Here is a 57671-nt window from a genome sequence, read left to right as displayed (position 1 = left end):
GGCGACGGTTAAACATACCAAGTACTCAAGGTACTCTTCATCGCGCACTTGTTTAGCAAATTCGGCAATCACATCGGGATCATAAATATCGCGGCGTTGAGCGGTGACTGACATCAAGAGATGGTTGCGTACTAACCAAGAGACTAGGTTAGATTCAGGGGTAGATAAACCATGCTCACGGCAGAACGCATAAGCTTCTTCAGCACCGATCACTGAGTGGTCACCACCACGACCTTTGCCAATGTCATGGAAAATAGCCGCGATGATCAGCAGCTCTTTTTTCTGAATGCGTGGATACACTTCACAGCAGATCGGGTGTTTGTTGTGATTTTTCGCGTAACTGAATGTATTGATGTGTTTAAGTAGTCGAACGCTGTGCTCGTCCACGGTATAGACGTGGAACAAGTCAAACTGCATTTGCCCGACGATTTGGCTCCACTGCGGCAGGTAAGCCGCTAGTACTCCGAGCTTGTGCATTAGACCAAACGCATTGTGCAGAGCATTAGGATGGCGGCAAAGTTCGAGAAATTTTTCGCGCGCTTCAGGAATGGTATGCAAGAATTTGTTGAAGCGGCGACGCGCGGTGCGCAGTTGGCGCAGCGTTGGTGGTGCCACTCCCTCAATAGTGGAGTCATTGGCGATATGTAGGAACATATCGAGTATCGTTTCCGGGCGAGCTTGGAACAGAGCAGGTTTGCGCGCTTCAATTAGGCTGCCACGACGTTGGAAATCTTCGCTAATGATTTGTACCGAGCTTTCTACGCCACGATTTAAGATCACCTGACCAAACAGTTTCAGCAACATTTTGTTAAGCTCTGCCACGCGGCGTAGCGTGCGGTAGAACTCTTTCATCATCATTTCGACACCGCGGTTGCCTTCACCGACAAACCCTAGAGTTTCCGCTACAGGGGGCTGATGAGCAAAAGTGAGGCGATTGTCATAGCGACGAAGTTCAATGTGCAAAGCAAATCGCACGCGCCAGAGAAACTCTTGGCACTCAACGAGCTCGCGATATTCTGCATCAGTAAGAAAACCGTAGCGGCTCATCTCGAATAACGAAGTTGCACCAAAGTGGCGGCGAGCGACCCAACTTAAGGTATGAATGTCGCGCAGACCACCCGGAGTAGACTTAATGTCGGGTTCTAGGTTGTAAGTGGTATCGTGATAGCGAGCATGGCGCTGCGTTTGCTCTTGAACTTTCGCCTTGTAAAAAATCTCACTTGGCCAAAACGATTCCGAGTGCACCGTCATCTTTAGTAGGTGGAAGGTTTCTTCACATCCAGTCAGTAAGCGCGCTTCTTGCAGGTTAGTCGCGACGGTGAGGTCTTTACTGCCAATCTCTCCGCACTCATCGACGGTACGAACCGCATGACCGATTTCTAAACGTAAATCCCAAAGTAAGGTAATGAACTCACTCACTTTAGCACCCAGCGCATCCGGCAGTGTTTTTTTCGATAAGACTAAGATATCGATGTCAGACAGCGGGTGAAGTTCACCACGACCATAGCCACCGACGGCGACTAAGCTGATGTGTGGCAATTGCGAGAATCCATAGTATTGCCACAAACGGGTCAGCAGCAGATCGGTGTAATCAGAACGACCAATCACTAAGTCGCTGACCGGATGATGGTTCTTAAATTCTTGCTTTTGATAGTCGGCAAACTGTTCTAATTGTGACTTTAGCTCACTAACATTAATTTGTTCGTCACTAAAGGTGAGTGGCGATTGAAAAGGCATAGGGCTATCCGTGCTTCGTGGACCAAGTTAAGGCGGTATATCACTAGGTGATTGGCTGATGAGTTCCACTTTATCAAATCATATGACACAAAAAAATATCCCCGCAAAAGCGGGGATATCGAGATTAAGCGTTTTTCATAAAGCGAGGAATGGTGTCATCACTGCGCAGTGTTAACACTTCACAACCATCTTTGGTAACAACGATAGTGTGTTCGTATTGCGCTGACTTCTTACCGTCACCAGTGTAAACCGTCCAATCATCTTCTGCGTCAACGGTACAACCAAATTTACCTGCGTTGATCATTGGTTCAATGGTGAAACACATACCTTCTTTGAATTGGCGACGGTCGCTATTGCGGTAGTGCACCACTTGCGGCTCTTCATGGAATTCGTTGCCAATACCGTGACCACAGAAATCCTTCACAATAGAAAACTTATTGCGTGGATTGTTTTTGTTGTTGGTCTTGATGTATTTCTCAATCGCAGTACCGATATCACCGACAGTTGCACCTGGCTTTACTTGGCGCATACCGACATAAAGCGCTTCTTGAGTGACCATACACAGACGTTTGTCTTCAGGTGAAACATCACCAACAAAGAACATCTTAGATGTGTCACCATGGTAACCGGCAGGGCGTACGCTAAGGTCAGCGTTTTCATCGTCAGGTACAATCACAGTGATATCCACGTTGATGATGTCACCATTTTTTAGTACTGCTGGCTTCATTTGACCATTAGCACCCATTTCGTCTTGCGTCGCAGGAATGCCGTGACAAACGATATGGTTGATCGACGTACAGATTGATTTAGGAAAACCATGGTAATCGAGTGGTGCAGAGTAAGCGCCTTTCTCTAGAGCAAAATCGTGACAAATTTGGTTGAGTTCATCTGTCGTTACCCCTTCTTTAATATGAGGTTCGATCATTTCTAGTACTTCAGCAGCAAGGCTGCCAGCTAGACGCATACGTTCGACTTCTTCAGCCGTTTTAATCTTGATTGACATTGGCTTTTCTCTACTTTCTTTACAGCACATAAATGTGCGAATTGCCCCATTTTAGCAGGAAGAAGCGTTATACCCAAGTGACTTACAAACAGAGGTGAGAGCTGAGGGCGATTTGACCTTGAGTTATGCTGAACAGTTGTATTCTGTTACAAAGCGAACTGAGTGATTCATGGTAAGGCGTGGAAGGCAGAAAACACGGTTTTAGTGATCGGGTTAGAGGGAATTTTTACTAGCCAATAAGGGGTGAAATGTGATATAAAGCGCGCCGGAATCATCGTCTGTTCTCTTCGGTTTCTTTGTGAAGTCGGCGAAGCTCGCGAGTTCCACTAAACATTTATCTTTAAATCACACACATTCCGACACATATTCCGGGGTGCTGAGCAGAAGCTTAGTCGGAATCATGGGGGATGTGGAGGCCTAACCCCATAGAGGATTTTAAAATGGCAACTGTATCAATGCGCGATATGCTGAAAGCTGGTGTTCACTTCGGTCACCAAACTCGTTACTGGAACCCAAAAATGAAGCCATTCATCTTTGGTGCTCGTAACCGCGTTCACATCATCAACCTAGAAAAAACTGTACCAATGTTCAACGAAGCTCTAGCTGAACTAGCTAAAGTTGGCGAGAAGAAAGGTAAAGTTCTATTCGTAGGTACTAAACGCGCTGCATCTGAAGCTGTTAAAGAAGCTGCAATCGCAAGCAACCAGTACTACGTTAACAACCGCTGGTTAGGCGGTATGCTAACAAACTACAAAACTGTTCGTCAGTCTATCAAGCGTCTAAAAGATCTTGAAGCACAGTCTCAAGACGGTACTTTTGACAAACTAACTAAGAAAGAAGCTCTAATGCGCACTCGTGAAATGGAGAAGCTAGAGAAATCTCTTGGTGGTATCAAAGACATGGGCGGTCTACCTGACGCTCTATTCGTAATCGACGCTGATCACGAACACATTGCGATTAAAGAAGCTAACAACCTAGGTATTCCAGTATACGCTGTGGTAGATACTAACTCTAACCCAGACGGCGTAGACTACATCATCCCAGGTAACGACGACGCAATCCGCGCAGTACAACTATACCTAAACGCTGCAGCTTCTGCTGTAACTGAAGGTCGTAACAAAGACGTTGCTGTTGTAGCTGAAAAAGACGGTTTCGTAGAAGCTGAATAATAGCGGCTCCGAGTCTTTCTTAGTGTATGTGCAACCTATTTGTCGCATATACTGAGTTATAGTTATCATCAGGGGCCGACAATGTAGGCCCCTGATTTTTACCCTATCCAGAATCAACCGAGGAATACAGAATGGCTGTTACTGCTGCTCAAGTAAAAGAACTGCGCGAACGTACTGGCGCAGGTATGATGGAATGTAAGAAAGCGCTTGTTGAAACTAACGGCGACATCGAACTAGCAATCGAAAACATGCGTAAATCAGGTGCTGCTAAAGCTGCTAAGAAAGCAGGTAACGTAGCTGCTGAAGGCGCAATCATCATCAAAGACGCAGACGGCGTAGCTGTTCTTCTTGAAGTTAACTGTCAAACTGACTTCGTTGCTAAAGACGGCAACTTCACTGCATTCGCAGAGAAAGTAGCAGAAGAAGCTCTAGCTTCTAAAGCTTCTGTTGAAGAGCTAATTGCTAAGTTTGAAGAAGAGCGTGTTGCTCTAGTTGCTAAAATCGGCGAAAACGTTGCTATCCGTCGCGTACAGTACCTTGAAGGTGTTGCTGTTGCTTCTTACCGTCACGGTGAGAAAATCGGTGTAGTTGTTGCTGGTGAAGGCGACGCAGAAACTCTTAAGCACGTTGCAATGCACGTTGCTGCATCACGTCCAGAATACGTTAACCCAACTGACGTACCAGCTGACGTAGTTGCTAAAGAGCGTGAAGTTCAAGTTGAAATCGCTATGAACGAAGGCAAGCCTAAAGAAATCGCTGAGAAGATGGTTGAAGGTCGCATGAAGAAATTCACTGGCGAAGTTTCACTAACTGGTCAGCCTTTCGTTATGGAACCTAAGAAGTCTGTTGGTGAAATCCTAAAAGAGCGCGGTGCATCAGTTTCTAACTTCATTCGCCTAGAAGTAGGTGAAGGTATCGAGAAAGCTGAAGGCCTAAGCTTCGCTGAAGAAGTAGCTCTAGCTCAAAAAGGTTAATCCTTAGAGACGCTGAGATATCTAGACCGTAGCCATGGCTGCGGTCTTTTTATGATCAGCTTGCGATTTTTAATCGTGATGAATTGGTATTGATAAATGACAAACTATTTATCTAGTATCCATTCATGACTGTTAATTAATAACTCTCTTTTTGGAAGGTAAAATCCATGACTACGAACCCTAAACCAGCATATCAACGTATCTTATTAAAACTGAGTGGTGAAGCACTTCAAGGCTCAGAAGGTTTTGGTATTGATCCTGCAATTCTTGACCGTATGGCGCAGGAAGTAAAAGAGCTGGTAGAACTAGGTGTTCAAGTTGGTGTGGTAATTGGCGGCGGTAACCTATTCCGTGGTGCAGGTCTTGCTGAAGCAGGTATGAACCGCGTAGTGGGTGACCACATGGGTATGCTAGCAACTGTAATGAATGGTCTAGCAATGCGTGACGCGCTACACCGCGCTTATGTAAATGCACGCGTAATGTCTGCGATTCCACTAAAAGGTGTGTGTGACGATTACAACTGGGCAGATGCGATTCGTGAACTACGTCAAGGTCGTGTAGTAATCTTCTCAGCAGGTACTGGTAACCCATTCTTTACAACTGACTCAGCTGCGTGTCTACGTGGTATCGAGATCGAAGCTGACGTAGTTCTAAAAGCGACGAAAGTTGATGGTGTATTTACTGCTGACCCAGTAGCAAACCCAGACGCAGAGCTGTATGATAAGCTAAGTTACGCTGAGATTCTTGATAAAGAACTGAAAGTGATGGATTTAGCAGCATTTACACTTGCTCGCGACCACAAAATGCCAATCCGCGTATTCAATATGAACAAACCAGGTGCACTACGTCGCGTGGTAATGGGTGAAGCTGAAGGTACTTTGATTACTGATAAAGCTTAATCTGTCGAGTCGCTATTTGGAAAATTAGCGACTCACCGAATAGCCCTGTTAAAATTTCTTTGAGAAAGAAGAATTATTAAGGTGAAACCGTGATTAACGAAATCAAAAAAGACGCGCAAGAGCGCATGGAAAAGAGTGTTGAAGCTCTAAAGAACAACCTTTCTAAAGTTCGCACGGGTCGCGCGCACCCAAGCCTGCTATCTGGTCTATCTGTAGAGTATTACGGTGCACCAACGCCTCTTAACCAAGTAGCTAACGTTGTAGCGGAAGATGCACGTACGCTAGCTATCACTGTTTTCGACCGCGAACTAACGCAAAAAGTTGAAAAAGCGATCATGCAATCTGACCTAGGTCTAAACCCTATGTCAGCGGGTACTATCATTCGCGTTCCACTTCCACCACTAACGGAAGAGCGTCGTAAAGACCTAGTTAAGATTGTACGTGGCGAAGCTGAAGGCGCACGTGTTGCAGTTCGTAACATCCGTCGTGACGCAAACAGCGACCTAAAAGCACTTCTAAAAGATAAAGAAATCTCTGAAGATGAAGAGCGTAAAGGTCAAGACGAAATCCAAAAACTAACAGACGTTGCTGTTAAAAATGTGGATGACGTACTAGCTGCGAAAGAAAAAGAGTTGATGGAAGTATAATTCTTCTATCTCCTTCAAAAAAAAGCACTGTGCTCTGCGCATAGTGCTTTTTTGTGCTACTCTTTGACCCCTGCTAGTTACCTAGATACCTCTATGCAAAATTCACAACTCTCACCTGACTTGCTTCCTAAACATATCGCTATCATCATGGATGGCAACGGCCGCTGGGCTAAAGCGCAAGGCAAACCTCGAGTATTTGGTCATAAAAACGGTGTGTCTGCCGTACGCAAAACCATTTCTACTGCCGCTCGCTTAGGTATTAAAGCAGTCACTCTATTTGCTTTTAGCAGTGAAAACTGGCGCCGCCCAGAAGAAGAGGTGGGCGTGTTGATGGAGCTGTTTATTACCGTTCTTTCTACTGAAGTTAAACGCCTCCACAAGAATGGCTTACGTCTTCGCGTGATTGGCGATACCAGTCGTTTTAATCAACGTCTACAACAGAAAATTGCTCAAGCGGAAGAATTGACCGCAGGCAATAGCGGTATGGTAATTAATATTGCTGCCAACTATGGCGGTAAATGGGACATAACCGAAGCAACCCGACAAATTGCCCAACAAGTGCAATGTGGTGAGCTTGGTGTTGAAGATATCAATGAATCTTTAATTACTCAGCACCTGACAATGTCAGATTTGCCAGAAGTTGACCTGCTGATTCGCACTAGTGGTGAATGTCGCATTAGCAACTTCATGTTGTGGCAACTTGCTTATGCTGAGATGTATTTTACCCCTATTTATTGGCCTGAATTTAACGAGGATAGCTTAATCGAAGCTGTTACTTGGTTTATCGAACGTGAACGTCGTTTCGGATGCACTGGCGAACAAGTTAGAGCATTGATGGAATGCCAATAAGGACTCAAGTTTGAAACAACGAATTATCACCGCGCTTATCCTGGCTCCATTAGTGATTTTGGCGATTTTTAAGCTTTCTCTACCTCTTTTTATCGCTCTAATTGCTGGTGTTACTCTGATTGGTTTTTGGGAATGGACCCAATTTGTCGAAACCAATAATCGTATTGTCGCCCTACTGCCTAGTTTGGTTGTTACGGGTTTAAGTTTTGCATTGATTCCCTTTGATGCATATAGCCTCAATCATCTATCTGTTAGCCATTATGCTGTACTAAGTGCAGGCTTTATCTGGTGGCTATTCTCAAGCGCGCTCGCGATCACTTACCCGAAATCAGCTTCTTTGTGGCAAGGCTCGAAACTGCTGCGTCACCTATTTGGTATTCTGACTATGCTGCCATTCTTATGGAGCATTGTGATGTTGCGTGCCGAAGGGGTTCTGACTGATCCTTATCATGGTGCCAAACTGGTTCTGTATGTTTGCTTTATCGTTTGGGCTGCGGACAGTGGAGCCTACTTTGCTGGCAAGAGCTTAGGTAAACGTAAGATGGCGCCACACGTCAGCCCTAATAAAACCGTTGAAGGTTTGATTGGTGGTTTGATTACGTCACTGCTCGTCGGCTGGGGCACGGCTGAGTGGTTTGATATTGAGTTTTCCAGCGTCGCTGCCTTTATCGCAATCACTCTAATTACTGTGGTTATTTCTGTACTTGGCGATCTCGTCGAAAGTATGTTTAAACGCGTATCAGGTATTAAAGACAGCAGCAATATCATTCCTGGGCATGGTGGTGTGCTCGATCGTGTCGACAGCTTAACTGCTGCATTCCCTGTATTTGCGCTTCTTTATTTCTTATTCTCTTAAGAAGGGCGAGGCTTGTCTCGCTCTCTTAACTATCGGTTTTTCGCTATGCGTAATTTAACAATTCTCGGTGCAACCGGCTCCATCGGTGCGAGCACATTGAAGGTTATTGAAAACAACCCTGAACACTTCCGAGTCGTTGCCTTAGTTGCCGGTCAAAATGTCGAAAAAATGACCCAGCTATGTGTCAAATGGCAGCCCAAATATGCGGTTATGGCTGATGAGCATTCAGCACAGACATTGGCAAATACTCTGAAGTCTTTAGGTCTACATACAGAGGTCTCTGCCGGTGTTGAGGCGATGTGTCATGTGTCGTCTTTAAGCGAAGTGGACACGGTAATGGCTGCGATTGTCGGCGCTGCGGGTCTAATGCCAACCATGGCTGCGGTTCAAGCAGGTAAACGTGTGTTGCTGGCAAATAAAGAAGCGTTGGTGATGTCTGGTCAGCTGTTTGTTGATGCGGTTAGGCACAGTGGCGCTGAGTTGCTTCCAGTGGACAGTGAGCACAATGCGATTTTCCAGTGCTTACCAACCGAGATTCAAACCAACCTTGGACATTGTCAGTTGGCGGAGCACGGTATTGAACACATCTTGCTAACAGGCTCGGGTGGTCCATTCCGTTACTCTAATCTTGACGAACTTGAACACGTCACGCCAGAGCAGGCTATCGCTCACCCGAACTGGTCGATGGGACCAAAAATCTCGGTGGACTCTGCCACCATGATGAATAAAGGTCTGGAGTACATCGAGGCGAAGTGGTTGTTTAACGCCAGTCGCGAGCAGATGAAGGTTGTAATTCACCCTCAATCGGTGATCCACTCGATGGTGCAATACAAAGATGGTTCGACATTGGCGCAGCTTGGTGAACCAGACATGGCGACACCGATTGCATTGACCTTGTCATACCCTGAGCGTGTCACGGCTGGTGTGAAGCCACTCGACTTTACCAAAGTCGGTGAGTTGACCTTCCTTGAGCCTGATTTTCAGCGTTACCCTTGCTTGAAGCTGGCGATTGATGCTTGTTACATCGGTCAGCATGCCACGACAGCGCTCAACGCCGCGAACGAAATTGCCGTTGAGGCTTTCCTCAATCGTCAGATCCCGTTCACCCATATTGCGCGCGTCAATAATTGGGTAACCGAAAGGATTTGTTCGATGAATGCACAGCTAAATTGTGATAGTTTGGAGAGCATCTTAGAGGTCGACAAAATCGCTCGTTCTCTGGCACTGAATTTTATTAGCGGACGCAGAGCATGACAGCAATCTTATGGAACTTTGTCTCATTTATCGTTGCCCTAGGTATTCTAGTTGCGGTACATGAGTTTGGGCATTTTTGGGTTGCACGTCGCTGTGGCGTGAAAGTCGAGCGCTTCTCGATTGGTTTTGGTAAATCAATTTGGCGCAAGGTGGGCAAAGATGGCACAGAATACACCATCTCAATGATCCCGCTTGGCGGCTACGTTAAGATGCTTGATAGCCGTGTTGACGAAGTTCCAGCAGAGATGCAACAGTTCGCATTTGATAAAAAAGCACTTTGGAAACGCACGGCAATCGTGGCTGCCGGTCCTGCATTTAACTTTTTGTTTGCGATTTTTGCCTACTGGTTGGTGTTTCTGATTGGTGTACCTGCAGTTAAACCGGTCGTTGGTAATATTCAACCCCAATCGATCGCTGCCCAAGCAGGTTTAGAGTCTGGCATGGAACTAAAAGCGATTTCCGGCGTCAAAACCGCGGATTGGGAATCGGTGAACATGCAGTTAGTGTCGCATATTGGTGAACAGACGCTAACGATGACTGTGGTGCCAAGCGATAGTATCGGTATGGAACAGCAAGTAACGTTGAACCTTGATGGCTGGCAGTTTGATCCTGACAGTCAGTCGGCAATGTCTGCGCTGGGCTTTAGGCCGTATACCCCAGAGATTTCAACCACACTTGCGAGTATTTCAGAGGGTGGGGCGGGTTATACTGCTGGCTTGATGGCGGGCGATAAGATTATCGCAATGAATCAACAAGCAATTGACCAGTGGCAGCAGCTGGTTGAGCTGGTTAGAAGTAATCCGAATATTCCACTCGATGTTGAGGTGATGCGTGGTGAGCAGGCGGTATCGCTGACTTTGATTCCACAAAGTAAAGCACTCAGCGATGGAACCACAATTGGCTTTGCGGGAATCGCTCCTGAGGTCGCAGAATGGCCTGAAAACTATCGCTTCAACCTGCAATTTGGTGTATTTGAGTCTATCGGCAAAGCGGTAGACAAAACGGGTCAGGTTATTGATTTGACAGTCACCATGTTGAAAAAACTGGTGGTAGGCGACGTTGGCCTAAATAACCTCAGCGGACCGATTACGATCGCAAAAGGGGCAGGAACGACGGCTGATTATGGACTGGTATACTTTTTAGGCTTCCTAGCGTTAATCAGTGTCAACCTCGGTATTATTAACTTGGTTCCGTTGCCAATGCTTGATGGCGGACATTTATTGTTCTTTGCCATTGAAGCAATTATTCGACGTCCTGTGCCAGAGAAGGTGCAGGAGATGGGCTACCGATTTGGTGGCGCAATTATATTTGCCCTGATGGCCGTGGCGATTTTTAACGACTTTGCGCGCTTATAACGTGGATGAAGGTTGTAGTAAGGAATAACTAAAACATATATGGCGATGAAAAAAATTCTGTTAGCAACACTTTTGGCAACCAGCGTTTCAGCAAACGCAGCCGACAGTTTTGTAGTGCAAGATATTCAGATCGAAGGTTTACAGCGCGTTGCTCTTGGTGCGGCATTACTAAAAATGCCAATCCGAATCGGGGATACCGTCAGCAATCAGGATGTGGCGGAAATTATCCGTGCTCTTTATTCGACCGGTAACTTTGAAGATATTAAGGTTTCGCGAGATAACGACGTATTAGTAATCCAAGTTACTGAGCGACCGACGATTTCAACGATCTCTTTTTCTGGCAATAGCGCGATTAAAGATGAGCAGTTGCAACAAAACTTGGATGCTTCGGGTATCCGAGTGGGGGAAGCGCTCGATCGCACCACCTTATCTAACATTGAGAAAGGTCTAGAAGACTTTTATTACAGTGTTGGTAAGTATAACGCGACTGTACAGGCGGTAATCACGCCTCTACCACGTAATCGTACTGACCTAAAGTTTGTCTTCACTGAAGGTGTGTCGGCTAAGATCCAGCAAATTAACTTTATCGGTAACCAAGTGTTTACTGATGATGAGTTGATGTCGCGCTTCAATCTTAATGCCAATGTTTCTTGGTGGAACTTCCTCTCTGATGATAAGTATCAGAAACAAGTACTGGCGGGTGATATTGAAGCCTTGCGTACTTACTACCTTGACCGCGGTTATTTAAAGTTCCAAGTGACTTCGACACAAGTGTCAATCTCTCCGGATAAGAAAGGGGTGTATATCACTCTGAATATCAGTGAAGGTGAGCAATACACGGTTGAAGGCGTTAAGTTCCGCGGTGATCTCATCGGTAAAGAAGCCGAGTTTGAGCGTTTAGTGACGTTTGAGCCAGGTGAGGTCTATAAAGGTTCAGCAGTGACGGCCCTAGAAGAAGGCGTTAAGCGAGTACTGGGTGAAGCAGGCTATGCTTACCCGCAAGTGCGCACCATTCCAGAGTTCAATGAAGAAACGAAACAGGTTTCACTCGTGGTCAGTGTCGAGCCTGGTCAACGTGTTTACGTGCGTGACATTCGCTTTATTGGTAACAATGCCACTAAAGATGAAGTATTGCGCCGCGAAATGCGCCAGATGGAAGGTAGTTGGCTCAACTCAAAAGCGATTGAGACCAGTAAAGGTCGTTTGAACCGTCTGGGTTTCTTTGAGACCGTAGATGTGCAAACCGTCCGCGTACCAGGTAGTGATGACCAAGTAGACCTTGTGTACAAGGTGAAAGAAGCCAACTCTGGTAGCATTAACTTTGGTGTTGGCTACGGTACAGAATCGGGCGTCAGTTTCCAAGTTGGTCTACAGCAAGATAACTTTGCCGGTACAGGTAACCGCGTTGGTATCAGTGCGATGATGAACGACTACTCGAAAAACCTAACGTTAGAGTATCGTGACCCGTATTGGAACCTAGATGGGGTCAGTCTGGGCGGTAAAGTTTTCTACAACACCTTTGAAGCGTCAGAAGCTGGTATTGTTGACTATACCAACGAAAGTTATGGGGCTAACTTGACGTGGGGTTTCCCGTTTGACGAACTGAACCGTTTTGAATTTGGTGTGGGTTACACTCACAACAAGATCGGTAATGTGCCGACTTATGATCAAGCCCAGCTATTTGCTAAGAGTATCGGTGTTGAGGAAGGTGAAGACATTATCACGAATGACTTCGACATCAATTTATCTTGGACTCGCAACAACCTAAACAAAGGTTACTTCCCAACAGCCGGTAACTATCAGCGCGCTTCTTACATGATGACAGTGCCGGGTTCAGATGCGAAGTACTTTAAACTGCAATATGATGTAAGAAATTACATTCCACTGACGAAAAAGCATGATTTTTCACTGCTGATGCGCGGTCGTTTAGGGTATGGTAATGGTTACGGTCAAACCAATGGTAACGATAACCTATTCCCATTCTATGAGAACTACTATGCTGGTGGCTTTACGACGCTACGTGGTTTTGGTTCAAACAGTGTGGGGCCTCGAGCGGTTCAATCACAAAGTGGTGGCAGCGTAGACGGTGTACAATGTAGTTTAGGCAACCCATGTTTGGTTACGAGTGATGACTCTGTTGGTGGTAACGCCGTAGCACTTGCGAGTCTTGAGCTGATTTTCCCAACGCCGTTCGCTTCGGAAGAAGTGCGCAGTCAAATCCGAACCAGTGCATTTATTGATGCCGCGAGTGTTTGGGATACGGAGTTTGTCTTCCGTGAAGGCGTGGATGAAAAGTACTACTATGATTACTCAGATCCAGGTAACTATCGTGCTTCTTATGGTGTCGCACTGCAGTGGATGTCTCCGATGGGACCACTGGTATTCTCGGTTGCGAAACCAATTGAAATTTATGAAGGTGATGACGAAGAATTCTTCACTTTCACTATCGGCAGAACCTTCTAATTAAAGGACTTTAAAGTGAATAAAACAATTAAAGCGGCTGGTCTTGGCCTTTTGGTAATGACATCTTCTCTTTTTGCTCATGCTGCAGAAGCTGCACAGAAAATTGCATACGTGAATACCGCACAAGTGTTCCAAGAGCTTCCTCAACGTGAAGCTGTGCTGCAACAAATGCAGAAAGAGTTCAAAGACAAAGCGGATGAGCTAAAAGCGATTCAAGCTGAAGCAAGAACTAAAATTGAAAAGCTGAAGCGTGATGGCGAGCTACTTGGTCAAGAAGAAGTGGAAAAAATCCGCATCGAGATCGGTCAACTTGACAGCAAGTACAAAGTAAAAGCACAAGCACTAGAGCAAGCGTCTGCTCGTCGTGAAGCTCAAGAAAAAGCGAAGCTATTCCAACTGATTCAAAAAGCAGTTAAAGAAGTTGCAGAGAAGAAAGGCTACGATATGGTTATTGATATCACAGCACTGCAATACTCAAAACCTGAGTACAACATCTCTGAAGACGTAATCAAAGCATTAAAATAGACGTTTATGAAGACACTGACATTAGCCGAATTGGCAACAATTACTGGGGGCGAGCTACATGGTGACGCGACAGCGACAGTCACTATGGTTGCACCAATGGATAAAGCGCAGCAAGGTCATGTGACTTTCTTGTCTAATCCAAAGTACGCGAAACATTTAGCGCAATGCCAAGCAACAGTGGTCATGGTGAAAGCCGCTCAATTAGAGCAATGCCAGGGCAATGCTCTGGTTGTTGATGATCCTTACGTTGCTTTTGCTAAAGTGGCGCAAGCGCTAGATACCACACCGAAAGCTGCAGCAGGTATTGCACCTTCAGCAGTCATCGATGCAACAGCGAAACTTGGAGCCAACGTTTCAATTGGCGCTAACGCGGTTATCGAGGCGGGTGCTGAGCTTGGTGATAACGTCATCATTGGCGCGGGTTGCTTTATTGGTCAACACGCTAAAATTGGTAGCAACACTCAGCTTTGGGCTAATGTTAGTATCTATCACAACGTTGAATTAGGTAGCGATTGTCTTGTTCAAGCTAACACAGTGATTGGCAGCGATGGTTTCGGTTATGCAAACGAAAAAGGTGAGTGGATCAAGATCCCTCAACTTGGCACAGTGCGCATTGGTAACCGTGTCGAAATTGGTGCGTGTACCACCATTGACCGTGGTGCATTAGATGACACTGTAATTGCGGATAACGTCATTATTGATAACCAAATGCAAATCGCCCATAACGTAGAGATCGGATATGGTACAGCGATGGCAGGTGGTACAGTAGTGGCTGGCAGTACTAAGATCGGTAAGTACTGCATTATCGGTGGCGCGAGCGTAATTAATGGCCATATCGAGATTGTTGATGGTGTAACCATTACCGGTATGGGCATGGTAATGCGTGGTATCGAAGAAAAAGGTATGTACTCATCAGGTATTCCGCTACAAACAAATAAAGAGTGGCGCAAGACCGCAACTCGCGTGCATCGTATTGACGAAATGAATAAACGTCTCAAAGCTGTTGAAAAACAGTTGGAAGAGAAAACGGAATCTTAATTCCGTTGCTAGGAAAAAGACTCGCAAAGGGCGGGTCTTTTTTGTCTATATGCCCCTATGCGGCTTGAACTACGTAGCAACAGACGCATACTTGGGTATAATGCCTGCCAGAAAATGAATTTAGCATTCAAAATAGGAATATGACTTTGACTACAGAAAAGAAAACGATGAACATTACTGAGATTCAGGAATTGTTACCTCATCGCTACCCATTCTTATTAATTGATCGTGTAACAGATTACCAAGAAGCGAAATACTTAACTGCGATCAAGAACGTTTCTGTAAATGAACCTCAATTTACTGGTCATTTCCCTCAACTTCCTGTATTCCCGGGTGTATTGATCCTTGAAGCGATGGCACAAGCAACAGGCTTGTTGGCATTTAAATCATTCGGTGCACCGTCAGGTAACGAGCTTTACTACTTTGCTAGCGTAGATAACGCGAAATTCCGCAAGCCGGTAACTCCTGGTGATCAACTCGTGATCGAAGTTGAGTTTGTTAAAGAACGTCGTGGCATCGCAGCATTCTCGTGCTCAGCGAAAGTTGATGGCGACGTTGTATGTTCAGCTGACCTTAAGTGTGCTCGTCGAGAGTTTTAATTTATGATTCATGAAACTGCTCAAATCCACCCGATGGCGGTGGTTGAAGAAGGTGCAAAGATCGGTGCTAACGTTGTTGTTGGGCCGTTTACTTACATCACCTCTCATGTAGAGATTGGTGAAGGCACTGAAATCATGTCGCATGTTGTGATTAAAGGTCACACTACGATTGGTAAAGATAACCGTATCTTCCCACACGCAGTGATTGGCGAAGAGAACCAAGACAAGAAATACGGTGGTGAAGATACCACAGTAGTGATTGGTGATCGCAATGTGATTCGTGAAGCGGTGCAAATCCACCGTGGTACGGTACAAGATAAAGCAACGACTGTGATCGGTAATGATAACCTTCTGTGTGTTAACGCTCACGTTGCGCACGATGTTATCGTTGGTAACCATACTCATATTGGTAACAATGCGATTCTTGGTGGTCACGTAACGGTGGGTGATTACGCGGGTGTGATGGCGCTGTCTGCAATTCACCCATTCTGTACGGTAGGTGCTTACGCATACATTGGTGGTTGTTCGGCAGTGGTGCAAGACGTATTGCCATACGTACTGGCTCAAGGTAACCACGCTTCACCATTTGGTCTAAACCTAGTGGGTCTAAAGCGTAACGGTTTCGAGAAACCAGAACTACGTGCATTACAAAAAGCGTACAAAGAGATTTACCGTTCAGGTAAGACGCTAGAAGAAGTAAAACCAATTTTGGCAGAGATGGCACAAGAGTGGGCATCAATTGAGCCAATGTTGAAGATGCTTGAATCCACTGAACGTGGCATTATTCGCTAAGCGATTGAGCGCAAATTAGTATCAAAAGATCGCAGTGATGAACTGCGGTCTTTTTGTGTTTTTAAGCTGGGGAAAATTTACGATGGAAAGACCGCTGAGAATTGGCATCGTCGCCGGTGAATTGTCTGGCGATACCTTAGGTGAAGGCTTTATCAAAGCAATTAAACAGCAATATCCGAACGCGGAATTTGTTGGCATTGGTGGACCTAAGATGATTGCTCAAGGTTGTGAATCGCTGTTCGATATGGAAGAGTTGTCGGTGATGGGCTTAGTCGAAGTGCTTGGTCGCTTACCGCGCCTGCTGAAAGTCAAAGCCGAGTTGGTCAAATACTTCACCACTAATCCACCAGATGTCTTTGTCGGGATTGACGCTCCAGATTTCAACCTGCGCTTAGAGCTTGATTTGAAAAATGCCGGGATTAAGACTGTGCATTATGTCAGTCCATCGGTATGGGCATGGCGACAAAAGCGTATTTTTGGTATTGCCAAGGCAACCAACTTGGTGCTGGCGTTTTTGCCATTTGAAAAAGCGTTTTACGATAAATTCGATGTGCCGTGTGAGTTTATTGGTCATACTTTGGCAGATGCAATTCCTCTGCAATCAGACAAAGTGCCTGCCCGTGAATTGCTTGGCTTAGCGCAAGACAAACGTTGGTTAGCGGTGCTGCCGGGCAGTCGTGGTGGCGAGCTTAAAATGCTGGCTGAACCGTTTATTCAAGCTTGTAAGCAACTGCATGAAAAAGACCCAGAGCTTGGTTTTGTGGTTGCACTGGTTAACCACAAACGTCGTGAGCAATTTGAAGCAGCATGGCAAGAGATCGCCCCAGAGCTCGAGTTTACACTCATCGACGATACGGCTAAGAACGTAATTACCGCTTCTGATGCAGTCATGCTGGCGTCAGGTACTGTTGCGCTAGAGTGCATGCTGGTCAAGCGTCCAATGGTGGTGGGTTATAAAGTGAATGCCTTTACCGCCTTCTTGGCGCGCCGGATGTTAAAAACCAAGTATGTGTCGCTGCCGAATATTCTGGCTGATCAAGAGTTGGTCAAAGAGTTCCTACAAGAAGAGTGTACCCCAGAGAATCTTAGCCAAGAGGTAGAGTGTCTACTCGGCGAGCATGGTCAAGCAATGGTGAGTAAGTTTACTGAGATGCACCATTCGATCCGCAAAGATGCCGATCAGCAAGCGGCTAAAGCGGTGTTAAACCTAATTGAAATGAATAAAGTTGTATGACGAAAGAGAAAAAAGAGTTACCGCCATTTGAGTACCCGCAAGGTTACCAACTGATTGCTGGTGTGGATGAAGTGGGTCGTGGACCTTTAGTGGGCGATGTGGTGACCGCTGCCGTGATTCTTGATCCAAATAACCCTATTGAAGGGTTGAACGACTCTAAGAAGCTGAGCGAGAAAAAACGTTTAGCCTTATTGCCAGAGATTAAAGAAAAAGCACTGGCTTGGTCTGTAGGGCGCTGTTCTCCTGAAGAGATCGACGAGCTGAACATTTTACAAGCGACAATGGTGGCGATGCAGCGTGCGATTGCAGGGCTGCAAGTACAACCTGATTTGGCTCTAATTGATGGCAATCGTTGTCCACAGTTGCCAATGGATGCGTTAGCGGTGGTTAAAGGCGATTTACGCGTGGCAGAAATCAGTGCCGCATCTATCATTGCCAAGGTGGTACGTGACCAAGAAATGGAAGAGTTGGATAAACAATACCCACAGTTTGGCTTTGCCAAGCACAAAGGTTATCCAACCAAAGCGCACTTTGAAGCCATTGAGCAGCATGGTGTGATTGATCAACACCGTAAAAGCTTCAAACCAGTAAAAAAAGCACTCGGACTCGAAGAGTAATCGCGTAGAATAGTCAGTTAAGCGTCAAAGCCGGAAAGTATTAATGTCAGATCCAAAGTTTATTCACCTTCGTGTTCACAGTGATTTCTCCATGGTGGATGGCCTGTCGAAAGTGCCACCTCTTGTGAAGAAAGTGGCCGAAATGGGCATGCCAGCCATGGCATTAACCGATTTCACCAACTTATGTGGCTTGGTGAAATTCTATGGTACCGCCCATGGTTGCGGTGTGAAGCCAATTATTGGTGCTGACTTTGCCATGCAAATCCCAGAGTTTGGTGATGAGCTGGTTAAATTAACGGTATTGGCGGCGGATAACGTTGGCTATAAGAACCTAACGTTACTGATTTCTAAAGCCTATCTACGCGGACATGTTCAACATCAGCCAGTGATTGATCGTGACTGGTTGATTGATCTCGCAGAAGGTTTGATCCTCATCTCGGGCGGTAAGAGTGGTGATGTGGGTAAAGCTTTGCTGAAAGGCAATAAAAAGCTGGTGGATCAGTGTGTTGATTTTTATCAGCAACATTTTGCTGACCGCTACTATTTGGAGCTTACTCGTACTGGTCGTGCTGACGAAGAGAGCTATTTACACTTTGCGCTTGAACTGGCTCAGGAAAAAGACCTGCCAGTGGTGGCAACCAACGATGTGGTATTTCTCAACGAAGAGCTGTTTGATGCCCATGAGATCCGCGTGGCGATTCACGATGGTTACACACTAGAAGATCCTCGCCGTCCCAAGAACTACAGTCCTCAGCAATACCTGCGTAGTGAAGAGGAAATGTGTGAGCTATTTGCTGACATTCCCGAAGCACTAGAGAACAGTGTTGAGATTGCTAAGCGCTGTAATGTCACTGTCCGTTTGGGTGAATACTTCCTCCCAGCTTTCCCAACCGAAGGCATGAAAGAAACCGAATTCTTGGTGATGAAATCTCGAGAAGGTCTGGAAGATCGCCTTGAGTTTCTGTTCCCCGATGAAGAAGAGCGATTAAAGCGTCGTCCTGAATACGATGAGCGCCTCGAAATTGAACTGGAAGTAATCAACAACATGGGCTTCCCGGGCTACTTCTTGATCGTAATGGAGTTCATTCAATGGTCAAAAGATAACGCGATCCCGGTTGGACCTGGTCGTGGTTCAGGTGCGGGTTCATTGGTGGCTTATGCGTTAAAGATCACTGATCTCGATCCGCTTGAATATGACCTGCTATTCGAACGTTTCCTTAACCCAGAACGTGTATCCATGCCCGATTTCGACGTCGACTTCTGTATGGATAAGCGTGACCAAGTAATTGATCACGTTGCGGAAATGTATGGTCGTGATGCAGTATCACAGATCATTACTTTTGGTACCATGGCGGCGAAGGCGGTAATCCGCGATGTAGGTCGTGTACTGGGTCATCCATTTGGCTTCGTTGACCGCATTTCAAAATTGGTGCCGCCCGATCCAGGTATGACGTTGGAAAAAGCCTTCGCGGCTGAACCTGCACTACCTGAGCTTTATGCGGCTGATGAGGAAGTCAAAGAGCTGATTGATATGTGTCGCATCCTCGAAGGGTGTACACGAAATGCGGGTAAACACGCTGGTGGCGTGGTGATCTCACCAACCACCATTACTGACTTTGCGCCGATTTATGCCGACTCGGAAGGGCATTTTCCTGTTACTCAGTTTGATAAGAACGACGTTGAAACCGCGGGTCTGGTTAAGTTTGACTTCTTAGGTCTGCGTACCTTAACCATTATCGACTGGGCGCTTGGTTTGATTAACCCGCGCCTTGAGCGCAACGGTGAAGCGCCGGTACGTATTGAGTCGATTCCATTACAAGATGAAGCCTCATTCCGTGTGCTGCAAAACTCGGAAACCACCGCAGTATTCCAGCTTGAATCGCGTGGTATGAAGGAGCTTATCAAACGTCTGCAACCGGACTGTTTTGAAGATATCATCGCATTGGTAGCGCTTTTCCGTCCGGGTCCATTACAATCGGGCATGGTGGATAACTTTATCGACCGTAAACACGGACGCGAAGCGATCTCTTATCCAGATGAAAAGTGGCAACATGAATCATTAAAAGAGATTCTTGATCCCACTTACGGCATCATTCTTTACCAAGAACAGGTAATGCAGATCGCTCAGGTACTGTCTGGCTACACCCTAGGTGGTGCAGATATGTTGCGTCGTGCGATGGGTAAGAAAAAACCGGAAGAGATGGCCAAACAACGTGCCACCTTTGAAGATGGTGCGGTGAAAAATGGCGTCGACGGCGAGTTGGCGATGAAAATCTTCGACTTGGTAGAGAAGTTTGCTGGCTACGGCTTTAACAAATCGCACTCAGCGGCGTACGCATTGGTTTCTTACCAAACGTTATGGCTAAAGACTCACTACCCGGCAGAGTTCATGGCGGCGGTAATGACCGCGGATATGGATAACACCGAAAAAGTGGTTGGTCTGGTCGACGAATGTTTCCGCATGAAACTTAAAGTGCTACCGCCAGACATTAACTCAGGTCTATACCGTTTTAATGTTGATGAAGATGGTGCGATTGTTTACGGTATCGGCGCGATCAAAGGGGTGGGTGAAGGTCCAATTGAAGCGATCTTAGCGGCGCGTAACAAAGACGGTCACTTTAAAGATTTATTCGATTTCTGTGCGCGTATTGATCTTAAGAAGGTTAATAAACGCGTGATTGAAAAGCTGATTTATGCTGGTGCACTCGATAGACTGGGACCACACCGTGCAGCTTTGATGGCGTCACTCGACGATGCCGTAAAAGCGGCGAGCCAACACCACCAAGCGGAGGCGTTTGGTCAGTCAGACTTGTTCGGTGTATTGACTGAAGCGCCAGAAGAAGTTGAGAACAAATACACCAAAGTGCCACCTTGGCCTGAAAAAGTATGGCTAGAGGGTGAACGCGAAACACTGGGTCTTTATTTGACCGGGCACCCAATTAATGCCTACATCAAGGAACTGGGTAAGTACACCAGTTGTCGACTTAAAGATGCAACACCAACCAGACGTGATCAATCTGTGACGATTTCTGGCTTAGTGATCGCCTCTCGAGTGATGACGACCAAACGTGGTACACGTATCGGTATTATGACGCTCGATGATCGCAGTGGTCGTATGGAAGTGATGTTGTTCTCGGATGCGTTAGAAAGATATGCAGAACTGCTTGAAAACGATAAAATTCTGGTAGTTTCTGGACAGGTCAGCTTTGATGATTTTAATGGTGGCCTTAAAATGACCGCGCGCGAGGTAATGGACCTTGGCGCTGCGCGTGAAAAATACGCACGCGGTCTTTCTGTTTCGATAAGCGAATCGCAAGTCGACAGCCAATTTTTTGAGCGCTTTAGTTCGATACTAGAGCCTCATCGAGCAGGAACAATTCCTGTTCACGTATACTACCAGCGCCAAGACGCCAGAGCGCGTTTGACGTTAGGTACAGAGTGGCGAGTAACGCCGAGTGATGCTCTATTAGATGATTTAAAACAGTTGCTTGGTTCTGACCAAGTAGAACTCGAATTTAACTAAATTTGGTACACGTTGCCGAATCAAAAAGGATCGATAGATGAGCCTAAACTTTCTAGAATTTGAAAAGCCTATCGCAGAACTTGAAGCTAAGATTGAAGCTCTACGCGACGTATCGCGTCATGGCGGCGAGGCTGGTGTCGATCTCGATAAAGAGATTGAGCAACTAGAGAAGAAAAGCCTAGAACTTAAAAAGAAGATCTTCAGTGATTTAGGTGCTTGGGAAACCGCTCAATTAGCTCGTCACCCACTGCGTCCTTACACACTAGATTACATCGACCATATCTTTACTGAGTTTGATGAATTAGCAGGTGACCGTCACTACGCAGACGACAAAGCAATCGTGGGTGGTATGGCGCGCCTAGAAGGTCGTCCTGTGATGATCATTGGTCACCAAAAAGGCCGCGAAACCAAAGAAAAAGTGAAACGTAACTTTGGTATGCCAAAACCAGAAGGTTACCGTAAAGCGCTACGTTTAATGCAAATGGCAGAGCGTTTTAACATGCCTATCATTACCTTTATCGATACCGCAGGTGCATACCCAGGTGTTGGTGCAGAAGAGCGCGGTCAATCTGAAGCTATCGCAATGAACTTAAAAGTGATGGCAGGTCTTAAAGTGCCAGTGATTTGTAACGTAGTTGGTGAAGGTGGTTCAGGTGGTGCACTAGCGATTGGCGTAGGTGACTACGTAAACATGCTGCAATACTCAACCTACTCAGTAATTTCACCAGAAGGTTGTGCATCAATCCTATGGCGTGATTCAGATAAAGCGCCGCAAGCCGCAGAGGCAATGGGTCTAATCGCTCCGCGTCTAAAAGAGCTAGAGCTAATCGATGAGATCATCGAAGAGCCACTAGGTGGCGCACATCGTAACCACAAGCAAATGGCGGCAAACATGAAGCAAACCCTGCTTCGCCAGCTTGATGAGCTTGAGCAGTTTGATGATGAAGCGTTGATGGCGCGTCGTTATCAGCGTCTTATGAATTACGGTTACTGCTGATCCCTGCCTACTCAGAATTACAGCGTTGTTGACGGGCGCTCGAAAACCTCATCACATAGTGAGACTATGTACACGAAGTGCTCAGAGGCTTTTCTCGCTGGTCGCCTAGCTGTAATCCCGATTAGTTTGGGATAGCGAGTTAAAAATATTATGAAAGGTTGAGCGAGTCTCAGCCTTTTATTTTTGTCTCGTCTGCCTACTTAGCATGGCAGCGTTGTTGATGGCGCTGTGGTTTTGGCTAGTCGAGGTAAATGCCTGAACAAGGGTTGAGCGAGTCTCAACCCTTTTTGTTTTTGGTGTAGAATAGCCGTAATTGCTTTTTTCGATGTCTAGGATCATGGACTCACTATACGCTCTCTTTAGTCACTCAATTAATCAGCTCAAGCCGCAGAGGTTAGTGCTCGCACTCAGTGGTGGCGTCGATTCTCGTGTCTTGCTCGATCTGCTCAGTCACTATAAGCAGCAGCATGCAATCCCTTGTTTAGCAGTCCATGTCCATCATGGATTGAGCAGTAATGCGGATAATTGGGCTGATTTATGTCGTGACTGGTGTCAGCAATCAGGGGTCGAGTTAGCGGTTGAACGCGTTCAGTTGGATTTAACAGGGCGCAGTATTGAAGAGAGTGCGCGTGAAGCTCGTTATCAAGCGCTTGCTAAGCATCTGCAGATGGGTGATGTGATGCTCACCGGTCAACATAGTGATGATCAGCTCGAAACCTTTTTACTGGCGTTAAAGCGCGGTAGTGGTCCTAAAGGTTTATCGGCAATGGCAAAACAAATGCCGTTTGCCAATTCAACCATACTTCGTCCATTGTTGACTGCATCGAGGCAACAAATAGAGCAATATGCAACAGAGCACCAACTCACTTGGGTTGAGGATGAAAGCAATCAAGACACCCGCTTTGATCGCAATTTCATACGCCATCAAGTTGCGCCTATTTTGCAACAGCGTTGGCCGCATTTTGCCAGTTCGGTGCAACGCAGTAGTGAGTTATGCGCAGAGCAAGAAGCGCTGCTGGAAGAACTGCTCAGCGAGAAACTGAGCCAAGTCATGATGGCTGACAACAGTTTATCGATAACCCAGTTAGCAAAACTGAGTGAGCGAGTTCGGGGGCAATTGATTCGTATGTGGCTTGCCGATTTAGGGCAGAAGATGCCAAGCCGCGACCATCTCAGCAAAATATGGCAACAAGTGGCACTCGCGCGCGAAGATGCTAACCCGATTCTTAACTTATCGGCTGGGCAGATCCGGCGTTCAGGCAGTTTTTTATACTGGGTTGAGGCAGTGAAAGATATTTCTGCATGGCAGCAGAATATCGCTTTGCAACAAGTTATCGAGTTACCAGAACAGTTGGGAACTCTGCAAATCACTTGCAATACATCAGGGCAATTATCGCAAGCGGCACTGAGTCAGGCGCCACTGCGAGTGATGTTTAACCCGGAAGGGTTGAGTGCTCATCCTGTCGGGCGAGGTCATAGCCGAAAACTGAAAAAACTGTTTCAGGAGTTTGGCGTGCCAAGTTGGCAGCGACGCCGGATGCCAATATTACTTTGCGGTGAGCAGGTGGTCGCAATTGCAGATTTATTTATTGATCAGCGTTTTGTGGGGCAAGATTGTGAACTTGTCTGGGACAAGAGCACTGATGTTATGTGACAATTTTATTGAGCAATTTAGAACAATAAAATTAGAAACATAAGGAAGAACAATGAAGAAAGTAGCATTTGGACTGGCTATCAGCATGACGATATTAAGCGCGCAAGCGATGGCTGCCGGTGATATTGAAGCGGGCAAAGCCAAAGCGGGTGTGTGCATGGCATGCCACGGCGCTGATGGTATTGCGATGATTCCTGGCTACCCAAATCTAAAAGGACAAAATGAGCAGTATCTGGTTTCTTCGATCAAAGCGTATCAAACCAATCAACGCCAAGGCGGATTATCTGGTGTGATGAAAGCGCAAGCGGATTTATTGAGTGATGCCGATATCGCGAATTTAGCTGCATATTATGCAAGTTTAAAGTAACCCAAGACGAAATTAACTGTTTATCGCCCAAGCCTTGTTGCTTGGGCTTTTTATTGCAGTAGCTTTTTGGGATAATGGCACAAATAACGTAAGTTTAAGGGATGAACATGAAAAAGATTGAGGCAATTATTAAGCCTTTTAAATTGGACGATGTGCGTGAAGCTTTAGCAGAAGTTGGCATTACAGGTATGACGGTTTCTGAGGTAAAAGGCTTTGGTCGTCAAAAAGGTCATACTGAGCTTTATCGTGGCGCTGAGTACATGGTCGACTTTTTACCGAAAGTGAAGCTAGAGATCGTCGTAACCGATGAAGTGGCGGATCAATGTGTCGACACTATTATCGAGACTGCACAAACCGGTAAGATTGGTGATGGTAAAATCTTTATCACTGATGTTGAACGTGTGGTACGTATTCGCACTGGCGAAGAAGACGAAGACGCCATCTAATTTTGACAAAAGAGCCGCTAGGCTCTTTTGTTTTATTCTCCCTTGCAGCGCCTGCAAACTTAAGGAATTCGAGTACAATAAGGATATTATGTAGGGCAGAGATATCCGAACTATGAAAAAACGAGTATTGATTGCTTTACCTGTGGTTGCGATTGCAGCGACGGTGATTGCCTATCACTCCATTTTTACCTTGCCTGATTCAGCCAAAGTCTCCACCTTATCTCCTTCAGTGCAAACACCAGAATTGGCTTGTTATAACAATCCTAAAGCGACAGCGATTGATCACCAAGGTCAACTTAATGTGCTGGTATGGAATATTTATAAGCAAAATCGCACCAGTTGGCAGAGCGCGTTGGATTATTTATCCCAAGATAAGCAATTATTGCTGCTGCAAGAAGCAAGCATGACGCCAGAGCTTCGCCAATGGATTGATCAAGGTAAGTGGAGCGGGAATATTGTCGACGCATTCAAAGCGTTTGATACCAAAGCTGGGGTGCTCAATCTTGCGCATCAGTTGCCCCAAAAGGCGTGTGCTTATACCGAAATGGAACCTTGGTTGAGATTGCCTAAATCGGCGATATACGCAACTTATCCATTATCCAACGGGCAGAGCTTAGCGGTGGTGAATATCCATGCGATTAACTTTACCTATGGTACGGAAGAGTATCATCGTCAGTTAGACTCGCTCGCGACAGTGTTAGCAAAGCACGGCGGACCAATGATTATTGCCGGTGATTTTAACAGTTGGAGTGAGGAGCGTTTGCGAGTGATGAAATCACTATTGGATAAGCTCAAAGTCAAAGAGGCTACCTACCAACCAGACCATCGCAAGCAGTTCATCAATGGTTTACCGCTTGATCACTTGTTCTATCGAGGTCTAGTACTAGAAAAAGCAAAGGCGCCAATAAGTGACGCCTCTGATCATAATCCTATCGAAGTATACTTCCGTTTACCTTAGGGCTTTAGAATATTGCGATGTAAAGCGCCCAAGCAAAAAAGTAAATAAACCAAGGCAGGGCAGAGATCACTAGCGCTTGACCGCGCTCGAACTCTGTCCATGTGCCAACTGCCGCGTAGCCAAGCGCAATATACCAAGGCATGAGTAGTGGCAGTGCGTTGGCAAATTCAAACCAATCACTGGTCATAGGCAGCTTTAGTAGACCGTTGAGGCTATTCAGGTCGGCAGCATAACTCATTACCTGTCCATGCTTTAATAGCACGCTGACATAGCTGGCAAAGTCACCGACTACCGCTGGGAAGATAATCACACAACTGGCAGCAAACCATTTCCAAAATCCATGCTGGTGTTGGCTCGGTTTAGTAGCGAAAAATAGCCAGAATGCCAACAGCATGATAGTGGTAAAGCGACCAAGAATATCTAAGATGATCTCTGTCGCCATCAAGGTATTGGCATCAAGTAGCGCAATTTGCTCTGGGCTGACTTGTTGCAGTTGCGGGATCAGCCCTTGCTTTAGCCAGGCAAAATCGACCATGTCAAAGTAGGCGCCCCAAAACAGGAATGGGGTAACCAACAAGACGATAAAGGGCTGCCAGCCCCACATGCCACGCTGATGTATGGCAAGGAAACACGCGCTAGGCGAGCGGAAAATGTCGACTAGCATGGTTAATGGGTTGCTCGATGGTGTCATACGCTTACCTTCGTCACATCAACATACAGTTTGAGTTTTTGACCTGGTTGTAGGTACTTTTTCTGCTGTAAGTTGTTCCATTTCACTACGTCTTGGCTTTTCACTTTAAACTTATTCGCGATGCCACTGACGGTATCGCCACTGCGGACATTGTAGAAAACTGTGCGGATGATGGCGCCATCAGAACTGTTTTTCCAAATTACCAATTTTTGACCGACGCGTAGAGTATCGCGAGGTCCCATGCCATTCCATTTCGCCAGTGAGGTGTGTGACACTTTATTGGCTTTAGCGATGCTCCATAAGCTGTCACCGCTCGCAACGGTGTGGGTAAGTTTGTACTTACCACGCGCAGTGGATTGAGTTTTCGCCAAGCGGTTAGCTGCGCTTAATGAATATGCTTTGTCATCTTTGGTCGAGACTGGGATAAGCAGATGCTGACCGATACGGATGTTGTTATTGCTCATGTTGTTGGCGTTGCGAATAACTTTGCTCGTAGTATTGTACTTGCGCGCTAATACGCTAATCGTATCGCCAGATTTTACTTTGTAGCGAACAACTTGCATGCCCTTACCACGGTTAGCAGTAAGTTCGGTTTTAAACTTTTTAACCGAGTCAATTGGCAGCAGCAATTGGTTTGGTCCACCAGGTGCGGTCGCCCATTGGTTGTAGGCAGGGTTCAGTCCTTGTAATTCACGCACTGAAATGCCGGCATAGTTTGCCGCGATAGCTAGATCCAGTTGCTCTTTAGGTTGAACGATCTCAACCACTTGTTTGTTGGCAATCGGTGGGATCTCAATGCCGTATTTCTCTTGGTTAGCAACGATATCAGCGAGTGCCAACAGTTTAGGAACATAACTGCTGGTCTCTTTTGGCAAATCTAATGAGAAGAAGTCGATTGGCTTACCTAACTTCTTGTTTTTACGGATCGCGCTTGAAACGCGACCGCCACCGCTGTTGTAGGCAGCAATCGCATGTGACCAGTTGCCATCAAAGCGCTTATTGAGATCGGTTAAGAAGTCTAATGCTGCGTCAGTGGCTGCCGGTACATCACGACGACCGTCATACCAGAAATCTTGCTCAAGCCCGTACATTTTTCCGGTTGATGGCACAAATTGCCACAGACCAGCTGCGCTGCCGTGTGAGTAGGCAAAGGCATCAAATGAGCTTTCAACCACGGGCAGTAGTGCTAACTCAAGCGGTAAGCCACGTTGCTCGATTTTTTCAGTGATCAAATAGAGGAAAGGTTCAGCACGTTGAGAGACGGTTTTGAGGTGGCTTGGGTGTTTCAGATACCAAGTACGGTAATAGTCCACTTTTTTCTGGTCTGGAATCGGCATCTCTAGCTGCATCGCAATGCGTTTCCACACATCTTGCTGCGACTGAGGAGTGACCACAGGAGCTGCAACTACTTCAGGTTCTACAGGTGTAGTCACCGATGATGCTGGAGCTACTGTAACAGTAGAACTTTTGTCTGATGTCGTCTGCGCATCAGATTTTTCAGTAGTTGGCTGGGTGGTTTGGCAACCGGCTAAAAGCAGTAGCGTCACCCAGCTGTATTTAAATCGCATGGGACAGCCCTTTTAAAAAATGGCTGCTGATAATACTTGCGACTTTGGTTAGATGACAAGCAAGAAAACGTTAAAATTCGTTCTTCCACTCACGTAATGCTGTAAAAATTGAGATAGGATCGATTTGTGCCGTTCGGTTGCTCACTGATTTTATGACACTCGGTTCATCTGCACGTAAGAACGGATTTATCCATTTTTCGCGACGAATGGTCGTCGGTAAAGTCGGCTTGTTTTGTGCGCGTAGACGGTTAACTTCTTCGCGGTATTTTTTTAGTTGCTCGTTATCCGGCTCAACAGCTAACGCAAAAGCGATGTTGCTGGAGGTGTACTCATGAGCGGCGAATACTTCGGTCTCTTCTGGCAGTGCCACGAGCTTTTGTAGCGATTGGTACATTTGCTCCATGGTGCCTTCAAATACACGTCCACAGCCTGCCGAGAAAAGTGTGTCGCCACAAAATAGCTTGCCGTCACCGACGTAGCCGATGTGACCTAAAGTGTGACCTTCTAGCCCTATCACCATAAACACTTCGTCAAACAGATTAATTTGATCGCCAGCGCTGACCGGATGGGTTAGGGTAGGGACTGGTTCATCTGCCGGACCGACCACATCGATCTCTGGAAATTGGCGCACCAGCTCTGGAATGCCACCAATGTGATCGTTGTGGTGATGAGTAATTAAGATTGCATCTAAAGTTAACTCATGTTCTCGGAGATAAGCCAACACAGGCGCGGCATCACCTGGGTCGACAACAGCACAACGGCGATCGCTATTTTCGATCAGCCAGATGTAATTGTCGTTAAATGCAGGTATGCTTTTGATATCTAACATGGTTGGGTCTCCATACATCAAAGTGAGCTAGCTATGAAACCAGCACGCAGTGAAAAAAAGCTTCAGCAGCCCCATTCTTGGGCGCAATTAAAAAATGGTCAATGGGTTAACGAATCTATCCAAACTCGACTTGATGAGTGGTGTCCAAAACTTTTTGGCTACCATATGCTTAAGTTGGGTGGCTTAAGCTGCGAGCTCACTAGCTGTAACTGTAATATTCAACATCAAGTTAATCTAGATATCCACAATCCTTTGCATAATGTGATCGCAGATGGTTACGATTTACCCTTTCTTGAGAAAAGTTTCGATGTCGTCATTCTTGCCCATCAGCTCGATTACTGCAATGACCCACATCGCATGTTGAGGGAAGTCGATCGGGTAATGATTGATGATGGCTATTTAATCATCACTGGTTACAATCCCGTGAGTTTGACTGGGCTAGCGAGTTTAATGCCATGGCGCAAAAACAATTTGCCGTGGAGCGGACGGATGTTTACCCCTAATCGGGTTAAAGATTGGTTGGGAATCCTCAATTATCAAGTGATTGAATGTGATCGTTACGGGCTGTTTCCTATGCAGCGGTATCGCACTATGTGGACTTGGCTTGAAAATGGTATCGGAGAGTGGGCTGCGCCATTTGGCAGCTTGTATTATATCGTTGCCCGTAAACGGACTTATCCGCTTAAGCCGATTAAACCGCATTGGAAGCTCAAACGAAAATTGACGCCGATTGGCGTCAATTACAAGGTGTCATCGAAGTCGAATTAATCGGTTAGCTAGGAATATAACCCGTATCTTCATCGGTTGGGTTTTCTGCCGCAGTGCGCGCCAGTTCGTCACACATTTCATTTTCGCGATGCCCTGCGTGACCTTTTACCCAACGCCAATCAATCTGATGACGTTCAGTTTCTTTATCCAATGCTTGCCACAGGTCGGCGTTTTTCACCGGTTTCTTATCGGCGGTTTTCCAACCGCGTTTTTTCCAGTTGTGAATCCATTGAGTAATACCTTGGCGAACGTATTGGCTATCGGTAGTGAGGATCACGTTACATGGCTCTTTTAAAGCTTTTAGCGCCACAATTGTCGCCATCATTTCCATGCGGTTGTTGGTTGTAAGGGTGTAGCCCTTGGCTAAGGTCTTTTCATTCTGCTTGTAACGCAGCACGATGCCGTAACCGCCAGGTCCCGGATTGCCTAAGCAAGAACCATCTGTGAAAATTTCCACTTGTTTCGTCATGATTTGATACTATAAGAGCTTGCACATATTTACTCATAGTCTGACACATAGTTTGTAATGAATACCAGCAACAATTCTAATCAGCATCGTATCGTGGTACTCGATACCGAAACCACGGGTATGAACCAAGAGGGTGGTCCACACTACCTTGGGCATCGCATTGTCGAAATCGGTGCGGTAGAGATCATCAACCGCAAACTGACCGGTCGACATTTCCACGTCTATATCAAACCTGACCGTGAAATTCAGGCGGAGGCGATTGGCGTTCACGGTATCACCGATGAGTTTTTGCGTGATAAGCCGCAATACAGTGAAGTACACCAAGAATTTCTCGACTTTATTAAAGGCGCTGAACTTGTCGCACACAACGCGCCCTTCGACGTCGGCTTTATGGACTATGAGTTTGATAAACTCGACCCACAAATCGGTAAGACCGAGCAGTATTGTAAGGTTACCGATACCCTTGCCATGGCGAAGAAAATCTTCCCAGGTAAGCGTAACAACCTTGACGTTTTGTGTGACCGTTATGGAATAGATAACTCGCACCGTACGCTCCACGGGGCATTGCTCGATGCGGAGATCCTCGCTGACGTTTATCTATTGATGACCGGTGGGCAAACCTCGCTGCAATTTAATGCTGGCAGTAACAGCGAAGGTGTGGGAGGTGAGTCGATAAAACGTGTCTCAAGTGAACGAAAAGCGCTAAAGGTTTTGCGTGCCAGTGCCGATGAAATAGAAGCACATAATGGTCGTCTAGATATCGTTGAGAAAAGCGGAAGCTGCCTTTGGCGTCAATAGGAGAAAAGATGTTGAGGATCGGGTTAGCCTTAATCGGCTTGTTAGTTAGTACATTCTGCTTTGCCGCTGGGCAAACTTCCGTACCCGAGAGCTCAATGTCATTGCTCGACAACCGCTTTCGTGTTGATCCGACCATCAAGCAGATAACTTTTGTCATTTATCGCGCCGAAGGTTCGAATGCCGTCGTGTTAGTGCGTCCTGATGGTCGTAAATATTATTCTCATCGCCATCCCGACAATGTTCGTTGGTATCAAGAGTCAGCGATGGATATTATTTCCATCGATAATCCGATGCCGGGTCCTTGGCAAGCGGTCGGTAAAGTGACGCCGAAGAACAAAATTAAGCTGATTTCTCATCTTGAGCTTGCGTCAGAGGTTTTGCCTGAACGTTTGTATCAAGGCGAAGAGTTAAAGTTCACTGCACGCCTAACCTCAGATGATAAACCGTTATTATTGAGAGACTTTCTTGACCGCGTTAATCTGAAAGTCACGTTTACTAAGTATGTCGAGAACGAATCGGCGTTGATCAAAGAAGCTCGCCCAGTGCCAATTGAAATTGGCGAGTTTGCCGATGATGGTGCAGGGCTTGACGAACATGCTGGTGACGGAGTATTTACCGTCAAATTGCCAATTTCAGCCCCGCCAGGTAAATATCGTGTGCGCATTACTTCGGGTAATGGTGTGTTTTTGCGTGCACAAGAGCAAGAAGTATTGGTCTACCCGAATCCAATTGAACTGACTTTCATTCAATCGCGTCAAGTTGGTCAGCAGCATCAGGTAATTTTTACTGGCGAGCAAGGGATGATTAAGCCTGGCAGTTTAGCTGCTCATATTGAGCATACCAATGCCGACGGCGGCACAGTTTCGGTCGAGGGGAGTGCTGCATCTGATGAGGATATGAGCGTCACCTTGGAAATTCCGTACTCTGATAAGGTAGGTGAGTACTCATGGCACGGTATCGCTTATGCCACCGAATTGGGAACGAATCGCGAATTGATGTTACCAGTGACGGCGCAAACCTACAGTGTTGTCAAAGATATCGATTTAGCCGAAACCAGACGCTTACAAGAGTTGGAGCGTATTCAACAAGCGAAGCTACTTGAAGAGCAGCGTATTAAAGAAGCCCGTGAAGCACAGCGTAAAAGAAGTATCATGATTATTGCGATTAGTAACGTCGTGCTGGTGGTTGTTGGGTTAGTTGGCTGGTTTGTGATGCGAAAAATTAAAGCCAAACGTGCGGCAATTCCAGAGATGCAATTGGAAATGCCGAAGAAGTAGCAATATCTCATTGAAAAATAAAGGGCTGCATCGGCAGCCCTTTTCTATATCTGACTCTTTTATAATCAGCGAACGCTACGCCACTTCATCCATACTCATTGGTTGTAGTGGTTTCGCTGCAAGCTCTTGTGGTTCAAAATCATCGACATTAATCACGTATAAGCGCTGTTTTTCCGCTTCGATTAACAGTTGGGCTTCATGTTGCTCTATCACACCAAGCTCCAATCCTTGAGCGGCAATTTTATCTAGCATTAGGAATGGCTTGCGTTTACCTTGCGCTTGGCACACCTTATCAAACACAGGCTCTGCCTCTAAGATCACCTTTAATGCCTGCTCAATACGCCCCGCTGGGTTAAACTCACTGGCAGTGAGGTATTGATTGCGACCCAGTCGTGAGCGGGTTTCACTTGGAGTTTGCAGCAGTTGTGCCACTTGGCTATCGAGCTTATCACTTGGTGCTTTGCGGGTACGTCCTAGTGGCATCACGATAAATTTTAGTAGTGTCGCAACCGCGCGATTTGGGAAGTTAGCTAACAGTCCTTCAATCGCTTGTTCAGTTTGATACAAGCTATCTTGCATCCCCCAGTGCACTAGCGGTAAGTCTTGCGCATTACGCCCTTCAATATCGAAACGCTTCAATGTTGCCGAACCTAGGTATAGTTGACTTAATACGTCACCAAGGCGCGCAGAAAGGCGTTCTTTGCGTTTTAATGAACCACCGAGCACTGCCATCGAAATATCTGACAATAGGGCGATATTGGCGCTGTAGCGGTTCAATTGTTGATAGTAACGTTGAGTCTGATCGTTAACTGGAGAGGTAGAGAAGCGTCCGTCAGTTAAACCAAGCCAGAAGCTGCGTACTAAGTTACTGATGGTAAAGCTGACATGACCGGCAAGCGCTGCATCGAACTTTTCTAACGCATCACTTTGTTCAGAGTAAGCGGCTTCCATTTCGTTGAGTACATATGGGTGGCAGCGAATCGCCCCTTGACCAAAGATGATCATTGAACGAGTTAGAATGTTTGCCCCTTCAACCGTCACGGCTATGGGTGCACCTTGGTAGCCGCGCGCTAAGAAGTTGGATGGACCCATACAGATCCCTTTACCACCCACGATATCCATCGCGTCGATAATGCTGGCTTGTCCACGGTGAGTACAATGGTATTTCACAATCGCTGAGATAACAGATGGTTTCTCACCTAAATCAATACCCGCGACCGTCAGTTCACTTGCCGCATCCATCACATACGCATTACCGGCCAAGCGTGCTAATGGTTCCTCAACGCCTTCCATATGACCAATTGGTTGTTTAAATTGACGGCGGATACGTGCGTAAGCGCCCGTTGCCAGCGCAGCGGTTTTGATGCCGCCGGTGGAATTGGATGGCAAGGTAATGCCACGACCCACAGACAGACACTCAACCAGCATACGCCACCCTTGTCCGGCCATTTTCTCGCCGCCGATGATGTAATCCATCGGTACAAAGAGCTCGTTGGCTCGAGTTGGACCATTTTGGAACGGTACGTTAAGTGGGAAGTGACGATTGCCGATCTCAACCCCTTTGAGGTGCGTTGGGATAAGCGCACAGGTAATACCTAAGTCTTTCTGCTCACCCAGTAAACCATCAGGATCGCGTAGCTTAAACGCCAGTCCCAAGACCGTAGCAACAGGGGCTAACGTGATATAGCGTTTGTTCCACGTTAGGCGCATCCCCAGTACTTGTTCGCCTTGCCAGTCGCCATAACAGACGATGCCGTAATCTGGTATTGCACCGGCATCAGACCCAGCTTCTGGGCTGGTTAGGGCAAAACATGGGATCTCTTTACCCTGTGCGAGACGTGGCAGGTAGTAGTCTTTTTGTTCTTTGGTTCCGTAGTGTTGTAACAGTTCACCAGGACCAAGCGAGTTAGGTACACCAACCGTAGAGGAGAGCACGCCGGAAACACCGGTGAGCTTCTGCAATACCAGTGACTGGGCGTAGGCTGAGAACTCTAATCCGCCATACTGTTTTTTGATGATCATGGCAAAAAACTTATGATCTTTCAGGTACTGCCACACTTCAGGCGGGAGATCTGCTAACTCGTGGGTCACTTGGTAGTCACTGACCATGGCACACACTTCTTCAACCGGACCTTCGAGGAAAGCTTGCTCTTCAGCACTGAGCTTAGGCGCTTTGATTGCGTGCAGTTTGTTCCAATCTGGTTTGCCTTTAAATAGCTCAGCCTCCCACCAAACCGTACCCGCATCCAGGGCTTCTTTTTCGGTTTGAGACATGGCTGGCAGCACTTTACGAAACAGCGTGAGTGCTTTGCGGCTAATCAGCGATTGGCGAATTGATGGTACGGCAAGCACCGCAAGCGCGGTTAAGAAGAGCACCCAAGCCATTGTGCCAGTGAAGCCTGACAAGGTGAGCACCACCATTGTCGCAGTCATCGCGGCGACAGAGATCAGTAAAGAGGTGCGATGGTAAAGGCAAACACCGAGTACGGTGGCAAAGCCAAGTATAGAGAGCAAGATATCCATATTAAGGTTCCTTTTCAGACTTCGTTTCTATTTGTACGTCTGCTTTTTGGTAAGAGGTCTAACCAGTTAAATTGTAATCGAGATATTAAATAAATGTAAAATCAATAACTGTCTAAAAAGTGATCTAAGTAGAGTAAAAAATCTAAAACTGTGGCGTGATGACGATTTTGTGTACGTGAAAGGTCAAGAATCATTGAAATCTTGCTTACTGGCTATCGACAGTCGTTGTGGTTCAAGTAAACTCAGAAGAGTAAAGGGCGTTTGCCTAATTAACAGAATTCAAGAGAATGCTTATGTACCAGGATTTGATTAAAAGCGAGCTGACAGAAGCCGCTGACGTACTGAACAAGTTCCTAAGTGATGATCACAATATTGCTCAGATTGAAGCTGCGGCAAAGCTGATCGCTGATTCGTTCAAGCAAGGTGGTAAAGTGCTATCTTGTGGTAATGGTGGCTCGCACTGCGACGCAATGCACTTTGCCGAAGAGTTAACTGGCCGTTACCGTGAAAACCGCCCTGGTTACCCAGGTATCGCGATTTCTGATCCAAGCCACTTGTCTTGTGTAAGTAACGACTTCGGTTACGACTTTGTTTTCTCTCGTTATGTAGAAGCGGTCGGAGCAAAAGGCGACGTATTGTTTGGTCTGTCGACATCAGGTAACTCTGGCAATATTCTCAATGCGATTGAAGCGGCAAAAGCGAAAGGAATGAAAACCATCGCGCTAACAGGTAAAGATGGTGGCAAGATGGCAGGTTGTGCGGATATTGAGATCCGTGTGCCGCATTTTGGCTATGCAGACCGCATTCAAGAGATCCACATCAAGATCATTCATATCGTGATCCAATTGATTGAGAAGGAAATGGAGAAGTAATCTCCATTTCAAACCACACGGTTTAGGTGCGCAGCGGCTCGGTATCTATTGGCGAGTCGCTGTGAACTGGTTTAAAGGGAGTAAGATAAGCCATGTGTGAATTGCTCGGTATGAGCGCCAACGTTCCAACCGATATTTGTTTTAGTTTTACTGGCTTGATGCAGCGAGGTGGTAATACCGGTCCACATCGCGATGGTTGGGGTATTACCTTTTACGAGGGCAAAGGCTTTCGTACTTTCAAAGATCCCAACCCTAGCTGTGATTCTAAAATTGCAGAGCTCGTGCAAAACTATCCGATAAAAAGCCAAGCGGTGATCAGCCATATTCGCCAAGCCAATCGTGGTGGTGTGAATTTGGAAAATACTCACCCGTTCACTCGCGAGTTATGGGGACGCTACTGGACTTTTGCTCACAATGGACAGCTAAGTGATTATCAAGACCTCATCACCGGACGCTTTCGTCCAGTTGGTCAAACCGACAGTGAACTCTCTTTTTGTTGGCTGCTTAAGCAGTTAGAAGAGCGCTATCCAGAACCACCGCAAGACATGGTCGGGGTATTTCGTTTTATTGCTAAATGCTGCGATAAGTTACGTGAGAAAGGGGTATTTAATATGCTGCTTTCCGATGGCGAATACGTAATGACTTACTGTACCAATCATCTTTACTGGATCACTCGACGTGCACCTTTTGGCAAAGCTTCATTAATTGATGAAGATGTGGAAATTAATTTCCAAGAAGAAACCACACCGAATGATATCGTCTCGGTGATTGCAACGCAGCCGTTAACCGACAATGAAACGTGGCATCGAATGAAGCCCGGTGAGTTTGGTATTTTCCATTTCGGCGAGTTGATTGATGGCAATGAAGATGCGCTGGTGGATGTCGCTTTTGCACCGAAAAAGGTTGCCAGCCAAGCGCCGACAGAGCCGTTGGAGTAAAGAGCGGTAACGGGCGTTGCCCTACGGAACGCTTTGCTTCGAGATGCGGGAACGGGCTTCGCCCTGCGGGTCGCTTTGCTTCGAGATGTGGGAATAGGCTTCGCCTTACGGAATACGGAGTAGGCTTTATCTTACTTAGCGCTTACCTTAAGTTTGTCATTCCATAGAGCGCGTTAGCGCGAGTAGGGAATCTTGTTTTTGTTCTTTGAAAGCGAGATCCCCAACTCGGTCGTTCCTCCCTCTCGGGGATAACAATGTCTGATTTTTACTGGTCATGACTAAAACCATTGACTCAACTCCTTCTCCAAAAGATAAAATATCCCGCATCCCGCATCCCGCATCCCGCATCCCGCATCCCGCATCCCGCATCCGCATCCCGCATCCCGCATCCCGCATCCCGCATCCCGCATCCCGCATCCCGCATCCCGCATCCCGCATCCCGCATCCCGCATCCCGCATCCAACAAAAAAGGCCGATGTTTCCATCGACCTTTTGCATGTTTTAACACTTAATTAAGCGAATTGTGCTTTTAGGTGCTCAACGATATCTGCCATCGCGACTGCAGTTTTCTCGCCGCTGCGACGGTTCTTGTATTCGAAGTTGCCTTCGTCCATGCTGCGGTCGCCAATCACGATAGTGTGAGGGATACCGATCAGTTCCATATCAGAGAACATTACGCCTGGGCGTTCTTTGCGGTCATCGAATAGTACTTCGATACCCATTGCAGTCAGTTCAGCGTATAGCTTCTCTGCTGCTTCTTGAACGCGCTCAGATTTGTGCATGTTCATTGGTACGATTGCTACTTGGAAAGGCGCTAGTGCGTCTGGCCAAATGATGCCGTACTTGTCGTTGTTTTGCTCAATAGCAGAAGCAACAACACGTGATACACCGATACCGTAACAACCCATTTCTAGGATAACGTTTTTACCATTTGAATCTAGAACACCACAGTTCATCGCTTCAGAGTAAACATTACCTAGTTGGAAGATGTGACCCACTTCGATACCGCGCTTAAGCATCAGTGTACCTTGACCACATGGGCTTGGATCGCCTTCCACTACGTTACGTAGGTCAGCAACTTGACCAAGCTCTACGTCACGACCCCAGTTGATACCGAAGTAGTGTTTGCCGTCGATGTTTGCGCCCGCGCCGAAATCACTCATTACTGCAACAGAGCGGTCAACGATAAATGGCAGCTCAAGACCAACAGGACCTAGCGAACCTGCGCCTGCGCCAATTAGCTCACGCATCTCTTCTTCAGTTGCCATCTCTAGAGGAGCGGCAACTTCAGCTAGGTTCTCAGCTTTGATTTCGTTTAGTTCGTGGTCGCCACGGATGATCAGTGCAACGATTGGTGCATCGATTTCATCAGAAGCTTTAACGAATAGCGTCTTAACAGTTTTTTCGATTGGTAGATCGAACTGCTCAACAAGTTCTGCAATAGTTTTCGCGTTTGGCGTATCAACTAGAGTCATCTCTTGAGTTGGTTCTGCGCGCTCAACTGCAGGAGCAACCGCTTCTGCTTTCTCGATGTTTGCCGCGTAATCAGATTCAGTAGAGAAGGCGATTAGGTCTTCACCACTTTCTGCTAGTACGTGGAACTCTTGAGAGCCGTTACCACCGATAGCGCCTGAGTCTGCTAGTACTGGACGGTATTCAAGACCCATACGGTCGAATGCTTTACAGTAAGCATCGTGCATCGCTTGGTAAGATTTCTCTAGACCCGCTTTGTCGATGTCGAAGCTGTACGCATCCATCATGCAGAATTCACGTGCACGCATTACGCCAAAACGAGGACGACGCTCATCACGGAATTTAGTTTGGATTTGGTACAGGTTCATCGGAAGCTGTTTGTACGAGCTAACTTCATTACGCACAAGCGCAGTGATCACTTCTTCTGCTGTTGGGCTTAGTACAAACGGACGAACGTGGCGGTCAGTAAAGCGAAGTAGTTCAGGACCCATCTTTTCGCTGCGGCCTGTCTCTTCCCATAGTTCAAACGGCTGAACAACGGGCATCAAAGTTTCGATTGCACCTGCATTGTCGATTTCTTGACGAACGATGTTTTCGACTTTACGCAATACACGTAGACCAGTAGGTAGCCAGGTGTAAAGACCTGAAGCCAGCTTACGGATCATACCTGCACGTAGCATGAGCTGGTGGCTCACTACTTCTGCGTCGTTTGGAGTCTCCTTCAGAGTAGAAAGAAGATAATTACTGGTACGCATTAAATTTATCCGTTTATTAAAGTGAAATACTCTGGCCGCATAGGGCTGGAGTATGAAGGTCCCCAGAGGGGAAATTGTTAGCCGCTTATAATATCAGCCAAATCGCTTTGTCAAAAGTGTTCAATCGCAGTAACAGACACTAAGTTATCGTTTACGGTGAATTTAACGTTCAAATTGAATAAATTAACCGCATATTCTTTGTTGTCTGGCTTGTTTTTCTTATACGCAGGACGTGGATCTTGGGCGAGAACTTGCTCAATCACTTGGCGAATTTGCTGGCTATTGGCTTGTTTAGCTAAGCTTTCAACTGCTGCAGGCAGAAAACAGACTGGTGTTTTTTCTGGTTCCTCTTCGGCATACCCGCCATTAGCATCGATGATGGCATCGGTATAAGGAATATAAGGTTTGATATCCACAATTGGCGTGCCATCAACCAAATCCACGCTGCCCAGTTCGAGGTAGAACTGATCGCCTTGCTGGCTAACACCTTTCAACTCTACAGCAGACATGCCGATACCATTGGGGCGAAAGGTCGAACGAGACGCCAGTACACCAATTCGTTCATTGCCTCCTAAGCGAGGGGGGCGTACGGTAGGTTTCCATCCAGCGGCTAGGTTCTGATCAAACAGGAACAGTAACCAGACATGACTAAACTGTTCGATGCCGCGCACCGCTTCTGCGCAGTTGACGTCACCTTGCAACTTGATTCGGGCAGTGGCTGCCGGGACCAAGCGAGGTTGTCTTGGCACGGCAAACTTTTCTTTATATGGACTTTGGACAAAACCAATCGGCTCAACGTTATACACAGCGTTATCTCTCACTTCATTCTTGCCACAAGATAGCACAATCACACTAGTCGCACTTCTTTGTGATATTGCTTTTGTATAGAACGAAATAAATTGCTTGATCTGTAGTTGATAATTGTTATCATTTGTTATGTTATAACATTACAATTAAGGGGGAATGATGCAAGAAGGAATTCATCCTGAATACCGCAAAGTGGTGTTCCATGATACCAGTGTCGATAAGTATTTTATTATTGGTTCGACACTAAAAACTGACCGCACAATTGAGTGGCAAGATGGCAAGACTTATCCATATTTCACTTTAGATGTATCGTCTGAATCGCATCCGTTTTACACCGGTAAGCAACGCGTGATGCAAAAACAGGGTCGAGTATCGAACTTTAACCGTCGCTACAGCCGTTTTAAGGAGTCAAAATGAAAGTCGTAAAGTCACTCAAAAGTGCAAAGAGTCGTCATCCAGATTGCCAAATTGTTAAGCGTCGCGGGCGGTTATACGTCATTTGCAAAACCAATCCACGCTTTAAAGCGGTACAAAAATAGAATATAAACTGGTAGTGATATTTACTGTTTAATTGATCGTTTGTTTCTATCATTGACTGTTTTAATGGCTATTAATTGGTTAAAAATACTGCGATATTAAATTATTGTTACATTTTTCATTTGTTTTACATTCCCTCCTTAAAGTAGGCTGTCTCGGCTTTGTGACATTTTGTTCACATTTGCACAGGAATAACTACAAGGAGGGAACAGATGAGTTCATCTGATTCAATAAGACAACACTCGCCGAAGAAAACTCTTTTTACACGCTTTTTAGATACGGTTGAGTATTTGGGGAATCTATTACCTCACCCAATCACTTTATTTGCTATTTTCTGTGTCGCGATTCTCGTGACATCCGGTATTGCGGGCTATTTCGACGTGTCAGTGGTTGATCCACGACCAGAGGGGGCAAAAGGTCGAGCTGCTGATGGCATGATTCATGTTGTAAGCTTACTCAATGCAGAAGGTCTGCAACTGATCGTCACTAACCTAGTGAAAAACTTTGTTGGCTTTGCACCATTAGGTACGGTACTGGTAGCGATGTTGGGTGTGGCAATTGCCGAGCATTCAGGGCTACTTTCTGCAGCGATGCGTGGTCTTGTAATGGGCGCATCTAAGCGCATGGTGACCGTCACCGTGGTGTTTGCTGGTATTATTTCCAACACCGCTTCTGAGTTAGGCTATGTTGTTCTTATCCCTCTTGCTGCGATGCTCTTCCACTCACTAGGGCGCCACCCACTTGCTGGTTTGGCTGCTGCTTTTGCGGGTGTATCCGGCGGTTACTCTGCCAACCTACTGATTGGTACCGTTGACCCCTTATTGTCTGGTATTACCGAGACAGCGGCGCAGATGATTGACCCAACATATACCGTTGGACCAGAAGTTAACTGGTACTTCATGTTTGTTTCTACCTTCTTTATCGCGATTACCGGTGCTTTCGTTACTGAGAAGATTGTTGAGCCTAAGCTAGGTAAATATAACGATGAAGAAGCGGCGGAAGATCTGTCACAAGACTCAATGGGTAAGCTAACCGACATTGAGAAAAAAGGTCTTAAGCTTGCGGGTTTAGCGGTATTGCTGGTATCGGCATTACTAGCGTGGACGATCGTTCCAGCTGACGGCGTATTACGTTCTGATGCAGGCACGGTGGCGGGCTCACCATTTTTGAAGAGTATTGTTGCCTTTATCTTTGTCTTCTTCGCCATTCCTGGTTTTGTCTACGGCAAAGTGGTTGGCACGATGAAAACTGACCGAGACGTGATCGATGCAATGGCAAAATCGATGTCTTCAATGGGTATGTATATTGTACTGGTATTCTTTGCGGCGCAATTTGTTGCTTTCTTTAAGTGGACCAACTTTGGTCAGGTGTTTGCGGTTGCCGGTGCTGGTTTCTTGCAAGAGATTGGCTTGACTGGACCAATGCTGTTCTTCGCCTTCATCTTGATGTGTGGCTTTATCAACCTAATGATTGGCTCAGCGTCAGCCCAGTGGGCGGTAACCGCACCGATTTTTGTGCCGATGTTAATGTTGGTTGGTTATGCGCCAGAGACAATTCAAGCGGCTTACCGTATTGGTGATTCCACCACTAACATTATTACGCCAATGATGAGTTACTTTGGTCTGATTTTAGCGGTAGCAACGCGTTACGTGAAGAATCTTGGCATTGGTACGTTGATCGCGACTATGCTGCCTTACTCAATCTGCTTTATGGTGGGCTGGAGTTTACTATTCTACATTTGGGTATTCGTATTGGGTCTTCCAGTTGGTCCAGGTGCAGCGACGTATTACACGCCATAGTCATCAAGCTTAATGTGATACTTTTAGCCGGAGTCGAGAGACTCCGGCTTTGTCGTTTTTATGGTGGGTGTTATGGATTTAAATCTGGATTGCACAGGATTAATCGCGCTGGTTTGGTTGCCTACTGATGACTATCAGTTGAGTAAGAATACTTGCTTAAGTCGCAGCGAAAGCTTACTCCAAGCAATGATACATTATTTCGTTTGTGCCCAAGAAGGCAGTGCCAGACCGTTACACTTACATGGTGTTTAGGCTGACATCGAGTCGATCGAGAAGCAAGATGGGTGGCTTATGGGAAGATTAAATAGTCTCTAAATCGGCATTGAGGACTATTGTTGCTTAATGTTTTCTTTGGCTGATGGTAGTGCAGGTAGAAAAGCGTTTTATTTGAAGTAGTTTTGGGGAGTATTTAAGTGAATTACAGGCACAAAAAAGCTGGCTACTTGAGCCAGCTTTGGTATCGATAGACCGAGTCAGAGTGGATTACCAACCTTTAACTACGCCACCTTTGAAAATTTCAGATGCTGCTGAGTACACTTCTTCTGATTGGTACGCTTTCACGAAATTAACTACGTTTTCTGCTTGAGCGTTATCTTCACGAGCAACGATTAGGTTTACGTATGGAGACTCTTTGTCTTCCACGAAGATGCCATCACGTTGTGGAGTAAGATCAACAGACGCTGCATAAGTATTGTTAATCACTGAAAGCACGACGTCATCTAGAGAGCGTGGTAGTTGTGCTGCGTCTAGTTCAACGATAGTTAGGTTTTTCGGGTTTTCAACGATGTCACGTACTGTTGCCAGTAGACCAACACCATCACGTAGCTTGATCAGACCTTGTTGCTCTAGAAGTAGTAGAGAGCGACCTAGGTTCGTTGGGTCATTTGGTACGGCGATACGATCGCCATCTTGGATCTCGTCAACTGCTTTGATTTGCTTTGAGTAGCCTGCGATTGGGTAAACAAAAGTATTGCCTGCAATCGCTAGCTTGTAGCCACGGTCAGCAATTTGCTGATCTAGGTATGGCTTATGTTGGAATGCGTTGATGTCAATTGAGCCATCATCCAATGCTGCGTTCGGCGTTACATAGTCAGAGAAAGTGATTAGCTCTACTTCAAGACCAAATTTTTCTTTTGCAACTTTAGCAGCAACTTCAGCAACTTGCTCTTCAGCACCAGCCATTACACCCACTTTAATCTTGCTGTTGTCGACTTCCTTCTCGCCACAACCCGTTAGCACAAGTGCGGATGCTGCTGCCACGATAGCAACTAAAGATTTAAAACCAAATTTCATAACACATCTCCTTATATGAATTCTTATCTGTGGTCTACGCGGCGAACAACTGCGTCACCGATAGACTGAATAATTTGTACCAACACAATCAACATCACAACAGTCACTGCCATGATCACGACATCGTAACGATGGAAGCCATAACGAATAGCAACATCACCTAGACCACCACCGCCAACGGTACCTGCCATTGCAGAGTAGCTGACTAGTGTGACTAACGTGATAGTGACTGAGTTAACAATCGTTGGTAGTGCTTCAGGAAGCAGTACCTTATTAATAATTTGCAGTGGTGTCGCGCCCATTGCTTGCGCGGCTTCTACTAAGCCAGTTGGAACTTCCAGTAGCGCACCTTCAATCAGACGAGCCACAAAAGGGATTGCGCCAATGGTAAGTGGAACAATCGCAGCTGTAGTGCCGATAAAAGTGCCGACAAGCAGCTTAGTCACCGGAATAATCGCCACCATCAACACTAAGAAAGGTACTGAGCGACCAATGTTAACAATCGCACCTAAGAAATTATTTAGGCGAGGATTCTCAAGTAATCCGCCTTTCTTCGTGGTGTGTAGAATTACCCCTAGCGGGATACCAACGGCAAAACCAACGATGCCAGCCACTGCCACCATATAGATGGTTTCCCATGTTGCACCAAGCAACAAATCTGCATTTAAGCTTAGCCAATCAGAAATGGTATTAAAGGACATAGCCAAGCACCTCTACTTTTACGTTGTTGTCACGCAAAAATGCAATTGCGTTGTTGTCATCTTCTTCGTTGCCAAACAGCTCTGCGACCATCATGCCAAACTTCACACCGCCAGCGTAATCAAGATCTGAGCTAAGAATACTAATGTCGATGTTGTATTTACGCGCAATTTGGCTCATTAGCGGCGCGTCAACCGTTGCGCCGGTAAATTCAAGACGTACCAACGGGTAGCTATCGGCAACGCGGGTTGGTTGTAAACGCGCTTGGTAATCTTCTGGGATCGACAAGTCCAACGTTGAGCGGATAAATTGATGTGCCAGCTCTGTTTTAGGGTGCGCGAAGATCTCGCCAACAGAGCCTTTTTCCACTAGCTCACCACCACCAATAATCGCCACTTCATGACAGATGCTCTTAACCACATCCATTTCATGAGTAATCAATAGGATGGTGATTTTTAGCTGGCGGTTAATTTCACGCAGCAGTTCTAAGATCGATTGCGTCGTTGCCGGGTCTAGCGCGCTGGTGGCTTCATCACAAAGCAGCACTTTAGGATCGCAAGCCAGTGCACGGGCGATAGCGACACGCTGTTTTTGACCGCCACTTAAGTTTGATGGGTAGCTTTCATGTTTGTCGGCTAAGCCAACTAATTTAAGCAGTTCCGTCACTTTATTTTGGATGTGTGACTTTTCTTTGCCTGCTAGCTCTAACGGTAGTGCCACGTTTTCAAACACAGTTCGCGATGACAGCAGATTAAAATGCTGGAAAATCATACCAATGTTACGACGAGCTTCGCTTAATTGAGACTTACTCAACTTGGTTAGGTCGACACCATCGACGATGATTTCACCACTGGTTGGTGCTTCAAGCATATTCACACAGCGGATCAGGGTACTTTTACCAGCGCCAGACGCACCGATCACCCCAAAAATAGTCCCTTGGGAGATATGGAGGTTGATATCTTTCAAGGCATTAATTTCCTTTTTGCCTTGGTAGAACACCTTATTTACCTGATTAATTTCAATCATTGAGAAACCTGCTTATGCTCGAGTGTTTGAACAGTATATTATTTTGAGCTACATCTCATTTATTAGATGATGCTATGGGTTTGTTGAATTAGTGTCAATAGATATTTTTACGTCTAGACGGCTAAAATGCATACTGTAAGCAAACGATTAAGTAATTAGATAGTGATGAAAGAAATAAAGCGCGTATAATCACTGTCGTTATACAAGTAAATAGAGACAATAATTTTGGCGAAACCAGCAGTTTTTTTGGATCGTGATGGCGTAATTAACGTAGACCACGGCTATGTACATGATGAGCATGACTTCGAATTTATTGAAGGCGTTTTTGAAGCGACCAAAAAGCTACAGCAGATGGGCTATTTGCTTGTATTGGTAACTAACCAGTCGGGAATTGCACGCGGTAAGTTCAGCGAAGATCGTTTTCTATCTCTTACCCAATGGATGGATTGGAACTTTGTTGATAACGGTGTTGAGCTGGACGGTATCTACTATTGCCCGCACCATGCAGAGCATGGACAAGGTAAATACAAAGAAGATTGTGATTGCCGCAAGCCGAAGCCGGGTATGTTTATTTCAGCGCGCGATTTCCTAAAGATTGATATGGCTAACTCAGTGATGGTTGGCGATAAAGCAGAAGACATGATGGCTGCAGAAGCGGCAGGTGTCGGGACTAAGATTTTAGTTCGCACTGGTAAGCCAGTGACAGAGCAAGGTGAAGCCTTGGCGAGTGCAGTGCTCGATAGCATCCGAGATGTTCCTAATTATTTAGAGAAGTAATCAACCTAACTATCTAAAAAAATAGACTATTATTTAAAGGCTGCCGTTGCAGCCTTTATTTTTATCGGAGGTGACTATGAAAAGAGCCAGCATTTTTATCACCAGTGCTGTTTTGCTCGCGGGGTGTGCGACCAGTAATGAGTCGACCACGAACAACAATGATCAGTATGGCTACCAATATCAATGCAGTGATGAGAAGCAGTTCCTTGCGGATTTCCTTGTGGAAGAACAAGGTGCGTTAGTGCAAGTTGAAGGTGTTGATTACGCGCTTGTGCAGGTTCCAGCGGGGTCAGGGACGCGTTACATGCTGCCAGAAAATGCCCAAACAGAGATCCAGCCTGTGAACTTGTACACGAAAGGCAAATATGCCCGCTTAGAGTTAGGTCGTGAGATTTACAAAAACTGTGAAAGCCAATAATGTAATGGGCTGAGGTGGTTGGATGTGAAGTCCATAGCCTTAGCCACTGACTCTCTAACCACAACGATAAACCCCAAGTATGAACAAAAAACTGACCATTTTAGATATTGCCCGCCTTGCTGGTGTTGGTAAGTCGACAGTATCTCGCGTGTTAACCAATGATCCCAAAGTGAAACCAGAGACACGCATCAAAGTGGAGCAGGTAATAGCAGACTCGGGCTATGTTCCTTCTAAGTCTGCACAATCAATGCGTGGCGGCAGTCAACGCGTTGTCGGGGTGATTATTTCACGACTTGATTCACCATCAGAGAACAAAGCCGTGGGCAGTATGCTGCAAGCGCTTTATCAAGCTGGCTACGATGTGGTGATCATGGAAAGTCAGTTTGATCCGCAAAAAACCACTGAGCATTTAGATGTACTTAAGCGCCGTAATGTAGATGGTGTGATCGTGTTTGGTTTTAGTGATTTGGATTTGTCGCAGCTTGAACGATGGCAAAATCGTGTGGTAGTGATCGCGATGGACACCCAACAGGTTTCTTCAATCAATTACGACAATCACGGAGTGATCACTCAAGCGCTCGAGCACCTGCAGCAGCAAGCTTTAACTCAGATCGCTTACATTGGGGTGAATCCAAGTGACCGTACGACAGGTCAATTGCGTCTTGACGCTTACCTCACATGGTGTGAGCAACAAGGTGTGTCGCCGAATTATCAAACGGGCGATCTTAATCATGAGAGCGCCTACCAATTGGTTGAGCAAGTATTGCGTGAAGGCACCGAAGCGATTGTGTGCGCCAGCGATACCTTAGCGCTTGGGGTGATTAAACGTCTACAAGAGTTAGGTCGTGAGGAGGTTATCGTGACAGGCGTTGGTGGTAATGAACTGCTCTCTTTTCTTTTTCCGAAAGTGTTCAGCATTGATCCCGGCTATGCCCAAGCTGGGGTGAAAGCTGCTAACTTATTGATTTCCCATATCAATGGAGAAGAATCCCTCTCACATATCACTCAGCAACCCGTTCTATCTTAAGTTCCTATTTTTAAAGTGATTTAAAATTATACTGTGATCACTTTCAATTAATGGGACTGTTCCCATTTTTAGTTGTTATCGATTCTGTCAATATACTTGTCAAGAATTGGGAATGTTCCCATTAAGATTAAGAACTATAAATGAATCAACTCCAATAGGGTGGACAGGGTTATGAGTAAGATAGCCAAACAAGATGTTGTGCGTCTGATCGAATTGGTCGGCGGAGCGGAAAACATTGCCAGCGTAAGCCATTGCTTAACGCGCTTGCGTTTTGTGTTAAACGACACGGGCAAAGCTGACGAGAAAGGTTTGGAAGCATTGCCAATGGTCAAAGGCTGCTTTACCAACGCAGGTCAGTTCCAAGTGGTGATCGGCGCGGAAGTTGATGAAGTCTACAAGGTGTTGATTACACTCTCTGGTAAGAGTGAAGCTTCAAAAGAAGACGCTAAGAATGCGGCGCGTCAGAACATGAATGTGCTTGAGCGCGGGATTTCCCATTTGGCTGAAATTTTTGTCCCGCTTCTGCCTGCGATTATTACTGGCGGTTTGATCTTAGGTTTCCGTAACGTGATTGGCGACATCAAGATGTTTGATGGTCAGTCACTGACTGAAATTAGCCAATTTTGGGCAACGGTACACAGCTTCTTGTGGCTAATCGGTGAAGCGATCTTCTTTTTCCTACCCGTTGGTGTGTGTTGGTCAACGGTGAAAAAGTTGGGTGGTACACCAATCCTGGGTATTACTTTAGGTGTGACCTTAGTTTCGCCCCAACTGATGAACGCTTACCTTATTGGTAAACAAGCGCCTGAAGTATGGGATTTCGGACTGTTTGTGATAGAGAAGGTTGGTTACCAAGCTCAGGTGATACCAGCGATGCTAGCTGGTGTGGCATTGGCATTTATTGAGACCACCTTAAAACGCATTATTCCGTCCTACCTCTATTTGGTGGTGGTGCCGTTTGTCTCAATTATTGTTTCTGTCGTTTTGGCTCACTCTATTATTGGACCGTTTGGTCGTATGTTGGGTGATGGCGTGGCGTTTGCCGCTAAAGCGGCGATGACTGGCGACTTTGCGGTGATTGGCTCTGTTATTTTTGGTTTCCTTTATGCGCCATTGGTGATCACGGGTATTCACCACACCACTAACGCGGTCGATCTGCAATTGATGCAAGATTTAGGCGGTACGCCAATCTGGCCTTTGATTGCGCTTTCAAATATTGCTCAGGCTTCTGCGGTTGTCGGCATCATTATCATCAGTAAAAAACATGGCGAACGCGATATCTCAGTACCAGCAGCCATCTCCGCTTATTTGGGTGTGACGGAACCGGCGATGTACGGCATCAACCTCAAGTATAAGTTTCCAATGCTAAGTGCCATGTTCGGCTCAGCAGCTGCCGCGGCGATTTGTGGTATGTCAGGCGTGATGGCGAATGGCATCGGAGTGGGTGGTCTGCCGGGGATTTTATCAATCCAGCCGCAGTTCTGGAGCGTCTATGCACTAGCGATGCTAGTGGCAATTGTATTGCCAATTGTCTTTACTCTGTTCTTCTACAAGCGTGCTCAAGCCAAAGGTGAGCTTGAAACTGCCAACGCGTAATTTTTTGTCCCACGGCAGCTTTTGTCGTGGGTTTTCTTGAGTCGAAATCTCGCTCAAACTGGTAAGTGAAAACCGTTATGACAAATATCAATCCACAGCAAGATTGGTGGAAGAGTGCCACCATTTATCAAATCTATCCCAAAAGCTTTTGTGACTCAGGAGATAAAGGAACGGGCGATATTCGCGGGATTATTTCCAAGCTGGATTACCTAAAGCAATTGGGTATCGATGCCATTTGGCTAACGCCAGTTTATCAATCGCCGATGGTCGATAATGGCTACGACATCTCAGACTACTATGCGATTAACCCGCAGTTTGGTGATATGGACGATTTTGACGCACTGCTTGATCAAGCGCATCAACGCGGTATCCGAATTATTATGGATATTGTGGTTAACCACACATCAACTGCCCATCAATGGTTCCAATCTGCCCTTGGTGACAAGCAGAGTCCATATCGCGACTATTACATTTGGAAAGATCCCGTAAATGGCGATGTACCAAACAACTGGCAATCGAAGTTCGGTGGCAGCGCTTGGGCGTTAGATTCAAAGACCAACCAATACTATTTGCATCTTTTCGCCACCGAGCAAGCGGACCTTAATTGGGAGAACCCTCAGGTTCGCCAAGAAGTGAAGAACATCATTAGTTTTTGGGCCGAGAAAGGCGTCGATGGTTTCCGTTTGGATGTCATCAATCTGATTTCCAAGCAACAAGATTTTCCTAATGATGACGTGGGCGATGGTCGTCGCTTTTATACCGATGGTCCACGAGTCCATGAATATCTGCAAGAGATCAGCCAAGCGGTGTTTCAGAAATACGGCAGCGTAACCGTTGGCGAGATGTCTTCGACAACGCTTGAGCATTGTCAGCAATATTCATCCCTCGATGGTAAAGAGTTGTCGATGGTGTTTAATTTCCATCATTTGAAAGTGGATTATCCTCAAGGGGAAAAGTGGACTAAGGCGCCGTTTGATTTTATCCAGCTTAAGCAGATCTTTAACCATTGGCAGACCGGATTAAGTAATAATGGTTGGGGTGCGCTGTTTTGGTGTAACCATGATCAGCCGCGTATTGTCAGCCGACTGGGCGATGACCAAAACTATCGTGTCGAATCGGCAAAAATGCTCGCCGCTTCGCTGCATATGATGCAAGGAACGCCATATATCTATCAAGGTGAAGAACTGGGGATGACCAACCCAGGTTATCAAGACATCACTCAGTATCGTGATGTTGAGAGCACTAATATGTACCAGATTATGGTTGAGCAGCAGGGGATTAGCCACGGTGAAATGATGGCGATTCTTGCGCAAAAATCACGCGATAACTCTCGTGCGCCAATGCAGTGGGACAGTTCCGCACATGCCGGGTTTACTCAAGGTACACCTTGGCTTGAAGTAGCAAGTAACTACTCACACATTAATGCACAAGCAGCGTTAGCAGACACTAACTCGGTATTTTATTTCTATAAACAGCTGATTGAATTGCGTAAGCAATATCCAGTGATCACGCAAGGTAGTTTTTGTGACTTGTTACCTTTAGATACGCGTTGTTATGTCTATGTGCGTGAAACAGAGGCTCAGCAACTGTTATCAATCAGTAACTACTACGCTGAGCCAACGCAGTGTCAGTTGCCTGATGAGATTGAGTTAGAGAAAGCGGAGTGCTTACTCACTAACTACCCACAGCAGCCAATGCTGCAATCAGGCAACATCATTGAACTGCGCCCTTACGAGACCCGTATTATTCTTATTGATAAATAACCCCCCACTTGTTATCTGAGAGATATAAAGAAGGCTTTGGTTATTGACCAAAGCCTTCATTTTTCAATCTTAGCTGTATTTAACAATGTAGCGGTGCGGTTTGTGGTTCATCCCAAGTACTAGGTTTAACGCGATGACACCAATCACGGAGTAAAGCAAGGTCATAGGGTCAACAAAGAAGTACGAAGTCACTAAGATACTTAAGTCGATCACCATCTGAGTTTTGCCAACCGAGATACCAAATTTGTCTTGGATATAGAGGCACAGAACATTGAAGCCTCCCAGACTTGAGCGATGGCGGAATAGGATCAGCATCCCCAAGCCCATCAACAAACCGCCGGCAACCGCACAATAGATAGGGTTAACCTTATCTACGCTGATGACTAGATGGAGGTGATCGGCAAAAACTGAAACTAAAGCGCCTGAAATCGCACTATTAAATGCAAACTTAGTCCCAAAACGTTTCCACGCTAACAGGTAGAATGGACAGTTTGCTAAAAAGTAGAGAGTACCAAATGACCATGGCGCGACTTGGCTCAGTAATAGAGCTAATCCAGTAGTGCCACCCGTCAGTAAGTGTGAAGCTTGGAGAAAGAAAATACCTTGCGCTACCACTAAGGTGCCTGTCAGGATCGCGATCCAGTCTTCTTTACGAGTATGTTTTGCCATCGAAGATCATTTATCAGGTGAACGAAAGCCGAGCATAGTAATCAAAAGATTGGCTTTTCGGTAGCTTGATTTCGAAATTTAGGGTAAATCTATGTAATTGTCGTTTTACAAGGTGTAAAGATATTTGTGATAATTGTCACACTATTGTCCAGTTAACATGATAAACCTTGAACAACAGTATGAAAAAACTGCATGAGAAAATTCAAATTTTCTCTTTATGACCTAGATCAAATTAGTTAAAATGCGCGCCAATAGGGTGACGAAAACGTTTGCGTCGGAGTCGTTAACCAGTTTTTTGCAACTTTCAGTCTAAATCTGAGTCAGGAGATACAGATGCTTAAGCGTGATATGAACATCGCAGATTACGATGCGGAATTGTTCGCAGCTATCCAAGAGGAAACTCTTCGCCAGGAAGAACACATCGAACTAATCGCTTCAGAAAACTACACCAGCCCACGTGTAATGGAAGCGCAAGGTTCTCAGCTAACAAACAAATACGCTGAAGGTTACCCAGGTAAACGCTACTACGGTGGTTGTGAGTACGTTGATAAAGCAGAAGCGCTAGCAATTGACCGTGCTTGTCAGCTATTTGGCTGTGAGTACGCGAACGTTCAACCACACTCAGGCTCTCAAGCAAACAGTGCAGTTTACATGGCGCTATTGAACCCAGGCGACACAGTACTAGGTATGAGCCTAGCGCACGGTGGTCACCTAACTCACGGTTCACCAGTAAACTTCTCAGGTAAGCACTACAATGTTATTCCTTACGGTATCGATGAAGCAGGTCAAATCAACTACGACGAAATGGAAGCGTTGGCAGTTGAGCACAAGCCAAAGATGATCATCGGTGGTTTCTCGGCTTACTCACAAATCGTAGACTGGAAACGCATGCGTGAAATCGCAGACAAAGTTGACGCGTACCTATTCGTAGACATGGCTCACGTAGCAGGTCTAATTGCAGCAGGTGTATACCCAACGCCAGTGCCGCACGCACACGTAGTGACAACAACGACGCACAAAACTCTAGCAGGTCCTCGTGGCGGTCTAATCCTGTCAAATGCAGGTGAAGACATGTACAAGAAGCTGAATTCAGCTGTCTTCCCAGGTGGTCAAGGTGGTCCGCTAATGCACGTAATCGCAGGTAAAGCGGTCGCGTTCAAAGAAGCAATGGAACCTGAGTTCAAAGCATACCAAGCGCGCGTTGTAGAAAACGCAAAAGCAATGGTTGCTCAATTCCAAGAGCGTGGTTACAAAATCGTATCAAACGGCACTGAAAACCACCTGTTCCTAGTTGATTTAATCGACAAAGACATCACAGGTAAAGATGCAGACGCAGCACTAGGTGCAGCAAACATCACAGTAAACAAAAACTCAGTACCAAACGATCCACGTAGCCCATTCGTAACATCAGGCATCCGTGTCGGTACACCAGCAATCACGCGCCGTGGTTTCACAGCCGAAGATTCAAAAGATCTAGCAAACTGGATGTGTGACGTGCTTGATAACCTTGAGAACCAAGATGTTATCGAAGCAACGAAAGCGAAAGTTCTCGAGATCTGTAAGCGTCTACCGGTTTACGCATAATTTCTGCCTAAATCACTCTATTTCGGTGTCAAAGGTGCTCATTTACTTACGTAAACTGTGCGCCTTTTGCTTGAACTAGAGGCGATTTAGTTTGAAATTGATAATTTAGAAAGAGTCCAGCAGGGCTCTTTTTTGTTGCCTATTGTCCTAAACTGGAAGCGAAATGCTGCGAAAAATGGTTTGAATTAGTCAAATGGTGTATCCAGAATTTTCCCGCATCCCGCATCCCGCATCCCGCATCCCGCATCCCGCATCCCGCATCCCGCATCCCGTTTCTCACTTCGAAATACTCAGCAGCGTGCCGGATTTGCACTTGAATGAGTAGTAACGTGAGCTTTCACTGAATTTTCCTAGTCCTTCACCGTCGCAATAATCGATGTTGATATCACGCATGGTCTCTAAGGTATCTTCGCGAGTAAGTGCGAATTTAGAGCCATCAGAGCAGAGAATTCTTACTCGACCATCATCGCTAACGGAATAGATATCAACTTCGGTATTGCACAGCTCGAAAGAAGCTTCACGAAAATGATCTTGTTGAGTTTGGCTGCTACAACCAAGCAATAGCGTGCTACTGCATACCGTAAGTAAAAGGAGTTTATCCATGGCTATATCCTATTTATTGTTATCTGCAGCGTTAATCGGCGACCAGCTTAATTAGTGCTACCTTATAAGCCTAGAAGTGCATATTGGCTGCTGCAAGTGAAATAGGTTTTTGCCATAAATAAAAAAGACCAGTTAAAAACTGGTCTTTGAAAGAAGTGTTGGCGAGTTATTTAACTTCAATACCTTGAGCTTGCATATCTGCATGGTAAGAAGAACGCACGAATGGACCACAAGCAGCATGAGTAAAGCCGAGTTCTAAGGCAATCTCTTTGAGCTCATCAAACTCAGATGGCGGAACATAACGCTCAACTGGTAGGTGGTGACGGCTAGGCGCGAGGTATTGACCAAGGGTTAGCATAGTCACACCGTGTGCACGTAGGTCTTTAAGTACTTCGATGATCTCTTCTTTGGTTTCACCTAAGCCCATCATCAAACCTGACTTAGTTGGGATCTCTGGGTGTTGCTCTTTGAATTTTTTCAGCAGCTCTAGAGACCATTTGTAGTTTGCTCCTGGGCGAGCTTTACGGTACAGGCGTGGTGCCGTTTCAAGGTTGTGGTTAAACACATCTGGCGGGTTATCTTTCATCAGATCCAGCGCCACGTCCATACGACCACGGAAGTCAGGAACAAGAGTTTCAATCTTAATGTTCGGGCTAAGAGCACGGATTTCACGGTTACAATCTGCAAAGTGCTGAGCACCACCGTCACGTAGATCATCACGGTCAACGGAAGTAATCACCACATACTTTAGCTTCATGTCTTTGATGGTTTGAGCCAGTTTTTGTGGCTCATCAGCTTCTGGTGTCAGTGGACGACCGTGGGCAACGTCACAGAATGGACAACGACGAGTACAAATTGCGCCTAGGATCATGAAGGTCGCTGTACCGTGGTTAAAACACTCTGCCAAGTTCGGGCATGAGGCTTCCTCACAAACTGAGTGCAGGTTGTTTTTACGCATTGCAGACTTGATATCTTGAATACGTTGGCTATCTGCAGGCAGCTTGATCTTCATCCAGTCAGGCTTGCGCAGTACTTCTTTCTGCTCAACTGGCATGTTCTTAACAGGAATCAGTGCCATCTTGTCAGCATCACGGTATTTGATGCCTTTTTCCATTTGGATTGGTTTACTCATGCTTCTATTTCTTATCGTTTGGGACTTCTGTGCTGACTTCAATCTGTTGGTAATCCAACAGAGTCACGAGTTCTTTCAATAATTGCTCTGCCACATTATCGACGTTATCCGGTCCACCAAGTTGGCTAACTTGAACCATCTCCATACCTGCGTAACCACATGGGTTAATGCGCAAGAACGGGGTCATGTCCATGTTAATGTTGAGCGCCAAGCCATGGAACGAACAGCCTCTACGAATACGCAGACCGAGTGAGCAGATTTTTTTATTATCTACATACACGCCGGGTGCATCTGGTCGAGCCGCTGAATCGATATTGTATGCTTTCAGTGTATTGATCACGAGGTTTTCAATGTGTGTAACGAGATCTCGCACACCAATGTTTTTCCTACGCAGATTGATCAGGAAGTAAACCACCAGTTGTCCGGGACCGTGGTAGGTGACTTGACCACCGCGATCACTTTGTACGACTGGTATATCACCTGTGTTTAACAAGTGCTCTGCTTTGCCTGCTTGACCTTGGGTAAAGACAGGGTTGTGCTCAACAAACCAAATTTCATCACGTGTTTCATCATCGCGAGTATCGGTAAAATTGTGCATTGCGCGCCAAATTGGCTCGTAATCCTGTTTGCCAAGATGCTTCACAACCAGAGTTTGTTGCATTCCTGAGTCCATCATTCATCAATTAAGAGCGTTGATTATAAACCTCTTTGACACTTTGAACTATATGTTGATAACACATTCTTAACCCTAGTAAATGTATTGAATTAGTATCTTTTTGATAAATAACAAAAAAGCAGCCGGAGCTGCTTTCAAAAATAATTTATTTTTTCAAATAAAGTTATAGAACCATGCGTACGATGTCGATTTCACCTAGCTCTTTGTAAAGTGTTTCAACCTGTTCGATTGAAGTCGCTTTAATAGTAACAGATACCGCGTGGTAGTTACCTTTTGAGCTTGGTTTCACCGTTGGACTGTAGTCACCTGGAGCATGGCGTTGAATCACTTCAAGAACCTTTTCTGGTAGTTCAGGCTTAGCATAGCCCATTACCTTGTAGGTAAACTTACAAGGGAACTCAAGCAGGTCTTTCAGTTTTGCGTCTGAGTTGATAGTCAACATGTTAAAAACTCCAAGTTGGAATATTGATCTAAGCAGCGCGGAATCTTACTGCCAATCAGGTTTAATCTCAAGATTACCGTTTATACGGTTATAAAACAAAAGCCGCCCAGTGGCGGCTTTAAGATGTTATTTAGTGCCGAGATTAGAAGAAGCTTTTAACCAGCATTACAATGTAATCCCAAAGGCGACTAAATAGGCTACCCTCTTGAACATCTTCAAGAGCAAGAAGAGGGTATTGCGCAATATCTTCACCATCTAGTTGGTAGTATAGCGTACCAACTACGTCACCTTTACTAATTGGGGCTTCAAGTTCTTTTTCAAGTACGAAGCTTGCTTTTAGGTTTTTCGCTTGACCGCGCGGCAGTGTCACGTAAGTGTCTTGGTCTAAACCAAGTGCAACCATGTCTTTGTCACCCATCCACACTTTTTCTTCAACAAACGTTTCACCCGCTTTATGTGGTGCGACGGTTTCAAAGAAGCGGAAGCCGTAGCTCAGAAGCTTTTTACTTTCTGATTTACGAGCATTGGCATTTTTGGTGCCCATTACTACCGCAACTAAACGCATTTTACCTTCAGTTGCTGAGCTTACTAGGCTGTAACCTGCATTGCTGGTGTGACCGGTTTTGATGCCGTCCACATTCATGCTTTTATCCCACAATAGACCGTTACGGTTGTACTGAGTGATACCGTTGTAAGTGAATTTTTTGTCTGAGTAGATGCGGTACTCATCTGGCACGTCACGAATAAGTGCACTGCCAAGTAACGCCATATCGTAAGGCGTTGAGTATAGTTGATCGTTATCTAGACCGTGCACGTTAGCAAAGTGCGAATCTTTCATGCCCAGCGTGTTTGCCCAAGCATTCATTAGGTCTACGAAAGCATCTTCTGAGCCAGCGATATGCTCGGCCATTGCAACACACGCATCGTTACCCGATTGAACGATGATGCCGCGGTTAAGATCTTTCACTTTTACCGTTGTACCCACTTCGATAAACATTTTCGAAGAGTCTGGGAAGTTTTTAGCCCAAGCATTTTGGCTGATCGTTACGTCATCGTTTTCAGAAATATTGCCGCGAGCAAGTTCTTGACCGATTACGTAGCTGGTCATCATTTTGGTTAAACTTGCTGGAGATAGCTTAGTATGCATCTCTTTCTCTGCAAGGACTTTGCCTGAATGGTAATCCATCAACACGTAGCCTTTAGCGGCAATTTGCGGTGGATCTGGCACAACTACTGGAGATGCAATCACTTGTGACGCGAAAGTGGTTGAAAGCGCAATAGAAGACGCAAAAACGGTTTTAAGTAACGTTGTTTTTTTCATATTGACTACAGGTTTATCTTGAACTGGCCATATCTTAACAGAAACCCCGCCTCAAACTAGTCAAGAGAGGGCTCTGAATGGTTAGGAAATTAATTTTTTCTGACGAATGCGCTCGAATAGCCCAATAGTTTAACTTGCTCTAACGTCTTTTGCGTCAGAGTATAGTCATCAAATGGGCCGAGTATCACTCGATGAATATCATTATCTGAGTTTACAAAGCTCGCCACTGAAAGCTTTTGACCAAGAGTTTGCGCTAAAGTTTCCACGCGATCTTTATGTTGCGATGAAGCGACTTGAATTTGGAATTTAGGCAAGTCTTGCTGTTTAGTCTCCGCACTCGGTTTTTCTGGTGTGATCACTTCAATCTCGACGTTGGCAGTACCCGTTTTAATCACATCTAATTTGGTAGCCGCAGCATAGCTGAGGTCGATAATTCGTCCTGGATGAAATGGACCTCGGTCGTTGACACGCACAATAGTACTTTTGCCATTATCGGTATTGGTGACTTTGACATAGCTTGGTAGCGGCAGTTGTTTATGTGCCGCTGACATAGAGTACATGTCGTACACTTCACCGTTAGACGTT

At 45.9% G+C, this 57671-nt stretch carries 54 protein-coding genes and 1 pseudogene (2 of these 55 running past the window's edge); 36 read left to right on the top strand and 19 right to left on the bottom strand.

What is annotated here, in order from left to right:
* Positions 1-1737, bottom strand: partial view of a bifunctional uridylyltransferase/uridylyl-removing protein GlnD gene (glnD, locus tag GZN30_RS09715; RefSeq protein ID WP_075649518.1) — the 5' portion only. 888 nt of this gene lie to the left of the window's left edge; the window shows 1737 of its 2625 coding nt (coding positions 1-1737); its start codon is at positions 1735-1737; its stop codon lies beyond the left edge, outside the window.
* A gap of 124 nt (positions 1738-1861) precedes the next feature.
* On the bottom strand, positions 1862-2740 hold the full coding sequence (map, locus tag GZN30_RS09710) for a type I methionyl aminopeptidase (RefSeq protein WP_075649517.1): 879 nt from the start codon (positions 2738-2740) through the stop codon (positions 1862-1864).
* Between the two features lie 440 nt (positions 2741-3180).
* Between map and rpsB the strand changes: the two genes are divergently transcribed.
* The 21 genes from rpsB (at position 3181) to GZN30_RS09605 (ending at position 25956) form a co-directional block, all read left to right on the top strand.
* Positions 3181-3909 (top strand): 30S ribosomal protein S2, encoded by a 729-nt coding sequence (gene rpsB, locus GZN30_RS09705; RefSeq protein WP_075649516.1) that lies wholly within the window; start codon positions 3181-3183, stop codon positions 3907-3909.
* Positions 3910-4040: 131 nt separating this feature from the next.
* Positions 4041-4883 (top strand): translation elongation factor Ts, encoded by an 843-nt coding sequence (tsf, locus tag GZN30_RS09700; RefSeq protein WP_075649515.1) that lies wholly within the window; start codon positions 4041-4043, stop codon positions 4881-4883.
* A gap of 167 nt (positions 4884-5050) precedes the next feature.
* Entirely contained in the window at positions 5051-5782 is a 732-nt protein-coding gene (gene pyrH, locus GZN30_RS09695; RefSeq protein ID WP_075649514.1) for a UMP kinase, read from the top strand.
* Between the two features lie 89 nt (positions 5783-5871).
* Positions 5872-6429 carry a ribosome recycling factor gene (frr, locus tag GZN30_RS09690; RefSeq protein WP_075649513.1) on the top strand — a complete coding sequence of 186 codons (558 nt, stop codon included), beginning with the start codon at positions 5872-5874 and terminating at the stop codon, positions 6427-6429.
* Between the two features lie 93 nt (positions 6430-6522).
* Entirely contained in the window at positions 6523-7278 is a 756-nt protein-coding gene (gene uppS, locus GZN30_RS09685) for a polyprenyl diphosphate synthase (protein ID WP_075649512.1), read from the top strand.
* Positions 7279-7288: 10 nt separating this feature from the next.
* Positions 7289-8134, top strand: coding sequence for a phosphatidate cytidylyltransferase (locus tag GZN30_RS09680; RefSeq protein WP_075649511.1), 846 nt, complete (start codon positions 7289-7291; stop codon positions 8132-8134).
* Between the two features lie 45 nt (positions 8135-8179).
* Positions 8180-9388, top strand: a complete 1209-nt coding sequence (ispC, locus tag GZN30_RS09675; protein WP_075649510.1) for a 1-deoxy-D-xylulose-5-phosphate reductoisomerase — start codon at positions 8180-8182, stop codon at positions 9386-9388.
* Entirely contained in the window at positions 9385-10743 is a 1359-nt protein-coding gene (gene rseP, locus GZN30_RS09670; RefSeq protein WP_075649509.1) for a sigma E protease regulator RseP, read from the top strand. The genes ispC and rseP overlap by 4 nt, the downstream gene beginning before the upstream one ends.
* A gap of 39 nt (positions 10744-10782) precedes the next feature.
* The gene (gene bamA, locus GZN30_RS09665) at positions 10783-13206 is read left to right on the top strand and encodes an outer membrane protein assembly factor BamA (RefSeq protein ID WP_075649508.1); all 2424 of its coding nucleotides are present in this window, start codon (positions 10783-10785) and stop codon (positions 13204-13206) included.
* Between the two features lie 15 nt (positions 13207-13221).
* The gene (locus GZN30_RS09660) at positions 13222-13731 is read left to right on the top strand and encodes an OmpH family outer membrane protein (protein WP_075649507.1); all 510 of its coding nucleotides are present in this window, start codon (positions 13222-13224) and stop codon (positions 13729-13731) included.
* Positions 13732-13737: 6 nt separating this feature from the next.
* On the top strand, positions 13738-14769 hold the full coding sequence (gene lpxD / locus GZN30_RS09655) for a UDP-3-O-(3-hydroxymyristoyl)glucosamine N-acyltransferase (RefSeq protein ID WP_075649506.1): 1032 nt from the start codon (positions 13738-13740) through the stop codon (positions 14767-14769).
* A 146-nt stretch (positions 14770-14915) separates the two neighbouring features.
* Positions 14916-15368, top strand: a complete 453-nt coding sequence (gene fabZ, locus GZN30_RS09650; protein ID WP_075649534.1) for a 3-hydroxyacyl-ACP dehydratase FabZ — start codon at positions 14916-14918, stop codon at positions 15366-15368.
* 3 nt (positions 15369-15371) lie between these two features.
* Positions 15372-16160 (top strand): acyl-ACP--UDP-N-acetylglucosamine O-acyltransferase, encoded by a 789-nt coding sequence (gene lpxA, locus GZN30_RS09645; RefSeq protein ID WP_075649505.1) that lies wholly within the window; start codon positions 15372-15374, stop codon positions 16158-16160.
* Between the two features lie 82 nt (positions 16161-16242).
* On the top strand, positions 16243-17394 hold the full coding sequence (gene lpxB, locus GZN30_RS09640) for a lipid-A-disaccharide synthase (protein ID WP_075649533.1): 1152 nt from the start codon (positions 16243-16245) through the stop codon (positions 17392-17394).
* Positions 17391-18011 (top strand): ribonuclease HII, encoded by a 621-nt coding sequence (gene rnhB, locus GZN30_RS09635; RefSeq protein ID WP_075649504.1) that lies wholly within the window; start codon positions 17391-17393, stop codon positions 18009-18011. Before lpxB ends, rnhB begins: the two co-directional genes overlap by 4 nt.
* A 43-nt stretch (positions 18012-18054) precedes the next feature.
* Complete coding sequence (gene dnaE / locus GZN30_RS09630; RefSeq protein ID WP_161987046.1) at positions 18055-21534, top strand: DNA polymerase III subunit alpha; 3480 nt, start codon at positions 18055-18057, stop codon at positions 21532-21534.
* A 37-nt stretch (positions 21535-21571) separates the two neighbouring features.
* Positions 21572-22531 (top strand): acetyl-CoA carboxylase carboxyl transferase subunit alpha, encoded by a 960-nt coding sequence (accA, locus tag GZN30_RS09625; protein ID WP_075649502.1) that lies wholly within the window; start codon positions 21572-21574, stop codon positions 22529-22531.
* Positions 22532-22868: 337 nt separating this feature from the next.
* The gene (gene tilS, locus GZN30_RS09620; RefSeq protein ID WP_075649501.1) at positions 22869-24185 is read left to right on the top strand and encodes a tRNA lysidine(34) synthetase TilS; all 1317 of its coding nucleotides are present in this window, start codon (positions 22869-22871) and stop codon (positions 24183-24185) included.
* A gap of 52 nt (positions 24186-24237) precedes the next feature.
* Positions 24238-24552, top strand: a complete 315-nt coding sequence (locus GZN30_RS09615; RefSeq protein WP_075649500.1) for a c-type cytochrome — start codon at positions 24238-24240, stop codon at positions 24550-24552.
* A gap of 107 nt (positions 24553-24659) precedes the next feature.
* Positions 24660-24998, top strand: a complete 339-nt coding sequence (glnB, locus tag GZN30_RS09610; protein WP_040987526.1) for a nitrogen regulatory protein P-II — start codon at positions 24660-24662, stop codon at positions 24996-24998.
* 112 nt (positions 24999-25110) lie between these two features.
* Positions 25111-25956: an endonuclease/exonuclease/phosphatase family protein gene (locus GZN30_RS09605; protein WP_075649499.1), complete on the top strand. Its 846-nt coding sequence runs from the start codon at positions 25111-25113 to the stop codon at positions 25954-25956.
* Between the two features lie 4 nt (positions 25957-25960).
* On the opposite strand, the gene GZN30_RS09600 is transcribed toward GZN30_RS09605, so the two are convergent.
* From GZN30_RS09600 to gloB, 3 genes and pseudogenes are all read right to left on the bottom strand, one after another.
* Positions 25961-26647 (bottom strand): YIP1 family protein, encoded by a 687-nt coding sequence (locus tag GZN30_RS09600; protein ID WP_075649498.1) that lies wholly within the window; start codon positions 26645-26647, stop codon positions 25961-25963.
* A pseudogene (locus GZN30_RS09595) lies at positions 26644-28053 on the bottom strand (LysM peptidoglycan-binding domain-containing protein); the annotation flags it as partial. The pseudogene GZN30_RS09595 and the gene GZN30_RS09600, both read right to left, overlap by 4 nt.
* Positions 28054-28285: 232 nt before the next feature.
* A complete protein-coding gene (gene gloB, locus GZN30_RS09590) occupies positions 28286-29044 on the bottom strand; it encodes a hydroxyacylglutathione hydrolase (protein ID WP_075649496.1) in 759 nt (252 codons plus the stop codon).
* Between the two features lie 33 nt (positions 29045-29077).
* Here gloB and GZN30_RS09585 point away from each other — a divergent pair, with 33 nt between their 5' ends.
* Complete coding sequence (locus tag GZN30_RS09585; RefSeq protein ID WP_075649495.1) at positions 29078-29812, top strand: class I SAM-dependent methyltransferase; 735 nt, start codon at positions 29078-29080, stop codon at positions 29810-29812.
* 4 nt (positions 29813-29816) lie between these two features.
* On the opposite strand, the gene rnhA is transcribed toward GZN30_RS09585, so the two are convergent.
* Positions 29817-30281, bottom strand: a complete 465-nt coding sequence (gene rnhA, locus GZN30_RS09580) for a ribonuclease HI (RefSeq protein WP_075649494.1) — start codon at positions 30279-30281, stop codon at positions 29817-29819.
* A 57-nt stretch (positions 30282-30338) separates the two neighbouring features.
* Here rnhA and dnaQ point away from each other — a divergent pair, with 57 nt between their 5' ends.
* Positions 30339-31079 carry a DNA polymerase III subunit epsilon gene (gene dnaQ, locus GZN30_RS09575; RefSeq protein WP_075649493.1) on the top strand — a complete coding sequence of 247 codons (741 nt, stop codon included), beginning with the start codon at positions 30339-30341 and terminating at the stop codon, positions 31077-31079.
* A gap of 8 nt (positions 31080-31087) precedes the next feature.
* Complete coding sequence (locus tag GZN30_RS09570) at positions 31088-32356, top strand: TIGR03503 family protein (protein WP_075649492.1); 1269 nt, start codon at positions 31088-31090, stop codon at positions 32354-32356.
* Between the two features lie 75 nt (positions 32357-32431).
* On the opposite strand, the gene fadE is transcribed toward GZN30_RS09570, so the two are convergent.
* The gene (gene fadE, locus GZN30_RS09565) at positions 32432-34879 is read right to left on the bottom strand and encodes an acyl-CoA dehydrogenase FadE (protein WP_075649491.1); all 2448 of its coding nucleotides are present in this window, start codon (positions 34877-34879) and stop codon (positions 32432-32434) included.
* Positions 34880-35172: 293 nt separating this feature from the next.
* Between fadE and lpcA the strand changes: the two genes are divergently transcribed.
* Together lpcA and GZN30_RS09555 are read left to right on the top strand one after the other, a co-directional pair.
* Positions 35173-35751, top strand: a complete 579-nt coding sequence (lpcA, locus tag GZN30_RS09560; protein WP_075647879.1) for a D-sedoheptulose 7-phosphate isomerase — start codon at positions 35173-35175, stop codon at positions 35749-35751.
* 92 nt (positions 35752-35843) lie between these two features.
* On the top strand, positions 35844-36689 hold the full coding sequence (locus GZN30_RS09555) for a class II glutamine amidotransferase (RefSeq protein ID WP_075647878.1): 846 nt from the start codon (positions 35844-35846) through the stop codon (positions 36687-36689).
* 512 nt (positions 36690-37201) lie between these two features.
* Here the strand turns inward: GZN30_RS09555 and GZN30_RS09550 are convergent.
* Both GZN30_RS09550 and tsaA read right to left on the bottom strand, forming a co-directional pair.
* Positions 37202-38917, bottom strand: a complete 1716-nt coding sequence (locus GZN30_RS09550; protein ID WP_075652456.1) for a proline--tRNA ligase — start codon at positions 38915-38917, stop codon at positions 37202-37204.
* A gap of 110 nt (positions 38918-39027) precedes the next feature.
* Positions 39028-39723, bottom strand: a complete 696-nt coding sequence (tsaA, locus tag GZN30_RS09545; protein WP_075652469.1) for a tRNA (N6-threonylcarbamoyladenosine(37)-N6)-methyltransferase TrmO — start codon at positions 39721-39723, stop codon at positions 39028-39030.
* Between the two features lie 160 nt (positions 39724-39883).
* Here tsaA and GZN30_RS09540 point away from each other — a divergent pair, with 160 nt between their 5' ends.
* From GZN30_RS09540 to GZN30_RS09525, 4 genes are all read left to right on the top strand, one after another.
* Positions 39884-40141 carry a type B 50S ribosomal protein L31 gene (locus tag GZN30_RS09540; protein WP_075652457.1) on the top strand — a complete coding sequence of 86 codons (258 nt, stop codon included), beginning with the start codon at positions 39884-39886 and terminating at the stop codon, positions 40139-40141.
* Positions 40138-40263, top strand: coding sequence for a type B 50S ribosomal protein L36 (ykgO, locus tag GZN30_RS09535; protein WP_005380299.1), 126 nt, complete (start codon positions 40138-40140; stop codon positions 40261-40263). The genes GZN30_RS09540 and ykgO overlap by 4 nt, the downstream gene beginning before the upstream one ends.
* Positions 40264-40473: 210 nt before the next feature.
* Positions 40474-42060 (top strand): AbgT family transporter, encoded by a 1587-nt coding sequence (locus GZN30_RS09530; RefSeq protein ID WP_075652458.1) that lies wholly within the window; start codon positions 40474-40476, stop codon positions 42058-42060.
* Between the two features lie 72 nt (positions 42061-42132).
* The gene (locus tag GZN30_RS09525; protein WP_139312289.1) at positions 42133-42312 is read left to right on the top strand and encodes a hypothetical protein; all 180 of its coding nucleotides are present in this window, start codon (positions 42133-42135) and stop codon (positions 42310-42312) included.
* 231 nt (positions 42313-42543) lie between these two features.
* Here GZN30_RS09525 and GZN30_RS09520 read toward each other — a convergent pair whose 3' ends face one another.
* From GZN30_RS09520 to metN, 3 genes are read right to left on the bottom strand one after another with little or no spacing between them, the layout of a single operon-like run.
* A complete protein-coding gene (locus GZN30_RS09520) occupies positions 42544-43353 on the bottom strand; it encodes a MetQ/NlpA family lipoprotein (protein ID WP_075652459.1) in 810 nt (269 codons plus the stop codon).
* A gap of 23 nt (positions 43354-43376) precedes the next feature.
* Complete coding sequence (locus tag GZN30_RS09515) at positions 43377-44054, bottom strand: methionine ABC transporter permease (protein ID WP_075652460.1); 678 nt, start codon at positions 44052-44054, stop codon at positions 43377-43379.
* Entirely contained in the window at positions 44044-45078 is a 1035-nt protein-coding gene (metN, locus tag GZN30_RS09510; RefSeq protein WP_075652461.1) for a methionine ABC transporter ATP-binding protein MetN, read from the bottom strand. The genes GZN30_RS09515 and metN overlap by 11 nt, the downstream gene beginning before the upstream one ends.
* A 225-nt stretch (positions 45079-45303) precedes the next feature.
* On the opposite strand from metN, the gene gmhB reads away from it, so the two are divergent.
* The 5 genes from gmhB to treC all read left to right on the top strand — a co-directional run bounded on the left by gmhB (position 45304) and on the right by treC (position 50659).
* Complete coding sequence (gene gmhB / locus GZN30_RS09505; protein ID WP_075652462.1) at positions 45304-45855, top strand: D-glycero-beta-D-manno-heptose 1,7-bisphosphate 7-phosphatase; 552 nt, start codon at positions 45304-45306, stop codon at positions 45853-45855.
* Between the two features lie 76 nt (positions 45856-45931).
* Positions 45932-46273: an MliC family protein gene (locus GZN30_RS09500; protein WP_075652463.1), complete on the top strand. Its 342-nt coding sequence runs from the start codon at positions 45932-45934 to the stop codon at positions 46271-46273.
* Between the two features lie 79 nt (positions 46274-46352).
* Positions 46353-47300 carry a trehalose operon repressor TreR gene (gene treR / locus GZN30_RS09495; RefSeq protein ID WP_075652464.1) on the top strand — a complete coding sequence of 316 codons (948 nt, stop codon included), beginning with the start codon at positions 46353-46355 and terminating at the stop codon, positions 47298-47300.
* Positions 47301-47471: 171 nt separating this feature from the next.
* Positions 47472-48896 carry a PTS trehalose transporter subunit IIBC gene (gene treB / locus GZN30_RS09490; RefSeq protein ID WP_075652465.1) on the top strand — a complete coding sequence of 475 codons (1425 nt, stop codon included), beginning with the start codon at positions 47472-47474 and terminating at the stop codon, positions 48894-48896.
* Positions 48897-48973: 77 nt separating this feature from the next.
* Positions 48974-50659 carry an alpha,alpha-phosphotrehalase gene (gene treC / locus GZN30_RS09485; RefSeq protein ID WP_075652466.1) on the top strand — a complete coding sequence of 562 codons (1686 nt, stop codon included), beginning with the start codon at positions 48974-48976 and terminating at the stop codon, positions 50657-50659.
* 69 nt (positions 50660-50728) lie between these two features.
* Here treC and GZN30_RS09480 read toward each other — a convergent pair whose 3' ends face one another.
* On the bottom strand, positions 50729-51328 hold the full coding sequence (locus GZN30_RS09480; protein ID WP_075652467.1) for a YitT family protein: 600 nt from the start codon (positions 51326-51328) through the stop codon (positions 50729-50731).
* 333 nt (positions 51329-51661) lie between these two features.
* On the opposite strand from GZN30_RS09480, the gene glyA reads away from it, so the two are divergent.
* Positions 51662-52912: a serine hydroxymethyltransferase gene (glyA, locus tag GZN30_RS09475; RefSeq protein WP_075652468.1), complete on the top strand. Its 1251-nt coding sequence runs from the start codon at positions 51662-51664 to the stop codon at positions 52910-52912.
* A gap of 276 nt (positions 52913-53188) precedes the next feature.
* Here the strand turns inward: glyA and GZN30_RS09470 are convergent, their stop codons facing one another.
* From GZN30_RS09470 to GZN30_RS09445, 6 genes are all read right to left on the bottom strand, one after another.
* A complete protein-coding gene (locus GZN30_RS09470) occupies positions 53189-53515 on the bottom strand; it encodes a hypothetical protein (RefSeq protein WP_075651082.1) in 327 nt (108 codons plus the stop codon).
* 166 nt (positions 53516-53681) lie between these two features.
* On the bottom strand, positions 53682-54647 hold the full coding sequence (gene lipA, locus GZN30_RS09465) for a lipoyl synthase (RefSeq protein WP_075651084.1): 966 nt from the start codon (positions 54645-54647) through the stop codon (positions 53682-53684).
* A gap of 4 nt (positions 54648-54651) precedes the next feature.
* Positions 54652-55308 (bottom strand): lipoyl(octanoyl) transferase LipB, encoded by a 657-nt coding sequence (gene lipB, locus GZN30_RS09460; protein WP_075651086.1) that lies wholly within the window; start codon positions 55306-55308, stop codon positions 54652-54654.
* A gap of 178 nt (positions 55309-55486) precedes the next feature.
* A complete protein-coding gene (gene ybeD, locus GZN30_RS09455; RefSeq protein ID WP_075651088.1) occupies positions 55487-55765 on the bottom strand; it encodes a DUF493 family protein YbeD in 279 nt (92 codons plus the stop codon).
* 142 nt (positions 55766-55907) lie between these two features.
* Positions 55908-57086 carry a serine hydrolase gene (locus tag GZN30_RS09450; RefSeq protein ID WP_075651090.1) on the bottom strand — a complete coding sequence of 393 codons (1179 nt, stop codon included), beginning with the start codon at positions 57084-57086 and terminating at the stop codon, positions 55908-55910.
* An 89-nt stretch (positions 57087-57175) separates the two neighbouring features.
* Positions 57176-57671, bottom strand: the 3' portion of a protein-coding gene (locus GZN30_RS09445; protein ID WP_075651092.1) for a septal ring lytic transglycosylase RlpA family protein. The gene runs 362 nt beyond the window's last position; the window shows 496 of its 858 coding nt (coding positions 363-858); the start codon falls outside the window, past its right edge — the gene reads right to left on this strand; the stop codon is at positions 57176-57178.

Origin of the sequence: Vibrio ponticus, assembly GCF_009938225.1 — a bacterium.
Lineage (GTDB): Bacteria > Pseudomonadota > Gammaproteobacteria > Enterobacterales > Vibrionaceae > Vibrio > Vibrio ponticus.
This window is presented reverse-complemented; position numbering and strand designations above follow the sequence as displayed.

Excerpts from the sequence above, each read along its gene's own strand:
- GZN30_RS09605 (WP_075649499.1), top strand. The coding sequence starts at position 25,111 with ATGAAAAAACGAGTATTGATTGCTTTACCTGTGGTTGCGATTGCAGCG.
- GZN30_RS09520 (WP_075652459.1), bottom strand. The coding sequence starts at position 43,353 with ATGAAATTTGGTTTTAAATCTTTAGTTGCTATCGTGGCAGCAGCATCC.
- GZN30_RS09480 (WP_075652467.1), bottom strand. The coding sequence starts at position 51,328 with ATGGCAAAACATACTCGTAAAGAAGACTGGATCGCGATCCTGACAGGC.
- treR (WP_075652464.1), top strand. The coding sequence starts at position 46,353 with ATGAACAAAAAACTGACCATTTTAGATATTGCCCGCCTTGCTGGTGTT.
- treC (WP_075652466.1), top strand. The coding sequence starts at position 48,974 with ATGACAAATATCAATCCACAGCAAGATTGGTGGAAGAGTGCCACCATT.
- lpxB (WP_075649533.1), top strand. The coding sequence starts at position 16,243 with ATGGAAAGACCGCTGAGAATTGGCATCGTCGCCGGTGAATTGTCTGGC.
- tilS (WP_075649501.1), top strand. The coding sequence starts at position 22,869 with ATGGACTCACTATACGCTCTCTTTAGTCACTCAATTAATCAGCTCAAG.
- glyA (WP_075652468.1), top strand. The coding sequence starts at position 51,662 with ATGCTTAAGCGTGATATGAACATCGCAGATTACGATGCGGAATTGTTC.
- lpxA (WP_075649505.1), top strand. The coding sequence starts at position 15,372 with ATGATTCATGAAACTGCTCAAATCCACCCGATGGCGGTGGTTGAAGAA.
- GZN30_RS09550 (WP_075652456.1), bottom strand. The coding sequence starts at position 38,917 with ATGCGTACCAGTAATTATCTTCTTTCTACTCTGAAGGAGACTCCAAAC.
- GZN30_RS09530 (WP_075652458.1), top strand. The coding sequence starts at position 40,474 with ATGAGTTCATCTGATTCAATAAGACAACACTCGCCGAAGAAAACTCTT.
- dnaE (WP_161987046.1), top strand. The coding sequence starts at position 18,055 with ATGTCAGATCCAAAGTTTATTCACCTTCGTGTTCACAGTGATTTCTCC.
- pyrH (WP_075649514.1), top strand. The coding sequence starts at position 5,051 with ATGACTACGAACCCTAAACCAGCATATCAACGTATCTTATTAAAACTG.
- map (WP_075649517.1), bottom strand. The coding sequence starts at position 2,740 with ATGTCAATCAAGATTAAAACGGCTGAAGAAGTCGAACGTATGCGTCTA.
- bamA (WP_075649508.1), top strand. The coding sequence starts at position 10,783 with ATGGCGATGAAAAAAATTCTGTTAGCAACACTTTTGGCAACCAGCGTT.
- rnhA (WP_075649494.1), bottom strand. The coding sequence starts at position 30,281 with ATGACGAAACAAGTGGAAATTTTCACAGATGGTTCTTGCTTAGGCAAT.
- tsf (WP_075649515.1), top strand. The coding sequence starts at position 4,041 with ATGGCTGTTACTGCTGCTCAAGTAAAAGAACTGCGCGAACGTACTGGC.
- GZN30_RS09555 (WP_075647878.1), top strand. The coding sequence starts at position 35,844 with ATGTGTGAATTGCTCGGTATGAGCGCCAACGTTCCAACCGATATTTGT.
- GZN30_RS09500 (WP_075652463.1), top strand. The coding sequence starts at position 45,932 with ATGAAAAGAGCCAGCATTTTTATCACCAGTGCTGTTTTGCTCGCGGGG.
- lpcA (WP_075647879.1), top strand. The coding sequence starts at position 35,173 with ATGTACCAGGATTTGATTAAAAGCGAGCTGACAGAAGCCGCTGACGTA.
- metN (WP_075652461.1), bottom strand. The coding sequence starts at position 45,078 with ATGATTGAAATTAATCAGGTAAATAAGGTGTTCTACCAAGGCAAAAAG.
- lipA (WP_075651084.1), bottom strand. The coding sequence starts at position 54,647 with ATGAGTAAACCAATCCAAATGGAAAAAGGCATCAAATACCGTGATGCT.
- lipB (WP_075651086.1), bottom strand. The coding sequence starts at position 55,308 with ATGCAACAAACTCTGGTTGTGAAGCATCTTGGCAAACAGGATTACGAG.
- GZN30_RS09540 (WP_075652457.1), top strand. The coding sequence starts at position 39,884 with ATGCAAGAAGGAATTCATCCTGAATACCGCAAAGTGGTGTTCCATGAT.
- fadE (WP_075649491.1), bottom strand. The coding sequence starts at position 34,879 with ATGGATATCTTGCTCTCTATACTTGGCTTTGCCACCGTACTCGGTGTT.
- dnaQ (WP_075649493.1), top strand. The coding sequence starts at position 30,339 with ATGAATACCAGCAACAATTCTAATCAGCATCGTATCGTGGTACTCGAT.
- ybeD (WP_075651088.1), bottom strand. The coding sequence starts at position 55,765 with ATGTTGACTATCAACTCAGACGCAAAACTGAAAGACCTGCTTGAGTTC.
- ykgO (WP_005380299.1), top strand. The coding sequence starts at position 40,138 with ATGAAAGTCGTAAAGTCACTCAAAAGTGCAAAGAGTCGTCATCCAGAT.
- GZN30_RS09515 (WP_075652460.1), bottom strand. The coding sequence starts at position 44,054 with ATGTCCTTTAATACCATTTCTGATTGGCTAAGCTTAAATGCAGATTTG.
- glnB (WP_040987526.1), top strand. The coding sequence starts at position 24,660 with ATGAAAAAGATTGAGGCAATTATTAAGCCTTTTAAATTGGACGATGTG.
- ispC (WP_075649510.1), top strand. The coding sequence starts at position 8,180 with ATGCGTAATTTAACAATTCTCGGTGCAACCGGCTCCATCGGTGCGAGC.
- treB (WP_075652465.1), top strand. The coding sequence starts at position 47,472 with ATGAGTAAGATAGCCAAACAAGATGTTGTGCGTCTGATCGAATTGGTC.
- GZN30_RS09600 (WP_075649498.1), bottom strand. The coding sequence starts at position 26,647 with ATGACACCATCGAGCAACCCATTAACCATGCTAGTCGACATTTTCCGC.
- gloB (WP_075649496.1), bottom strand. The coding sequence starts at position 29,044 with ATGTTAGATATCAAAAGCATACCTGCATTTAACGACAATTACATCTGG.
- rnhB (WP_075649504.1), top strand. The coding sequence starts at position 17,391 with ATGACGAAAGAGAAAAAAGAGTTACCGCCATTTGAGTACCCGCAAGGT.
- GZN30_RS09525 (WP_139312289.1), top strand. The coding sequence starts at position 42,133 with ATGGATTTAAATCTGGATTGCACAGGATTAATCGCGCTGGTTTGGTTG.
- accA (WP_075649502.1), top strand. The coding sequence starts at position 21,572 with ATGAGCCTAAACTTTCTAGAATTTGAAAAGCCTATCGCAGAACTTGAA.
- lpxD (WP_075649506.1), top strand. The coding sequence starts at position 13,738 with ATGAAGACACTGACATTAGCCGAATTGGCAACAATTACTGGGGGCGAG.
- rseP (WP_075649509.1), top strand. The coding sequence starts at position 9,385 with ATGACAGCAATCTTATGGAACTTTGTCTCATTTATCGTTGCCCTAGGT.
- GZN30_RS09615 (WP_075649500.1), top strand. The coding sequence starts at position 24,238 with ATGAAGAAAGTAGCATTTGGACTGGCTATCAGCATGACGATATTAAGC.
- uppS (WP_075649512.1), top strand. The coding sequence starts at position 6,523 with ATGCAAAATTCACAACTCTCACCTGACTTGCTTCCTAAACATATCGCT.
- GZN30_RS09470 (WP_075651082.1), bottom strand. The coding sequence starts at position 53,515 with ATGGATAAACTCCTTTTACTTACGGTATGCAGTAGCACGCTATTGCTT.
- rpsB (WP_075649516.1), top strand. The coding sequence starts at position 3,181 with ATGGCAACTGTATCAATGCGCGATATGCTGAAAGCTGGTGTTCACTTC.
- GZN30_RS09570 (WP_075649492.1), top strand. The coding sequence starts at position 31,088 with ATGTTGAGGATCGGGTTAGCCTTAATCGGCTTGTTAGTTAGTACATTC.
- GZN30_RS09585 (WP_075649495.1), top strand. The coding sequence starts at position 29,078 with ATGAAACCAGCACGCAGTGAAAAAAAGCTTCAGCAGCCCCATTCTTGG.
- GZN30_RS09450 (WP_075651090.1), bottom strand. The coding sequence starts at position 57,086 with ATGAAAAAAACAACGTTACTTAAAACCGTTTTTGCGTCTTCTATTGCG.